The 55,259-nt window shown below is 76.6% G+C and carries 52 protein-coding genes (2 of these 52 only partly in view); 31 read left to right on the top strand and 21 right to left on the bottom strand.

Features of this window, described 5'->3' with window-relative positions:
- Window positions 1–265, bottom strand: partial view of a zinc-dependent alcohol dehydrogenase family protein gene (locus MUK52_RS30460; RefSeq protein ID WP_114055957.1) — the 5' end (the start) only. Its footprint begins 812 nt before the window's first position; only the first 265 of its 1,077 coding nucleotides appear in the window; it begins with the start codon at window positions 263–265; its stop codon lies beyond the left edge, outside the window.
- A 289-nt stretch (window positions 266–554) separates the two neighbouring features.
- Here MUK52_RS30460 and MUK52_RS30455 point away from each other — a divergent pair, with 289 nt between their 5' ends.
- Window positions 555–1,214 (top strand): CBS domain-containing protein, encoded by a 660-nt coding sequence (locus tag MUK52_RS30455; RefSeq protein ID WP_284581562.1) that lies wholly within the window; start codon window positions 555–557, stop codon window positions 1,212–1,214.
- A gap of 66 nt (window positions 1,215–1,280) precedes the next feature.
- On the opposite strand, the gene MUK52_RS30450 is transcribed toward MUK52_RS30455, so the two are convergent.
- On the bottom strand, window positions 1,281–2,132 hold the full coding sequence (locus MUK52_RS30450; RefSeq protein ID WP_284581561.1) for a DMT family transporter: 852 nt from the start codon (window positions 2,130–2,132) through the stop codon (window positions 1,281–1,283).
- A gap of 201 nt (window positions 2,133–2,333) precedes the next feature.
- On the opposite strand from MUK52_RS30450, the gene MUK52_RS30445 reads away from it, so the two are divergent.
- Window positions 2,334–3,173: a universal stress protein gene (locus MUK52_RS30445; RefSeq protein ID WP_284581560.1), complete on the top strand. Its 840-nt coding sequence runs from the start codon at window positions 2,334–2,336 to the stop codon at window positions 3,171–3,173.
- 122 nt (window positions 3,174–3,295) lie between these two features.
- On the opposite strand, the gene MUK52_RS30440 is transcribed toward MUK52_RS30445, so the two are convergent.
- Window positions 3,296–3,871, bottom strand: coding sequence for a hypothetical protein (locus MUK52_RS30440; RefSeq protein ID WP_246042571.1), 576 nt, complete (start codon window positions 3,869–3,871; stop codon window positions 3,296–3,298).
- Between the two features lie 408 nt (window positions 3,872–4,279).
- Here MUK52_RS30440 and MUK52_RS30435 point away from each other — a divergent pair, with 408 nt between their 5' ends.
- The 3 genes from MUK52_RS30435 to MUK52_RS30425 all read left to right on the top strand — a co-directional run bounded on the left by MUK52_RS30435 (window position 4,280) and on the right by MUK52_RS30425 (window position 7,765).
- Window positions 4,280–5,761 (top strand): cytochrome ubiquinol oxidase subunit I, encoded by a 1,482-nt coding sequence (locus MUK52_RS30435; protein WP_284581559.1) that lies wholly within the window; start codon window positions 4,280–4,282, stop codon window positions 5,759–5,761.
- Window positions 5,761–6,816 (top strand): cytochrome d ubiquinol oxidase subunit II, encoded by a 1,056-nt coding sequence (locus MUK52_RS30430; protein ID WP_284581558.1) that lies wholly within the window; start codon window positions 5,761–5,763, stop codon window positions 6,814–6,816. The genes MUK52_RS30435 and MUK52_RS30430 overlap by 1 nt, the downstream gene beginning before the upstream one ends.
- Window positions 6,817–7,240: 424 nt before the next feature.
- Window positions 7,241–7,765 (top strand): hypothetical protein, encoded by a 525-nt coding sequence (locus tag MUK52_RS30425; RefSeq protein ID WP_284581557.1) that lies wholly within the window; start codon window positions 7,241–7,243, stop codon window positions 7,763–7,765.
- A gap of 21 nt (window positions 7,766–7,786) precedes the next feature.
- On the opposite strand, the gene MUK52_RS30420 is transcribed toward MUK52_RS30425, so the two are convergent.
- Window positions 7,787–8,752: an amidohydrolase family protein gene (locus MUK52_RS30420; RefSeq protein WP_284581556.1), complete on the bottom strand. Its 966-nt coding sequence runs from the start codon at window positions 8,750–8,752 to the stop codon at window positions 7,787–7,789.
- Between the two features lie 472 nt (window positions 8,753–9,224).
- Between MUK52_RS30420 and MUK52_RS30415 the strand changes: the two genes are divergently transcribed.
- Complete coding sequence (locus MUK52_RS30415) at window positions 9,225–9,779, top strand: hypothetical protein (RefSeq protein ID WP_246042572.1); 555 nt, start codon at window positions 9,225–9,227, stop codon at window positions 9,777–9,779.
- Between the two features lie 63 nt (window positions 9,780–9,842).
- Here the strand turns inward: MUK52_RS30415 and MUK52_RS30410 are convergent, their stop codons facing one another.
- The 3 genes from MUK52_RS30410 to MUK52_RS30400 form a co-directional block, all read right to left on the bottom strand.
- On the bottom strand, window positions 9,843–10,217 hold the full coding sequence (locus MUK52_RS30410; RefSeq protein WP_114055964.1) for a VOC family protein: 375 nt from the start codon (window positions 10,215–10,217) through the stop codon (window positions 9,843–9,845).
- Window positions 10,218–10,283: 66 nt separating this feature from the next.
- Window positions 10,284–11,183 carry a hypothetical protein gene (locus tag MUK52_RS30405; protein WP_284581555.1) on the bottom strand — a complete coding sequence of 300 codons (900 nt, stop codon included), beginning with the start codon at window positions 11,181–11,183 and terminating at the stop codon, window positions 10,284–10,286.
- Window positions 11,177–11,845 (bottom strand): hypothetical protein, encoded by a 669-nt coding sequence (locus tag MUK52_RS30400; RefSeq protein WP_284581554.1) that lies wholly within the window; start codon window positions 11,843–11,845, stop codon window positions 11,177–11,179. Before MUK52_RS30400 ends, MUK52_RS30405 begins: the two co-directional genes overlap by 7 nt.
- A gap of 294 nt (window positions 11,846–12,139) precedes the next feature.
- Between MUK52_RS30400 and MUK52_RS30395 the strand changes: the two genes are divergently transcribed.
- Window positions 12,140–12,682 (top strand): GNAT family N-acetyltransferase, encoded by a 543-nt coding sequence (locus MUK52_RS30395; RefSeq protein ID WP_284581553.1) that lies wholly within the window; start codon window positions 12,140–12,142, stop codon window positions 12,680–12,682.
- 36 nt (window positions 12,683–12,718) lie between these two features.
- Here the strand turns inward: MUK52_RS30395 and MUK52_RS30390 are convergent, their stop codons facing one another.
- Together MUK52_RS30390 and MUK52_RS30385 are read right to left on the bottom strand one after the other, a co-directional pair.
- The gene (locus MUK52_RS30390) at window positions 12,719–13,015 is read right to left on the bottom strand and encodes a hypothetical protein (protein ID WP_114055968.1); all 297 of its coding nucleotides are present in this window, start codon (window positions 13,013–13,015) and stop codon (window positions 12,719–12,721) included.
- 113 nt (window positions 13,016–13,128) lie between these two features.
- Window positions 13,129–13,449, bottom strand: coding sequence for a putative quinol monooxygenase (locus tag MUK52_RS30385; RefSeq protein WP_114055969.1), 321 nt, complete (start codon window positions 13,447–13,449; stop codon window positions 13,129–13,131).
- A gap of 158 nt (window positions 13,450–13,607) precedes the next feature.
- Between MUK52_RS30385 and MUK52_RS30380 the strand changes: the two genes are divergently transcribed.
- From MUK52_RS30380 to MUK52_RS30365, 4 genes are all read left to right on the top strand, one after another.
- Complete coding sequence (locus tag MUK52_RS30380; RefSeq protein WP_114055970.1) at window positions 13,608–13,925, top strand: ArsR/SmtB family transcription factor; 318 nt, start codon at window positions 13,608–13,610, stop codon at window positions 13,923–13,925.
- A gap of 84 nt (window positions 13,926–14,009) precedes the next feature.
- Window positions 14,010–14,762 carry a restriction endonuclease gene (locus MUK52_RS30375; protein ID WP_284581552.1) on the top strand — a complete coding sequence of 251 codons (753 nt, stop codon included), beginning with the start codon at window positions 14,010–14,012 and terminating at the stop codon, window positions 14,760–14,762.
- Window positions 14,763–14,843: 81 nt separating this feature from the next.
- Entirely contained in the window at window positions 14,844–15,956 is a 1,113-nt protein-coding gene (locus MUK52_RS30370; RefSeq protein ID WP_284581551.1) for a hypothetical protein, read from the top strand.
- Window positions 15,957–16,072: 116 nt separating this feature from the next.
- Window positions 16,073–16,561, top strand: a complete 489-nt coding sequence (locus tag MUK52_RS30365) for a hypothetical protein (protein ID WP_162793235.1) — start codon at window positions 16,073–16,075, stop codon at window positions 16,559–16,561.
- Between the two features lie 51 nt (window positions 16,562–16,612).
- On the opposite strand, the gene MUK52_RS30360 is transcribed toward MUK52_RS30365, so the two are convergent.
- The 3 genes from MUK52_RS30360 to MUK52_RS30350 form a co-directional block, all read right to left on the bottom strand.
- Entirely contained in the window at window positions 16,613–17,224 is a 612-nt protein-coding gene (locus MUK52_RS30360; RefSeq protein ID WP_284581550.1) for a PASTA domain-containing protein, read from the bottom strand.
- A 115-nt stretch (window positions 17,225–17,339) separates the two neighbouring features.
- On the bottom strand, window positions 17,340–18,464 hold the full coding sequence (locus MUK52_RS30355) for a nucleotide disphospho-sugar-binding domain-containing protein (RefSeq protein ID WP_284581549.1): 1,125 nt from the start codon (window positions 18,462–18,464) through the stop codon (window positions 17,340–17,342).
- Window positions 18,465–19,372: 908 nt separating this feature from the next.
- Window positions 19,373–19,651: a DUF3253 domain-containing protein gene (locus MUK52_RS30350; protein WP_114055976.1), complete on the bottom strand. Its 279-nt coding sequence runs from the start codon at window positions 19,649–19,651 to the stop codon at window positions 19,373–19,375.
- A 166-nt stretch (window positions 19,652–19,817) separates the two neighbouring features.
- Here MUK52_RS30350 and MUK52_RS30345 point away from each other — a divergent pair, with 166 nt between their 5' ends.
- On the top strand, window positions 19,818–20,285 hold the full coding sequence (locus MUK52_RS30345; protein ID WP_114055977.1) for a VOC family protein: 468 nt from the start codon (window positions 19,818–19,820) through the stop codon (window positions 20,283–20,285).
- Window positions 20,286–20,489: 204 nt separating this feature from the next.
- On the top strand, window positions 20,490–21,362 hold the full coding sequence (locus MUK52_RS30340; protein ID WP_114055978.1) for a DUF4190 domain-containing protein: 873 nt from the start codon (window positions 20,490–20,492) through the stop codon (window positions 21,360–21,362).
- A gap of 89 nt (window positions 21,363–21,451) precedes the next feature.
- On the opposite strand, the gene MUK52_RS30335 is transcribed toward MUK52_RS30340, so the two are convergent.
- The gene (locus MUK52_RS30335) at window positions 21,452–22,639 is read right to left on the bottom strand and encodes an FAD-dependent monooxygenase (RefSeq protein WP_284581548.1); all 1,188 of its coding nucleotides are present in this window, start codon (window positions 22,637–22,639) and stop codon (window positions 21,452–21,454) included.
- 106 nt (window positions 22,640–22,745) lie between these two features.
- Here MUK52_RS30335 and MUK52_RS30330 point away from each other — a divergent pair, with 106 nt between their 5' ends.
- Window positions 22,746–23,303, top strand: a complete 558-nt coding sequence (locus MUK52_RS30330; RefSeq protein WP_284581547.1) for a TetR/AcrR family transcriptional regulator — start codon at window positions 22,746–22,748, stop codon at window positions 23,301–23,303.
- On the opposite strand, the gene MUK52_RS30325 is transcribed toward MUK52_RS30330, so the two are convergent.
- The gene (locus MUK52_RS30325) at window positions 23,300–23,710 is read right to left on the bottom strand and encodes a hypothetical protein (RefSeq protein WP_284581546.1); all 411 of its coding nucleotides are present in this window, start codon (window positions 23,708–23,710) and stop codon (window positions 23,300–23,302) included. The genes MUK52_RS30330 and MUK52_RS30325 overlap by 4 nt on opposite strands.
- 146 nt (window positions 23,711–23,856) lie before the next feature.
- Between MUK52_RS30325 and MUK52_RS30320 the strand changes: the two genes are divergently transcribed.
- The gene (locus MUK52_RS30320) at window positions 23,857–24,756 is read left to right on the top strand and encodes an NAD-dependent protein deacetylase (RefSeq protein ID WP_114055982.1); all 900 of its coding nucleotides are present in this window, start codon (window positions 23,857–23,859) and stop codon (window positions 24,754–24,756) included.
- 18 nt (window positions 24,757–24,774) lie between these two features.
- On the opposite strand, the gene MUK52_RS30315 is transcribed toward MUK52_RS30320, so the two are convergent.
- The 3 genes from MUK52_RS30315 to MUK52_RS30305 all read right to left on the bottom strand — a co-directional run bounded on the left by MUK52_RS30315 (window position 24,775) and on the right by MUK52_RS30305 (window position 26,781).
- The gene (locus MUK52_RS30315; protein ID WP_162793237.1) at window positions 24,775–24,939 is read right to left on the bottom strand and encodes a hypothetical protein; all 165 of its coding nucleotides are present in this window, start codon (window positions 24,937–24,939) and stop codon (window positions 24,775–24,777) included.
- A 250-nt stretch (window positions 24,940–25,189) separates the two neighbouring features.
- Window positions 25,190–25,936, bottom strand: coding sequence for a class I SAM-dependent methyltransferase (locus MUK52_RS30310; protein WP_114055983.1), 747 nt, complete (start codon window positions 25,934–25,936; stop codon window positions 25,190–25,192).
- 236 nt (window positions 25,937–26,172) lie between these two features.
- Window positions 26,173–26,781 carry a TIGR03086 family metal-binding protein gene (locus tag MUK52_RS30305; protein WP_114055984.1) on the bottom strand — a complete coding sequence of 203 codons (609 nt, stop codon included), beginning with the start codon at window positions 26,779–26,781 and terminating at the stop codon, window positions 26,173–26,175.
- 237 nt (window positions 26,782–27,018) lie between these two features.
- Between MUK52_RS30305 and MUK52_RS30300 the strand changes: the two genes are divergently transcribed.
- A complete protein-coding gene (locus MUK52_RS30300; protein ID WP_114055985.1) occupies window positions 27,019–27,453 on the top strand; it encodes a YunG family protein in 435 nt (144 codons plus the stop codon).
- A 132-nt stretch (window positions 27,454–27,585) separates the two neighbouring features.
- On the opposite strand, the gene MUK52_RS30295 is transcribed toward MUK52_RS30300, so the two are convergent.
- On the bottom strand, window positions 27,586–28,284 hold the full coding sequence (locus MUK52_RS30295) for an alpha/beta fold hydrolase (RefSeq protein ID WP_284581545.1): 699 nt from the start codon (window positions 28,282–28,284) through the stop codon (window positions 27,586–27,588).
- A gap of 141 nt (window positions 28,285–28,425) precedes the next feature.
- Here MUK52_RS30295 and MUK52_RS30290 point away from each other — a divergent pair, with 141 nt between their 5' ends.
- The 5 genes from MUK52_RS30290 (at window position 28,426) to MUK52_RS30270 (ending at window position 32,237) form a co-directional block, all read left to right on the top strand.
- Entirely contained in the window at window positions 28,426–28,569 is a 144-nt protein-coding gene (locus tag MUK52_RS30290) for a hypothetical protein (protein WP_246042573.1), read from the top strand.
- Between the two features lie 130 nt (window positions 28,570–28,699).
- The gene (locus tag MUK52_RS30285) at window positions 28,700–29,215 is read left to right on the top strand and encodes an NUDIX domain-containing protein (protein WP_284581544.1); all 516 of its coding nucleotides are present in this window, start codon (window positions 28,700–28,702) and stop codon (window positions 29,213–29,215) included.
- A 616-nt stretch (window positions 29,216–29,831) separates the two neighbouring features.
- Window positions 29,832–30,434, top strand: coding sequence for a VanZ family protein (locus MUK52_RS30280; RefSeq protein WP_284581543.1), 603 nt, complete (start codon window positions 29,832–29,834; stop codon window positions 30,432–30,434).
- Between the two features lie 126 nt (window positions 30,435–30,560).
- Window positions 30,561–30,818, top strand: coding sequence for a DUF4404 family protein (locus MUK52_RS30275; protein ID WP_284581542.1), 258 nt, complete (start codon window positions 30,561–30,563; stop codon window positions 30,816–30,818).
- 69 nt (window positions 30,819–30,887) lie between these two features.
- Window positions 30,888–32,237: an NAD(P)/FAD-dependent oxidoreductase gene (locus MUK52_RS30270; protein WP_284581541.1), complete on the top strand. Its 1,350-nt coding sequence runs from the start codon at window positions 30,888–30,890 to the stop codon at window positions 32,235–32,237.
- Between the two features lie 49 nt (window positions 32,238–32,286).
- Here the strand turns inward: MUK52_RS30270 and MUK52_RS30265 are convergent, their stop codons facing one another.
- Both MUK52_RS30265 and MUK52_RS30260 read right to left on the bottom strand, forming a co-directional pair.
- Window positions 32,287–33,711 carry an oxygenase MpaB family protein gene (locus MUK52_RS30265; protein WP_114055990.1) on the bottom strand — a complete coding sequence of 475 codons (1,425 nt, stop codon included), beginning with the start codon at window positions 33,709–33,711 and terminating at the stop codon, window positions 32,287–32,289.
- A gap of 131 nt (window positions 33,712–33,842) precedes the next feature.
- The gene (locus MUK52_RS30260) at window positions 33,843–34,496 is read right to left on the bottom strand and encodes a hypothetical protein (protein ID WP_284581540.1); all 654 of its coding nucleotides are present in this window, start codon (window positions 34,494–34,496) and stop codon (window positions 33,843–33,845) included.
- 317 nt (window positions 34,497–34,813) lie between these two features.
- Here MUK52_RS30260 and MUK52_RS30255 point away from each other — a divergent pair, with 317 nt between their 5' ends.
- Window positions 34,814–35,458: a dihydrofolate reductase family protein gene (locus MUK52_RS30255; protein WP_284581539.1), complete on the top strand. Its 645-nt coding sequence runs from the start codon at window positions 34,814–34,816 to the stop codon at window positions 35,456–35,458.
- 40 nt (window positions 35,459–35,498) lie between these two features.
- Here MUK52_RS30255 and MUK52_RS30250 read toward each other — a convergent pair whose 3' ends face one another.
- Window positions 35,499–38,171 carry an NACHT domain-containing protein gene (locus tag MUK52_RS30250; protein ID WP_284581538.1) on the bottom strand — a complete coding sequence of 891 codons (2,673 nt, stop codon included), beginning with the start codon at window positions 38,169–38,171 and terminating at the stop codon, window positions 35,499–35,501.
- Window positions 38,172–38,434: 263 nt separating this feature from the next.
- On the opposite strand from MUK52_RS30250, the gene MUK52_RS30245 reads away from it, so the two are divergent.
- The 9 genes from MUK52_RS30245 to MUK52_RS30205 form a co-directional block, all read left to right on the top strand.
- The gene (locus tag MUK52_RS30245; protein ID WP_284581537.1) at window positions 38,435–38,755 is read left to right on the top strand and encodes a hypothetical protein; all 321 of its coding nucleotides are present in this window, start codon (window positions 38,435–38,437) and stop codon (window positions 38,753–38,755) included.
- A gap of 271 nt (window positions 38,756–39,026) precedes the next feature.
- Window positions 39,027–39,218: a DUF6381 family protein gene (locus tag MUK52_RS30240; protein ID WP_284581536.1), complete on the top strand. Its 192-nt coding sequence runs from the start codon at window positions 39,027–39,029 to the stop codon at window positions 39,216–39,218.
- A gap of 392 nt (window positions 39,219–39,610) precedes the next feature.
- Complete coding sequence (locus MUK52_RS30235; protein WP_284581535.1) at window positions 39,611–46,741, top strand: type I polyketide synthase; 7,131 nt, start codon at window positions 39,611–39,613, stop codon at window positions 46,739–46,741.
- A 68-nt stretch (window positions 46,742–46,809) separates the two neighbouring features.
- Entirely contained in the window at window positions 46,810–51,402 is a 4,593-nt protein-coding gene (locus MUK52_RS30230) for a type I polyketide synthase (RefSeq protein ID WP_284581803.1), read from the top strand.
- A gap of 68 nt (window positions 51,403–51,470) precedes the next feature.
- Window positions 51,471–51,734 carry a phosphopantetheine-binding protein gene (locus MUK52_RS30225; RefSeq protein ID WP_114058711.1) on the top strand — a complete coding sequence of 88 codons (264 nt, stop codon included), beginning with the start codon at window positions 51,471–51,473 and terminating at the stop codon, window positions 51,732–51,734.
- Window positions 51,731–52,579, top strand: a complete 849-nt coding sequence (locus tag MUK52_RS30220) for an alpha/beta fold hydrolase (protein WP_284581534.1) — start codon at window positions 51,731–51,733, stop codon at window positions 52,577–52,579. The genes MUK52_RS30225 and MUK52_RS30220 overlap by 4 nt, the downstream gene beginning before the upstream one ends.
- Window positions 52,576–53,796: a nucleotide disphospho-sugar-binding domain-containing protein gene (locus MUK52_RS30215; RefSeq protein ID WP_284581533.1), complete on the top strand. Its 1,221-nt coding sequence runs from the start codon at window positions 52,576–52,578 to the stop codon at window positions 53,794–53,796. The genes MUK52_RS30220 and MUK52_RS30215 overlap by 4 nt, the downstream gene beginning before the upstream one ends.
- Window positions 53,793–54,896, top strand: a complete 1,104-nt coding sequence (locus MUK52_RS30210; protein ID WP_174250411.1) for a class I SAM-dependent methyltransferase — start codon at window positions 53,793–53,795, stop codon at window positions 54,894–54,896. Before MUK52_RS30215 ends, MUK52_RS30210 begins: the two co-directional genes overlap by 4 nt.
- Before the next feature lie 108 nt (window positions 54,897–55,004).
- Window positions 55,005–55,259, top strand: partial view of a hypothetical protein gene (locus MUK52_RS30205; protein WP_284581532.1) — the start only. It continues 1,029 nt past the right edge of the window; only the first 255 of its 1,284 coding nucleotides appear in the window; the start codon lies at window positions 55,005–55,007; its stop codon lies off the right edge, out of view.

Here is a 55,259-nt window from a genome sequence, read left to right as displayed (position 1 = left end):
CGGATATGCAGGAGACCAGGACCCGGTCTCCGGGGCGCACGCTGCGGACGTCGGCGCCGGTTTCGACGACGGTGCCGACGGCCTCGTGGCCGAGGACCCTGCCGGGGGCCACCTCGGGTACGTCGCCCTTGACGATGTGCAGGTCCGTACCGCAGAGGGTGACCGTGTCGACACGGACGACAGCGTCGGACGCGTCCTTGACCGAGGGGTCCGGGACGTCCTGCCAGGAGGTCTGTCCGGGCCCGTGGAAGACGAGTGCCTTCATGGCGCGGCCTTCTCTCTTGTGCACGGAGGTGTCGATGCCACGCTGTCCCGCCGGCCCGGTGCCGCGCTTGGGCCGGTCGGGCCCCTCCGGGGACCGGTGGGCCCTTCCAGGGTGTCGCGCCCCCGCGCCGCCGCAACCGGGGCGCCCGGCGGCGGGCCCGGGGCCGTACGGCCCCGCGGTGTGCCCCGGGCGGCCCTCCCGCCGGTGCGGCGCACCGGGGCAGGGTGAGGTGTCCGCACCCCGCACGGCAGCCGAGCCCGCTCGCCGCCCGCACGCCGAGGAGCGCGCCATGACCCCCGCCACCGGCCCGTACACCGTCGCCGATGTGATGACCACCGACGTCGTCGCGGTCACCCGGGACACCGGCTTCAAGGACATCGCCGCCGCGATGCGGCGCTGGAAGGTCACCGCACTCCCGGTGGTGGAGGGCGAGGGCCGGGTGGTCGGCATGGTCTCCGAGGCCGACCTGCTGCCGAAGGAGGAGTTCCACGAGCGCGGCCCCGGCATGATCGAGCAGATGCGCCGCCTTGCCGACACGGCGAAGGCGGGCTCCGTCCGCGCCGGGGAGCTGATGACGAGCCCCGCGGTGACGGTCGGCCCCGAGGCCTCGCTCCCCGAGGCGGCCCGCCTCATGGCCGTCCGGCACGTCAAGCGCCTCCCGGTCGTCGACGGGAGCGGCACGCTGCGGGGCATCGTCAGCCGGTCCGACCTGCTGAAGGTCTTCCTCCGGCCGGACGGGGAACTGGCCGCCGAGATCCGCCACACGGTCGTCGAGCGGTTGTTCCCGCTCTCCCACGGGGCCGTGGAGGTGACGGTCGCGCACGGCGTCGCCACCCTGACCGGCCAGGTGCGGGACGAGCGCCTGATCCCCGTGGCCGAGCGGCTCGCGCACGCCGTCGAGGGCATCGTGGACGTCCGCTGCCTGCTCCGGGCGCCGACCGCGGCCTGACACGCGGCCTGACGGGGCCCCCGGGCACGGCGGGCCCGGTGTGCCCGGCGGCCGCCGGTGCCGCGGTCAGGCCCGGGCCAGCGGCGACCTGTCGAGGACCACGATGCCCGCGACAGCCGTGGCGGCGCCGACCGCCTGGACGGCGAGCGCCCCGGGCGAGGTGGCGAGCTGCTCCCCGAACAGGACGACGCCGATCAGCACCGCGCCGGCCGGTTCGAGGCAGTCGATGATCGGCAGGCTGATCGCGAGTGAGCCCGCCTGGTAGGAGCTCTGGGACAGCACCAGCCCGATCACGCCGACGACGACGACCCCGTACGGCTCCCAGTGCCAGAACCCGTCGAGCCCCTCTCCGCGGAACCACCTGCCCGCGCTCTTGGTCAGGCTGTCCAGCAGCGCGAACATCAGGGCGGCGGCGATCGCGTAGAGGGCCGTCCGGGCCGCCGCGCGGCTCCTGCGGCCCACGGCCGCCAGGACGACCGCCGCCCCGCCGGTGCCGACCAGCACCGGCAGCCACTCGACCGCGGTCGGCACCGGCGCGGCCTCCGCCGGCGGGAGCACCGCGAGGAACATGGCGATGCCGCCGGCCGTGCAGGCGATCCCGGCCGTGTCGCGCCGGGTCAGCGGCATCCCGCGGCGGCGGGCGAGCAGCGGCAGCGCGAAGACGAGGTCGGTGGCGGCCAGCGGCTGCACCAGCACGAGGGGGCCGAAGGCGAGGGCGAGGCCGAGGAGGGCGTACGAGAGGACGACCAGGGCCATGCCGGCCAGCCAGGCGCGCCGGCGGGCCAGCCCGAGCAGCAGGCGCAGGCGCAGGGCCTCCTGCGCGGGCGCCTGCTGCGCCGCCTTCTGCTGGAGGACGGACGCGAAGCCGAAGGCGGCGGCGGACAGCAGAGCGGCCACCACCGCCACCGCGGTATCCATGCGCCGACTATCGCCATCCGGGCGGACCGGGGCCGTACGCGACACGCACGAGGGGCGGTGCGGCTGCCGTCCCCCGGCCGCGGAGGGGGCCGCTCGGGCCCCGTACGGGCCCCCTTGGGCCCTGTGCGCGGTCGCGGCGGCGGGGGCAGGCTGGATGCGGAACCGTCCTCCGCAGACGCGGAAACCCGGAGGAGGCATGCCATGACGGCCCAGGTCACGGTGGGCGTGGACGGCTCACCCGAGAGCCTCGCGGCGGTCGCGTGGGCGGCGCGCGAGGCAGTGCTGCGGGATGTGCCGCTGCACCTGCTGCACGTGGAGGCGGGGGCTCGGGCCGAGGAGCCGGACGGCGGCTCCGCGGCGCTCCTCGCGGCCGCAGCAGAGCGGGCGCGCGGCGAGGCTGCGGCGCTGGAGGTGGACGTGCGCTGCGTCCGGGGCCGGCCCGAGGAGGTGTTGGGCGGCGCCGCGGACGATTCGGAGCTGACGGTGCTGGGCTCGCGGGGGCTCGGCGCCCTCGGCGGGTTCCTCGCCGGGTCGGTCTCCCTGGGTGTCGTCGCCACGGCCCGCCACCCGGTCGTGCTGGTGCGCGCCCCGGACGACGGCGGCGGGCCGGCTCCCGACGGCGGGATCGTCGCAGGGGTCGACCTCGCCCACCACAGCGACCGGCTGCTCGGCTTCGCGTTCACCGAGGCAGCGCGCCGGGGCGGCGGACTGCACGTCCTGCACTGCTGGAGCCTGCCGCCGGTCTACGTGTACGCCGGGGTGATGGACCCGCACATCGGCGACGAGCTCGGGCAGCTGGCGGCCGAGGCCCTGGAGGAGCTCCTGGAGCCCTGGCGGAAGACGTACTCCGGGGTGCGGGTCAGCCACGAGGCCGTCACCGGCTCCGCGGGCGCCCGGCTCGTGGACGCGGCGAAGGGGGCGGCGCTGCTGGCGGTCGGCCGGCGCACCCGGAAAGTGCCGTTCGGCCCGCACGTCGGGCCCGTCGCCCATGCCGCCGTCCACCACAGCCCGGCGCCCGTCGCGGTGGTGCCGCTGGACTGAGGCGCATCCCCGGAGCGGCGCGTGCACGCGGGACAGCGGGCACGGGTTGCCGGCCGCCGCGCCGGCGCGGCGGAGTGCTGAGGCTCGGCGCGGCCACGGCCGGCCGGCCCGCGGTGGTGCCGCTACTTGATGAGGGCGTTCGCCACGATGATCGCGAACCCGATGCCGGCGTCGGCGGCGCCGACGGCGACGGCGGGCAGGAGCCGGGAGCCCCGGCGCAGGGAGAGGGCCGTGCCCCAGCCGAAGAGCAGCGCGGTGTTCAGGCCGAGGCCGACGGCGGTGGTGCCGGGGGCCTGCCACCCGAAGGCGCCCGCCAGGACGAGCAGCAGCACGGTCGGCAGGGCGGCCGCGACCATCGGCCACTCGTGCCACAGCTCGACGGCGAGCAGGCGCCAGCGCCGCCGGGACGGGTCCCGCCGGTGCCCGGACATGTGGTGGGCGTAGCCGTGGGCCAGGGCCGCGGTGATCGCGGTGACCAGCACCCAGGCCGCGTCGCTGAAGGGCGTGTACGTGCCGCCCTTCTCGTCCAGGGCGGCGAGCAGGCCGCTGGCCAGGACCGTGCCGTAGACGCCGCAGAACATCCAGTCGGCGGCGTGGCCGTGTCCGGGGCTGACGCCCCGGGCCGGCCCCTCTGCGGCGGCGGGCGCGGGCCCGGGCGGCGGGGTGTGCGGGCCGGCGGTCGGGTGGTCGGCGGTCACGACGGTCCTTCCGGTCGAGGTATTGTCCGCCCCTTTTGGGCCTGTATGTCCGACCTGCCGCACCTTACGAGACTTCCGTGTCGGATTTCTGTATGGGCCGCGGGGCCGCCGCGGTGGGGTCGCCGGGCCGGGCGGTCGCGGCTGGTCCCCGTCCCCGGCGGCGGCCGGCCCTCCTGACCGCGCAGTTCCAGGCCGTCACGGGGCCGGGGCCGGCGCCCCGAGCCCCGCCGCCCGCAGGCACCCGGGGGTGTACTCCGACCGGGTGCTGCCGCTGGTCCGCGCGGGCCAAGAGGACGCCGCCCGGGCGCCCGACCGGCGCAGAGGGTGCTTCCGTGGCGTACCGGACCCGGGCTGCGGCCAAGACCCCCGCCGGCCGGGACCGGCCAGTCCGGCGAGGCGAGGAGCGCGATGCACACCACGGTCCACCTGCTGGCGGCCGATGCCCCCGCCCAACTCCTCCCGGCCCGGCAGCTGATGGCGTTCACCCTCGCCTCCCACATCATCCTGGTGCCGCTGGGCGTGGCGCTGCCGCTGATCACGCTGGTCATGCACCACCGCGGGCTGCGCCGCCGCGACCCGGTGGCCCTGCTGCTGGCCCGGCGCTGGTCGGCCGTGATGGCCGTGCAGTTCGCGATCGGCGTCGTCACGGGAACCGTGCTGTCCTTCGAGTTCGGGCTGCTCTGGCCGGGGCTGATGGGCCGGTGGGGCGACGTGTTCGGCATCGGGTTCGGCGTGGAGGCCTGGGCCTTCTTCCTCGAAGCGGTGCTCATCGCCATCTACCTGTACGGCTGGCGGAGGCTGCCGCCGCGCACCCACTTCCTGCTCGGGCTCCCGCTGCCGGCGGCGGCGCTGCTCGGGGCCTTCGGCATCCTGTCCGCGAACGCCTGGATGAACACGCCGCAGGGCTTCACTCTCGACTCGCGGGGCGACCCGGTCGGCGTGGACGTCTGGAAGGCGATCTTCACCCCCATGTTGGGCCCCCAGTACTGGCATTTCGTGGTGGCGATGCTGATGACGGCGGGGTACGTCGTGGCCGGCGTCTACGCCGTCGGATGGCTCCGGGGGCGCCGCGACCGGTACCACCGCCTCGGCTTCACCGTGCCGTTCACCCTCGCCGCCGCGGCCACGCCGGTGCAGCTGTTCCTGGGCGACTCGATCACCCGGGCGGTCTTCCGCGAGCAGCCCGTGAAGTTCGCGGCCATGGAGATCGTCTGGAAGACCGACAGCCACGTGCCGGAGTACCTCTTCGGCCGCCTGCACCCGGACGGATCGATCACCGGCGGCATCAGGTTCCCCCAGCTCGACTCCATCCTCGCCGGCTTCAGCCCGGACACGGTGGTGCAGGGCCTGACCGCCGTGCCGGCCGGCGACCGGCCGAACACCACCCAGGCCACCATCGTGCACTGCGCCTTCGACATCATGGTCTGCATCGGCTCGGCGCTCGCCCTCCTCGCCGCCTGGTACGGGCTGGCCTGGCTGCGGCACCGCCGCCCGCCCCGCTCCCGGTGGTTCTACCGGGGGGCCGCCTGCGCGGGCGCCGGGTCGGTCGTCGCCGTCGAATGCGGCTGGATCACCACCGAGGTGGGCCGCCAGCCCTGGATCGTCTACGGGCACATGCGCGTGTCCGAGGCCGTGACCCCGACCCGCTCCACCGCCCTCTGGGCCATGTTCGCCCTCGTGGCCGTGGTGTACGTGCTGATCTTCGCGGCGTTCGCGGTCGTCCTGCTGAAGATGCGCGACCGCTGGCGCCTCGCCGACGAGCCCGGCGGCCCGGGGACGGGCCCGGGCGGTGCGGAGGCCCCCGAGGCGGCGACCCCGTACGGGCCCCGCCCGCCGGTCCCGGCGGCCGGTCCCGGAGGCTCCGCTCCCTCCGAGGGCGGCGGGCGGTGATGGCGGAGCTCGTCGCCTTCGTGCTGCTGCTCGCGGTCACCGCGTACGCCTGCGCCGGCGGGGCCGACTACGGGGCCGGCTTCTGGGACCTGGCGGCCGGCGGGGCCGCGCGGGGACGGCGCCCGCGCCGGCTCATCGACCATGCCATGGCGCCCGTCTGGGAGGTCAACAACGTGTGGCTGGTCTTCGTCCTGGTCCTGATGTGGACCGGCTTCCCCGTGCTCTTCCAGACCGTGTTCACCGCGATGTGGCTCCCGCTCGCCCTGGCCGCCCTCGGCATGGTCGTGCGCGGCGCCGGCTTCGCGCTGCGCAAGCCCGCCCGGCGGCTGTCCCGCCGGCGCCTGTACGGGGCCGCCTTCGCCGGCGCCTCGCTGCTGACGCCGTTCTGCCTCGGTGTGGCCGTCGGAGGCATCGCCTCCGGGCGGGCCGCACCGGGCACCGAGGCCGCGGCGCGCGTCTGGGCCGGGCCCGCCCCGCTGGCGTTCGGGCTGTTCACCGTCGCGGGGACCGCCCTCCTCGGCGCCGTGTTCCTCACCGCCGACGCCGGCCGCTTCGACGCCCCCGACCTCGTCGGCTACTTCCGGCTCCGCGCCCTCGTCGCCCTCGGCGCCGTCGCCGTCACCGCGTGCGGCGTGCTCCTCGCGACCCGCAGCGACGCGCCGCACGTCTGGCAGGGGCTCACCCGCGGCGCCGGCCTCGCCCTCGCCGCCGCCTCAGCGGCGTCCCTCGCCGCCACCGGGCTGCTCGTCCTGCGCGACAGGGCGCGGTGGGCCCGCTTCGGCGCCGTCGCGGCCGTCGGCGCGGCCGTCTTCGCCTGGGGCCTCGCCCAACGCCCCTACCTCATCCCCACCTCCCTCACGGTGGCGGACGCCGCGGGCGACCCGCAGACCCTGGCATGGCTGTCGCTGGTCAGCCTCGTCGCCCTGCTGCTCATCGGACCGGCCGTGGCGCTGCTGTACCGGCTGGACACCCGCGGCACGCTCGAACCCCTCGCCGACTCCGACCTGCGAGGGGTCCGCCCGCACCGGGGCGGCCCGGCCGACGGCGGCGGCTGACGGGCCGCAGGACCGGCCGGGCCGAGAGCCCGGCCGGGACCGCCCGTTCTCTGGGGGGTCGCCGCCCGGCCGCCGCGGGGGCTCGACGCGCGCCTGCTGCTCGCGGCCCGCAGCGCGCCGGCACTCCACCACTTCGTGCAGGAGTCGGACGGCCGGCCCCGCGGCGGGCCGCCGGATCGGGCCGCGGGACGCGTCCCGGTGACGGCCCCGCCCCCGATCGGCGTCGGGGCGCGGCCACGCCCCACGGCCGCGCCATCGGGTGATGCGGTTCCGTCAGGCGGGTGACAGCGGCCACCGCAGACGGCCACCGGGCGGGCCGGTGTTCCAGGATCGGTGCCGCAGCGGTCCGCCTCCGGCGGAATGCGCATCGACCGGGTCTGTGCCGTGCGACCGGCTCGACCACGACTGCCAGGAGTGCCATCCCATGCGTTCACGCGCCATCGCCGTCACGGCCGCCGCGGTTGCGGCCGCCGCGGCACTCGCGCAACCCGTCCACGCCGCCCCGCTCGTCGACGGGGTCTACCGGTTCGCGGCCCTCAGCGACGGCAAGTGCCTGACGTGGCCCAAGTCGTACGGGAGCATCGGCACGGCGTCCCTGGGCGCCTGCACGGACGACGGGTCCACCTCGGCGAACTGGCAGGTACGGCAACGCCCCAACGGGACGATGGAAGTCTCCACACCGGGTTCGAACCCGCGCACCTGTCTGAGGTTGGAGACGGACTACAGGGTGGTTGTCAGCGACAACTGTGCCGACAAGTACGCCGAGTGGACCGTCTCCTACGGCTCCGCCGGACCCGGCAGCGCGGTGTGGGCCGACATCGAGCACACCCCCGGCGACCGATCCGGCTCGTGGGGGAAGCTGGTGGACAGCCCCGACGTCACCGGTCGAATCGTGGTGAGGCGGGCCCCCATCGAGCCGCACTACTGGGGGCTGCAGCCGGTCGGTTAGCGCCTTGGCCCCGCCCCGGCACTAGCCTGCGAGGCGGGCGGCCAGGGCGGGGAGCAGCCGGAGGGCGTTCGCCCGGCCCACCTCGGCGCGCTCGGCCTCCGTCCACCCGTCGTACGCGGCGAAGCCGGCCGTGTTCTCGGCGGTGTGGGCGGCGGGCATGAAGGGGTAGTCGCTGCCGTAGAGGATGCGGCGGGCACCGGCGAGGCGGGTCAGCGCGGGCAGCGCGAACTCGTTGGCGGACATGGCGATGTCGTAGTGCAGCCGGCCCAGTGTGCCGATGACGTCCGCCGGGACGCGGTCCTTCAGGTACGCGCCGATGGTGGGGCCGTGGGTGAGCCGGCGGGCCAGGAACGGCAGGGTGCCGCCCGCGTGCGACAGGATCAGCCGCAGGTCGGGCAGCCGGTCGAGGACGCCGTTGAAGAGCAGGCTCGCCGCGGTGCGGGTCGTCTCGAAGGTGAACTCGTAGAGCGACGCCGGCAGGTCGAAGGTCTCCAGGTCTCGGCTCGGCGGGGCGGCGGGGTGGACGTGGACGGCCGCGCCCCGCTCGGCGATCTCCGCGAGCAGCGGCTCGAACTCCGGGTCGCCGAGGTAGCGGCGCCCGTACGAGGTCAGCAGCCCCGCTCCGTCCAGGCCCAACTCGTCCATGGAGTACCGGAGTTCGTCGCGGGCGGCGGCCACGTCCGGCAGCGGGAGGATCGCGAACGCGCCGAACCGCTTCGGGTGCTCGCGGACCAGCCCGGCCAGGTACTCGTTGACCCGGCGGGCCATCTTGGGGGCGTCCGGGCCGTCGAGGAAGGTGACGCCGGGGGCCGTGATGGACAGGACGGCCGCCGCGATCCCGTGCGCGTCCATCACCTCCAGGCTCTGCTCGGGGGTCCAGTCCGGGTAGTCGACGCCCGGGATCGCCTTCCGGTCGCCGAGGGCCTCGGCGTACAGGGGCGGCACGGCGTGGTGGTGGACGTCGATCAGACCGGCGGGTGTGGACATGCGGCAGCTCCTGGCGTGAGGACGGCGAAGGGAGACCGGGCTCGTACGGCAGCCCCGGGCGTGTCCGGGCGGGTCGTGTCGACCGGGCCGGCCCGCCGGGGGGCGGCCGGCCCGGCGCGCAGTACGGCGGAGGCGGACGCCGCCGCGGCACCCCGGCACCCTTTTCGGGGGCGGGGGCCGCAGCGGAGCCTCGTCCACGCCGTTCGACGGACACGTCTGCGATCGGCCCCAAGGCTACGCAGGATCACCGGCGGCGGCAGGGGCGCCGGGAACAAAGCGGGGGCGGATTGCGGGAATCCGTCACCACGGCGTTTGCCGGGCCCGCCGGCCGGCCGGCGCCCGGGCTTCCCCCGCTCGGGCGCCGCGACGCCGATCGGCCCTTCGGGCCGTGCGGGGGCGGTGTCGGGGCCGCGCCGTGCCAGGATGGGGGACGCTGTTCCGTCTGCCTGTTCCCTGTTGCGAGGAGGCCGAGTTGACCAGTCCCGAGGCCAGGGGTCCCAAACTGCCGCCGACCCACCCGCCGAGGACGCCGCCGCCGCAGAAGAAGCCGGTGGAGGCGCCGCGTCCGCAGCCCGCCACCAAGCCGAAGGAGGTGGCGGTACGGGCCCGTCCGCGGATGGTGGTCCGCAACCGGCGTACTGCGGCGCTCGTTTTCCGCGCCGACCGGTGGGCGGCGGGCAAGGCGGCCCGCCAGGCCGTGGAGACGGTGCGCGGCTGGGGATATGCGGGCGCGTGCGAAGGGGACGTGGAGCAGTCGGTGCGGGTCCTCGTCGGGGCGGCGGTCGCGGACGGCGGGAAGCGGCTGTCGGTGCACCTGGGCGACCAGGAGGGGAAGATCCTCGTGGCCGTCCTCAGCCATGTGGTCGGCGCGCCCGACGACGGGGTGCTCGCGCAGGTCGCGGGCCTGGCCGCGACCTGCGCCGTCGGCACCGACACCGGGGAGGACGGCCGGCGCATGTGGGCCGTCCTCGACACCGCCCCGCGGCGGCCCCGTACGGCGCCCGGCGCGCCCGGCCCCACCGGCTGAGCGGGGCCGCGGCCGCCCGCGCCCGGCGGCGGGGCGACGGCGCGGCCGGGCGGGGCGCCCGCGTCAGTGGAGGCAGAGGCAGAAGGGGTGGCCGGCCGGGTCGGCGTAGACGCGCCAGTTGGCCTCCGGGCGGATCTGGTCCGTCCGCTCCAGCAGGGTCGCGCCGAGGGCCAGCGCGCGCTTCTCCTCGCCTTCGAGGTCGTCGACGTCGAAGTCGAGGTGGATTTGCTGCGGCCGCTGCTGCCCGGGCCACCGGGGCGGCCGGTAGCCGTCCACCCGCTGGCAGGCGAGGGGCGTCCCCTCGAAGCCGTGCACCTCCAGCCAGTCGGGGTCCTCGGGGTCCTCGACGACGCGGCCCCCGAGCAGCTCCGCGTAGAAGCGCGCCAGCCGGACCGGGTCGTCGCAGTCCAGTGCGACCGCCTGCAGTTTGCGAATCACGTCGACACCTCTCGTCACTCGGCCGTCCCGGCTCCTACCCCGTACGGCAGGGCTCACGCGCCGCGGTCACCCGCGCGGCGGGTTGTCGCGCAGGACCCGTTCGACGTTCGCGAAGTGCGCCCGGTACGTCCGCCGGACGCCCTCCCACTTCGCCGGGTCCTTGACGATCTCCTCGCGCTGACAGGCGGCTTCCACCGTCTGCCACACTACGGCGACGGACGCCTCGCCCATGCATGCGGCATCCGCGACGGCGGTCGCGATCTCCGGCGAGGAGGGATCGGGCCGGGGCCGCACGGGCGGCAGGTCGAGCCGGTCCGAGGCGGAGAAAACGTCCGCCGGCAGGTCGTACCCCTTGTCGGCCATGCAGGCGGCCCACATCTGCTCGGCCTTCCGGACCTGCGGGTGGCGGCGCGCCCTCTCGTAGGCGGCCAGTTCCATGTCGTTGGCGGTGCGCAGGGCGTCGCCGTAGGTCTGCGGGGTTGCGTCCGGGCCGTCCAGGGCGCGGACCGCCTCGCCGTGGCAGCCGCCTTCGGGCACCTTCCGGCCGGCGTACTCGGCGACGGTCCCGGAGGAGACCTGGTTCTCGGCGGCCCCGGGTGCGGCGTCCTGGGGCGCCGTGTCGTCGCCGGGCAGCCAGTAGCCCCATTCCCTGGCGCGGGCGGCGTCCGGAGTGCCGTAGCGGCGTTCGGTGCGGGTGGCGGGGCCGCGCAGGACGCGGCGGTCGGGGTAGGCGGAGTCGATGCCGAACCGCTCCAGGCATCGCGCCATCAGGACGGTACGGGCCCAGCCGTCCTCGGCGATCTGCCGCGGTGACGGCATGTACTCCTCGACGGGCAGCGCGGGCGGCGGGCCGGGCGGGATGCCGTCCCCGTCCTGTCTGCCGGGGTTGCCGCCGCACGCCGCGGCGAGCGCCGCCGCCCCCGCCGCGAGGGCGAGGGCGGCGGCGCGGCGGAGCACCGTCACCACGAACGGTCGGCCCGTCCGGAGGCGTTGTTGTTCTTCAGCCAGTCGGGCAGGTCGCGGCCCGTGCCCGGTGCATACCAGGCGCGCAGCCCCTTGTGGTTGCTGTTGTAGAAGACGCCGAAGGTGTAGTGGCCGCTGGCGTTGTGCACGGCGGCGGCGTTGTTCTTGACGGGCTGGCCGCCGCCGGGGAGACCGACCGGGAAGGTGTAGCCCGCGTAGTCCTTGATGGTGGACTGGGTGTCCTTGCGCTTGAAGTTGGCGTTCCGGTGGCCCGAGTTGTAGTAGAGGCAGACCTCGCCGTAGGCGCAGAGGTTGTTCGGCTCCTCGGCCGCTGCCAGGGGCGGGGCTCCGGCGGGGGCAAAGAACTTCGTCCCCCTGAGGACGACTTCGCGGAGCGGGTCGGCGCCGGCGGCGGCCGTGTCGAGGCCGAGGGCGCGCTCCTCGGCCTCCTTCTGCGCCTTGTGCGCGAGGTGGCCGGCGTCGAGCTTGCCGTCCGCGAGGTCGCGGGCGTACTGCACTTCGGCGGGGACCGGATCGGCGCCCGGGAGGGCGTCGGCGGCCACCGCCGCCTGCGTGCCGGCGAGAGTGAGGCAGGCGGCGGCCAGGGTGACGGCCGCGCGTGCGGCCCTGCGGCCCGGAGTCCGCGGAGTGCGGTGGATGTGCACGTGAGTTCCCCCATGGAATCGGTGGTACGGCCGGTGTCCGGCGGGTCCGGGGCGAGCGGTCGCGAACTCGCTCCGCCCCTGGTCCGGGCCCGTTTCGGTACCGGTTCCCGCACCCTACGGGCCGTCGGGCAGCGGTGGCGGCGCACCTCTGCACACCGTGCGCCCGGCCCCGGTTGCATTCGGCACAGCGAGCCCTCCGGGGCGGCCGGGTACCCGGGGAAAACGCCAGGGGTTTCCGGCCCGGACGCGGTTATCCTGCCTCGTCTCACACCGCAGGCCAAGGAGGGCCCCAGCATGAGCGGCACCATGTCGTCCTTTCCCGAGCGCATGGAGTTGCGGGGGGAGGGACTCGTCCTTCGGGACTGGACAGAGGACGACCTGGCCGCGATGCCGGAGCTGTTCGACCACCCCGACATCGCGTACTGGACGCCCATCGTCTCGCCTTTCGACGCGGCAGCCGCCCGGGCACGGCTGGAGCGGGACCGGAAGCTGCGCGCGGAGGGCACGGCGATCCTGCTCGCGATCACCGTCGACGGCGGCGGGCCGCTCGGCGAGGTCATGCTGCGGCGCGCGCCCGAGGGCACGGAGATCGGCTACGCGGTCGGCCCGGCGCACCGCGGGCAGCGGCTGGCGGCGCGGGCGGTGCGGGTGATGGCCGCGTACGCGTTCGAGGAGCTCGGCGTCGAGCGGGTGATCCTGGAGCTGGAGGCGGAGAACGCCGCCAGCGTGGCCGTGGCCGCCCAGGCGGGCTTCAGGCTGCTGGACGTGCCGCTGATCGAGGGCGAGGAGAAGGGCCGGCCGTTCTCCCTCCAGACGTGGGGCCTGGACCGCCCCTGAGCGAGGGCGGCCGCTGCCCCTGCGGCCCGTTGCCGGTCAGGGGCGCCAGGGCAGCCGGGGGCCGTGGCCGAGGACGCGGGAGACCGTGAGGACGGCGCCGATCCAGGCGGTCACGCCGCCCCACGCCAGAGGGCCGGAACCCGTCGCACTGCCCGCGACGAGCAGCAGCAGCGCGGTGGGCAGCAGCACCGCCGCGAGGGCAAGCCGTGCCCGGAGCCGGGTCCTGTCCGCGGTACGGGCGGCCGGCGGCGGTGCGGCGTCCGCGTCGGACAGCTGCGCCGCCAGCTGGTCCCACGCCGCGGCCTCACGCGCCGTCAGTCCGGTCCTCGCCATGCCAACCCCCTCGTCGCCGCGGGACAGCCGCTCCCGCACCCGCTGATGCCCGCGCCGGCACCGGCCATGCGTTCCCGCCGGCGGATCCCGCCGCGTGCGGCGCGCGTACGGGATCAGGACGGGCGGTGCCCGTACGGGCTGTGCATCGTGAGGAAGCTGATCTCCAGGTCGGTTTCGAGGTAGTCCATGCGGCGTGCCTGGAAGTCGCGTATGTGCGGCAGGGCGAGGTGGGCGTCGAGGTCCGCCTGCGAGCGCCACGCCTCGTAGAAGACGAACACCCCCGGACGGTCGCGGTCCTCGTGGAAGTGGTACTCCAGGCAGCCCGGTTCCCTGCGGGTGGGCTCGACGAAGGACAGCAGCAGTTCCCTCAGCTCCGCGGCGCGCTCCGGCCGCGGACGGGCGGTGCCCACAAGGGTGACGGGCGGTCGGCTCACGGGTGCTCCCTGGGAAGGCGTACGACCGCACGAGGAGGCGGACGCGGCGAAGGTACGACTGAGTTCGTACCTGAGAGGACGCTAGCGATCTTCGAGGTACGATGCAACCCGTACCTTTCGGCGCGTACCGAACTCCCGCGACATGGAGGCAGCAGCCCGTGCCCGATACCGAAGGCCATCCGGAGGCCGCCGAGATGGAGCTCGGCAGGGTCCTCGCCGCCGTCGCGGACCCGCTCCGCCGGACGGTGGTCCGCGAACTGGCCGCCGCGCCCGACGGGACCGCCCGCACCTGTGCCTCGTTCGGGCTGCCCGTTTCGAAGGCGACCCTCACGCACCACTTCCGCGTACTGCGCGAAGCGGGGCTGATCCGCCAGGTGGACCGCGGCAACAGCCGCATGGCCGCCCTGCGCCGCACCGACGTCGAGCAGCGCTTCCCCGGCCTCCTCGCCCTGCTCGCCGCGGAGGAGCGTCCCTGACTCCTGCGGCCGGCCGGGGCGTTTGAAGACGGTCGTCGGCGTCCAGACGAGGGAGACGTGCAGGTCGCGAGGGGAGGAGCCGGGATGGCTGCATCGGGAGGGCGCCGGAGGCGCGGGAGCGGCGGTGCGGCACCGGCGGGCCGTGACGTCGTGCTGGCCGTCGGACTGGTGGTGGTCTGCCTGGGCGGGGCGGCCCTCTTCGTGAGGACGGCTGCGGAGGCGGGCGGCGGTCCGCCCGTGGTGCCGATCCTCGCGGTGGCCGCACTGGCGGGCGGAGCGGCCCTGGCCCGGTGGAGCGCGGCTCCCGGGCCCCGTCCGCCGGGCGCCCCGCCGGCCGCCCCGCCGGCTGCCGGGGCCCCTGGCCGGCCGGATCCGGCTCCCCCGCTCCCCGAGGTGGGCCCCGAGGCTTTGGACCACGAGGCGGTGGACCCCGACGGCTTCGAGCACGCGGTCGCCGCGCTGTGCGCCCGTGACGGCTGCCACCGGGTGGAGGTGGCGGGCGGTGCCGGCGACCTGGGGGCCGACGTGGTCGCCGTGACGCCGGAGGGCCGGCGCGTGGTGATCCAGTGCAAGCACTACGGGGAGGGCCACCGGGTCGGCTCCCAGGACCTCCAGCGGTTCGGCGGGACCTGTTTCGCCGTCCACGAGGCCGACGTGGCCGTCGTCGTCACCACCAGCGGCTTCACCGCGCCGGCCGCGGAGTACGCCGCCGCCTGCGGCATCGTCTGCGTCGACGGCGACGCCCTCGCCGCGTGGACCGGGGCCCGGACCGGACCGCCGTGGCAGTCCGCCCCGGCGGACGCCGCCCCCGGGGAGGTTTGGCACCCGGTCCGCTGATCGCAAGTGGGGGTGCCGCATTCCGGCCGGGTGCCCGGCAGTATGGAGCCCGTACGCATCATGATCAAGGGGGAAGCACCAATGAGGAAGAGCACCGCGGCAGTTGCCGCGGCCGCCGCCGTCGCCGGGCTCGTCACGGCCGCCGCGCCCGCCGGCGCCACGGGCTGCACGCCGGAGATCCGCAGTCTGAACGCACTGCCCTCCGGTCCGGCAGGCGACGGCGGGACCGTGTACGGCTTCGGGCGCGGCGACCTGGCGGTGGGCACCAGCCGGGGCCTGCCCGTGTACTGGAAGGGCAGCGCCGTCCATGCGGTGCCGCTGCCGGACGGGTGGACGAACGGCGCCGTCACGTCGGTCGGCGACAGCGGGCTGATGGTCGGCACCCTGCGGCGCGGCTTCGACGGCGCCGCCGCATTCAGCTACCGGCCGGGCGATGCCGCCGTGCGGCTCCTGACCGGTACGGCCCACGACGTGTCCGCGGCCGTGAACGAGGGCGGCCGGATGGCCACCAGCGAGAACGGCGTCGGAAGGGAATGGGCCGGCGGCAGGGTCGTCCGCGAACTCCCGCTCCCGGCCGACGCTTTGCCGAACAGCCGGGTCTCGGTGAGCGCCGTCAACAAGCGGGGCGACATCCTGGGCCACGTCTCCGGCGAGTCCTACGACCCGGTGACCGACGAGACCGCCTTCCGCGGCAGTCCGGTGGTCTGGCCCGCCGGCGGCTACCCGCCGTACGCCCTCGAGGTCTGGAACCAGGGCGACCCGACCTACGACGTGATCGCCACCGGGATCGACAACCGCGGCCGGGTCGTCGGGCACGAGTGGCAGCACTGGCGCGAGCTGTCCCACCACCGCCCGGCGACCTGGAAGCGGCCCTACGACGCCCTGCCGGCGGAACCGGGCCGGCTGGCCGGTGAGGCGGAGCTGGCCCTGGCGGGCATCAGCCCCGGGACCGGCGCGGTCGTCGGCCGGGCGGTCTCGTACGAGGAGGGCTGGCCGAAGAGCTCGCAGCCCGCGTACTGGCCCGGTACGGGCCCGGTGCTCGCGCTGCCCGGCGGCAGCGGCCCGCGCCGCGGCGCCGCCCAGGCCGTCACGGACGACGACCGCGTCGGAGGGACGGTCCTCGACGAGCACGGCCTCGGTACGCCCACCGTGTGGACCTGCGCGAGCAAGCAGGCCTACCAGCCGCAGAACTGACGCACACGACCGCGCCGCCGGCCCCGCGGAGAGGGGCTCCGCCGGGCCGGCGGGCTGCGATAGTGGTGGCCTTCGAGGAGTTCGGGGAGCATGCCCCCTTCGCAGTGGGAGAAGCCATGGAGCCGTCCGCGCCGGGCACACCGGTGTTCCTGCCGTCGCCGCCGCCCGCCGACGCCGTCGGCGAGGGGCAGATCCGCGTCCTGTGGGCGCTCGGCGGCGCCGGCCGCGACCTGGATGCGAACCTCGTCCGGCTCGGGGCCCGCGCCGACATCGGCGAGCACACGGAGACGGTCCTCGGCGTGCTGCTCGTCGTGGTCGCGGGTTCAGGTGAACTGAGCACGCCGGAGCAGACGGTGGCGCTGGCGCCGGGCGCCGTCGCCTGGCTGCCCGCCGGCACGACGCGTTCGGTGCGGGCCGGCGCGGACGGGCTCACGTACACCACCTCCCACCGCCGCCGGCCGCCGCTGGGGATCACCACGGGGCTGCGCGCCGGCGCCGGTGAACCGGCGTGCCTGGCGGACCGGGTGTGCGCCGCCTGCGGCCGCATGGCCGCCGACCCCGAGGCCCGCTTCTGCGCCCGCTGCGGGGAGAAGCTCGCCCGGTAGCCGGCCCGGGCCTTCCGGGCCCCGGGCCCGCGCCAGGACCCGGGCCCGGGCTCAGGGGCAGGCCTCCTCGAACTTGACGACGTGGAACGCCACGGGCTGCCCCGTGAGCGGTGTGCCGGTCGGCGGATTCTGGGTGCACACCCGCCAGTTGGACTCCTGGAGCACCATCCGCTCCTGCAGGGCGTCCTTGACGGTGATGCTCGCGTTCCCGGGAAGCGCCTGCCGGGCCACCTTCATGCTCCGGCCGATGAAGTTCGGCATGGTCGCGCCGACGGGCGCCGACGGGGTCGCCGGCTCCCGGGCGGGGCACTCCTCCTCCAGCTTCACCGCGCCGAGGTCGACCTTCGCCGCCGTGTCGACGGCGCTCCCGGCGGCGGGGGTCTGCGAGCAGACCTTCCAGCCGCGGTCCAGGAGCTGCTCGCGGCCGCGGCCGAGCGCGTCGTGCGAGGTGAGCGAGTGGAATCCGGCCGCCTGGGCGGCGTCCTGCGCGGCCTGGAGGCCCATGCCGACGAGGTCCGGCAGCGCAGCCGTCTCCCGGGCGGTGCCGGACGGCGCCGGCGTACCGGGCTTGGACTCGCCGGAGGCGGACGGCGGGCCGCAGGCGGTGAGGGCGAGGGCCGCGACGGCCGCCAGGACGGCGGCGGTGGTGTGGTGGTTCCGCATCCGGCCATGCTCCCCGGGGCGCGGCCGGGGGGTACGCGGTGTCACCGAGTTGTGACATGGCGCATGCGGCTGCCGTCGGCGGCGCGGCTGCGGGCCCGCCGCCGACGGCCGGCTGCTAACGGGAGGCCGCAAGGGCCTCCAGGGCGGGGACGATCGCGGCCGGGGTCGGCAGGGCGGCGTTCTCCGCGCGGAGCGAGGCGGCCGCCTCACGGAGGGCCGGGTCGCCGGTCAGGCGGGCCAGGAGCGGGGCGTCGACGCCGTCGGAGGTGGAGCGGAGGGCGGCGCCCGCGGCGGTGAGGGCGTCGGCGTTGACGAAGTGGTCGGCGCCCTGCGGCAGCAGGAGCTGCGGCAGGCCGGCCTGCAGTGCGGTGAGCATGGTGCCGGAGCCGCCGTGGTGGACCAGCGCGTCGGCCGCGGTCAGCAGCTCGGCGAGCGGAACCCAGGGCAGCGGGCGGACGTTGCCGGGGAGGGTGCCGAGCGGGGAGAGGTCGGCGTCGCCGACGGCGAGCAGGAAGTCGGCGTCCACGGAGGCGGCGGCCTCCACGAGCCGGGCGATGGCGCGCACGCCGTCCAGCTCGGTGAGGACCGTGCCGAGGGTGACGGCGATGCGCGGCCGGGCGCCGCGGCGGAGGAGCTCCGCGGGGACGGTTCCGCCGCCGTTGTAGGGGATGTAGCGCATGCGCAGGCCGCCCGGGTCGCCGCCGAGGGAGGCGGGGACGACGTTCAGCGGGGTGGCCTCGGCCGGCCCCTCGACGCCGTGGGCCTCGTACGCCTCGGCGGAGTGGGCGGCGATCCGGCCGACCATGTCGAGGCCCGAGGAGACGCCGAAGTTCTGGATCGCCGAAGGGATCTTCAGCTTGGCCGCGACCAGCGGGGCGGAGGCCTGGAAGGAGTCGTGGACCAGCAGGTCGGCGCCCCAGTCCTCGGCGGCGGCGAGCAGGCCGTCCACGGTGGGGCGGCCGGCGAGTGCGAAGCCGCGGGCCGCCCGGTCGAGGATCTGCTCCGTTGTCCTGTCGTGGGCGACGTACTCCACCTCCTCGCCGGTGCTCTGCTCGAACACCTCCCGGAGGGTGCGGCCGTCGCCGATCTCCACGATGGGGAAGCCGGCCTCCCGCAGCCGGTCCAGCGGCTGCCCGCTCGCGAACAGGACCTCGTGGCCTGCGGCCCGCAGGGCCTGCGCGGTGGGGATCATCGGGAACAGGTGGCCGGCGGCGGCCGGTCCGGTGAAGAGTATGCGCACGCTTTCTCCTTGCCCAGGGTGTGGCGGGTCCGGGACGGGCCGTACGGTGCGGGTCGCAGGGGCCTGTCCCGGCTCCCTTCGGTGAACTGGCCGAGGGGCGGCGGGTGTTCCCTGGAACAGGGTCGAAATTCGGACGTTCCCGGATGGACCAGCCACCGCGCATGAATGCGGCATTCCGCGCTGTGCGGGCACGTGCCTCCAGCCGTCCGCGCCGCACTCCGGCGCGCCCCTCAGCGGGGATGCCGGTCGCCCGCGTGGAAGGGCCTGTGCCGCCGTCCCGCCCTTCCGGGCAGCGGCGGGTACGGCTCACGGCGGCACGGTGAACGCCCTGACGGGTGTGCAGTACCGGCGCGCGGCTGCACGCGAGTTGCCGCCGCCGCAGGCTGCGCCTCCTCGGGTGCTGTCCTGCTGCGCCGCGTCATCACCACTGCCGCGACCCCGCTCATCATCCCGCCCAGGGCCGAAACCGCCCCGACGGAGATGCCGGCCCACTGGACGACTGCTTCGGGCGCCTGACCGGCATCCGGCGGCTGTCCGATTGTCGCCCCGGGCGTCGCACCGGCGGGCTGTTCCGGCTCGGTTCCCGGCCCGTCCGGGTGCGGCCGCTCGCCCGGCTCCGTCCCGGAGGGCCGCGGACGTTCGCCGCTTGCGCCGACCCGGGGCCGGCCTGCATCCCCGTCCTCCGCCGGAGCAATGCCTTCCACTGCCGACGGCGGGACCGCGGGGCCGCTCAGCTGCGGAGCGGGAGACGTTGAAGCGGCAATGATCCACGCGGCCCGGCCCAGACCGACGACAGCACCTGCCCACAGCCACCAGACGCGTCTCGTCACGGTGCGCATGGTCGGTCAACTCCTTCGGCGCCCCCTCCAGGATGCACCCGGACGCGGTTCCCGGAGCCTGCGGACCGGTCAGCGGTCGGCGGTGCGGCGGATGCGGATCGGCCCGCGGGCCTGCGACGGGTCGACCGGACGGCCCGCCTGGGTGATCTCGACCTCGCCGGCGGCGGCGAGCCGCCGGGCCGCGCGGCGGACGGGCTCCATCAGCGCGCGCCAGCCGTCGCCCTCCCCCGCGTACACCGCGCGCGCGACGTCCGAGGGGCAAATCGTCGCGGTCGGGCCGCGGCGCTCCAGAAGGTCCAGGATGGCCCGCTCCAGGCGCCGGCCCGCCGGCCGTCCGCTGTCCTCCACTCCCCCAGTGTGGCGCCGCGGCGGCACCCCGGTCGGCGGGGGCGGCCCTTCGGGGCACGCCCCGGGCGGCCGCCGCGCGGCGGTCCGGCAGGTCGGCCGGGTACGGGATATCAGTGGGGCAGGCGGCGGTCACCGCGGCCGCCGGTGAGAGGAAGGCGGGGAGCCTGTGGCCGTCAAACCCGTTCCCGAGGGATATCCGCGCATCACCCCGTACCTGTGCTGCGACGGAGCAGCGGAGGCGATCGACTTCTACGTGTCCGTGCTGGGCGCGACCGAGCGGACGCGCATGCCCGCCCCCGGCGGCAGGATCGGACACGCCGAACTGGAGCTGGGCAATTCGGTCGTCATGCTGGCGGACGAGCACCCGGACATGGGCTTCCGCTCGCCGAAGTCCGTCGGCGGGACGCCCGTCACCCTGCACGTGTACGTCGAGGACGTCGACGCGGTCTTCGCCGCCGCCGTCGCCCGCGGTGCCAGGGAGCTTCGTCCGGTCCGCGACGAGTTCTACGGCGACCGCACCGGCCAGATCGAGGACCCGTACGGGCACCGCTGGAGCCTCGCCTCGCACGTGGAGGACGTGTCCGAGGAGGAAATGGAGCGGCGGGCGCGGGAGGCCGTGCAGGGCGGCGGCTGACGGCGGGGCGGCAGCAGGGCGGGGTGGGTGCGGGGCCGGGTCGGGGCCGCGGGGGCCGGGGCCGGGTAATTCGGCGGGGGCGGGGTGCCGGCCGGGTGATACTGGGGCGCGGCTGGTCGGACATCATCCGCCCACCAGTCCCCCACCCGGCGGCGTTCCGCCCGGCTGTTGGTCTTTTCCACCCTTTCGAGGAGCACCACGAGCATGTCGATACCCCCGCAGCCGCCGCCGGGCCCGTACCAGCAGCCGTATCCCCCGCAGGGCCCGTACGGCCTGCCAGGGCAGCCCGGAATGCCCGGAGTACCCGGGCAGGGGGCCCCGTTCGGCGGCCCGCAGGGCTGGTACCCGCCGCAGCCTCAGAAGACGAACGTGGCGGCCATCGTGGCGCTCGTGATGTCGGTGGTCTGTGCCATCCCGTTCGTTCCTCTGATCCTGGGCTTCGTCGCCCTCTCGCAGATCCGGAAGAACGGCGAGAAGGGCAAGGGACTCGCGATCGCGGCGATCGTCATCCACGGGGCGACGATCGCGTTCTACGCGATCGTGCTCGCCATCGGACTGCTCGGCGGGGCGGCCGACGACGCCGCGGCGCGGCAGGACGCCGGCGGGCGGGTCACCGTGCCGGAGCAGAGTGCGAGCCCCGGCGCGAACGCCGGCGCGAGCCCTGGTGCGAGCCCGCGCGAGCGCCGCAGGGACGTCGAGGACATCCGCAAGGGCGACTGCTTCAACACCGAGGACGACCTGGCGAAGACCGAGGAGGGGGGCACCGAGGCCCGCCAGTCGGTGCGGACCGTGGCGTGCGACCAGCCGCACGAGGGCGAGGTGTACGCCGTGCTCACCCTGGAGGGCGGGGCGTTCCCGGGCGCGGACAAGGTCGTCGCGAGCGCCGACGAGAAGTGCGGCGGCAAGGCGCTGACGGACTACGTGGGCAGTGACGCGGCGAAGCTGCCGAAGTCGCTTGAGGTGTTCTACTACTACCCGCAGGCGTCGAGCTGGGTCCTGGGCGACCGGACGGTCACCTGCTTCCTCGGCAGCCCGGCCGGGACGACCACGGGCTCGGTGCGCGCGAACGCCTCCTGAGACCCGCCCCGCGCACGCAAACGGCCGGCCGCCCACACCGCGGCCGGCCGTTTGCGTGCGCGGGGCGGCGGGCGGCCTGCGGCGGCCGGTCAGCGGTAGTCGAGTTCGGCCAGTTCACGGGCGAGGCGGTTCCGGAAGGCCGGGATCCGGGCGAGGACGGGCAGCAGCGTGTTGCGCAGGGCGCGGCGCGTCAGGCCGCGGGCGGTGGCGACGCGGGTCATCCGGTCGGTGAGGGCGACGACGCGCTGGGCGACGGGGCGGCGCCTGGCCTCGTACGCGTCGAGCTCGCCGTCCGCCAGGGCGCGGCCGAGGGCGTAGCCGTCCTGGATGCCGGTGTTCATGCCCTGCCCGCCGGCCGGGCTGTGCACGTGCGCGGCGTCCCCGGCGAGCAGGAGGCGCCCGGCGCGGTAGCGGTCGGCCACGCGGTGGTGGATCCGGAACCGGGAGGACCACACGAGGTCGTGCACGCGGGCCTCGCCGCGGAGCCGCTGCGCCAGCAGGGCCCGCACGAAGGCGAGGTCCGGAGACGGCGGGGCCTCGGCGACCGTGGCGACGATCCGGTAGCGCCGGCCGGCGCCGCCGCCCCCGCCCACGCCCCCGTTCCCGTTTCCCGGCAGCGGGGCGATGACGGTCAGCCCGGCGGCGCCGAAGGCGAGCGAGACCTCGCTCGGGCCGGGGGCCCAGTCCATGACGACGTCGGCGAGGACGAAGGACTCGTCGTACGCGCTGCCCGTGAAGCCGATGCCCGCTGCCGCGCGGACGGTGCTGTGCATCCCGTCGGCGCCGACGGCGTAGGCGGCGTGCAGGGTCTCGCCGGCGGCAGTGGTGAGGGTGACGCCGTCGGCGTCCTGGGTGACGGAGGTGACCTCGCGGGGGCGGTGGACGTCGCCCCCGAGTGCGCGCAGGCGGCTCAGCAGGACGGCCTCGGTCTCGTACTGGGGGACCATCAGGGCGTACGGGTGGGCGGTCGGCAGGCCGTCGAAGTCGACGGCCGCGAGGGGACGGGCGCCGTCGCGGATCCGGAAGCGGGAGACGGGGATGCCGCGGGCCACGAGGCCGGCGGAGAGCGCGCCGCTCGGGTCGAGCTCGTCGAACACCTCCAGCGTGCGGGCGTGCACGACGGCGGCGCGGGAGGTGTTGGCGCCCTCGGCCTGCCGGTCGAGGAGGACGAAGTCGACGCCGGCCTCGGCAAGGGTCACGGCGAGGGCGAGCCCGGTGGGCCCGGCGCCGACGATGGCCACCTCCGTGCGGGAGGGCAGTACGGGGGTGCTGGTCATTGCGGACCTCCTCCGGCGGGCCAACACTTGTTGGCCAACGTCTGTTGACTTGAGGATGCCCTCGCGCGATTCGCCTGTCAACAGTTGTTGGCCTACGCTTGTTGGCATGACGACGCCGCGCCGCTCCGACCAGACCAAGACCGCCATCCTGAGGGCTGCGCGGGAACGCTTCGCCGCCCACGGATACGAGCGCACGACGATCCGCGCCGTCGCCGCGGACGCGGAGATCGACCCGTCGATGGTCATGCGGTACTTCGGCAGCAAGGAGCAGCTCTTCGATGCCGCCCTCGCGGTCGACCTGCGCCTGCCCGACCTGGGCGCGGTGCCGGCCGAGCAACTGCCGGCCACGCTGGTGCGGCACTTCGTGGACCGGTGGGAGGGCGACCCGGCGGACGACGCCCTGCTGGTGCTGCTGCGCTCCGCGGTGACGAACGAGCAGGCCGCGGCCCGCATGCGCGAGGTGTTCGCCACCCAGGTGGCACCCGCACTGGCGGCAGCCCTCGGCCCGGACCGGGCCGCCCGCACGGCGGGTCTGGTCGCCGCCCAGCTCCTCGGCCTCGCCCTGACCCGCTACCTCCTGGCACTCCCCCCGGTCGTCGCCCTGCCCCCGGACGACCTGGTCAAGCACCTGGCCCCGGCCCTGGCCGCCACCCTGGCCGGCTAGGGGCTGTACTGAGTTGCCCCGTGGAGCCAGGAGCGGCGTTCGGTGCGTGCCCTCGGCGCGCGGGACGGCCCGGCGCACGGCGGCGGGATGGCGCCCTGGATGGTGGGCGGGCCGGCGCCGGCTCCTGGGGCGAGCAGCGTGGTTCCTGCGCCGCGAAGAGTGACCAGAGCCGTGCAGGCGGGGTCGAGTGCGTCGACCGGGCGCCCGTAGAAGACGATGCGCGTGAGCACCAGGTCGATCGGCGCCGCGGCGTCACGGAGTCGGTGGAAGCGTGCGCCGAGGCGGACCGGCCCGTGCGTGCAGCGCACGGCTGCGGTCGCCCGGGTCTCGTCCACGGGCCGCAGGTGGTCGATCCGGAACTCCGCGTCGACCGCCGGCCGGCGGTCCGGGTCGGGGGTCGCCGTCATCCCGCCATGATCTCAGGGCGTTCGACGGGCCCGGCCCGGTCAGGGCGTAGGGGGGCGGGCCGCGGCCGAGGCACGGTTCCGTGTTCCCGGGGCCGCAGCCGCCCCCGGGCGGGGCGGATCGCGGCGGGCGTGCGTAGCCTGGCGGCATGCGTATGCGTCCCACCCTGAGCTGGACCCCCTCCGGGGATCTGCCGCCCGGCACGACGGAGCTGGGGCCCGTCGTCGATGTGCTTGCCGCCGGCAGGGTGCTCGTCCTGAGCGGCGCGGGCCTGTCCACGGAGTCGGGCATCCCCGACTACCGCGGCGAGGGCGGCAGCCTCAGCCGGCACACCCCGATGACGTACCAGGACTTCGTCTCGGGCAGCGGGGCGCGGCGCCGCTACTGGGCGCGCAGCCACCTCGGCTGGCGTACGTTCGGCCGGGCGCGGCCGAACGCCGGGCACCGGGCGGTGGCAGCGTTCGGGCGGCACGGGATGCTCGCGGGCGTGATCACCCAGAACGTCGACGGCCTGCACCAGGCCGCCGGCAGTGACGGGGTGGTGGAGCTGCACGGCGGCCTCGACCGGGTCGTCTGCCTGTCCTGCCGCGCCTCCACCCCGCGGCGCGAGCTGGCCCTGCGGCTGGAGGAGGCCAATCCGGGGTTCGAGCCGGTGGCCGCCGCGATGAACCCGGACGGTGACGCCGACCTCACCGACGGGCAGGTCGCGGACTTCCGCGTCGTGCCCTGCGCGCGGTGCGGGGGCGTCCTCAAGCCGGACGTGGTGTTCTTCGGCGAAGCCGTTCCGCCGTCGCGGGTGGAGCAGTGCCGGGCGCTCGTCGACGGGGCGGACGCGGTGCTGGTCCTCGGCTCCTCGCTCACGGTGATGTCGGGGCTGCGGTTCGTCCGCCAGGCGGCCGGGGCCGGCAAGCCGGTGCTGATCGTGAACCGGGACGCCACCCGCGGCGACCCGCATGCCGTCACGCGGGTCGCGCTCCCCCTCGGCGCGGCCCTGACCGCGGTGGCGGGCCGCCTGGGCGTCGCCGTCGACGGGGAGGAGGCCGGGTAGCGCCCGGCGGTGGCCGGTTCAGCCGCCCTGGTCCTTGCGGGGGCGCGCCCCCTCCTGCGGGTCCGTCTGCGCGTCCTGGCCGGGGTCGGGCTCGTGTCCTGCCCGTGCCCGTTCGCGCTCCTGTTCCTGCTTGCGCTGCCGGTTGAGCTCGTCCTTGCGGGCCTTGCCCTGCGGGTCGGTCATCGCTCGGCTCCCTTCCTCCGTTGCCTCCGGGCCGCTGCACGCGTACGCGCCGCGTACGCTCCTGCCCGGCGTGTCCCCGGAAACGGGCCGCGGACACCCGCGGGCCGCCTCCGGAGAGGGCCGCCGGCCTCCGGGCCCGGCATGGCCGTGTCCCCGTGCGGGCGGGAGGCGCCCGGCACGAAGCCGGGGCCGCGGCCGCCGCGGTGCGGGCAGCGGGCATGGTGCCGCCGGGCACACCGGGGTGCGCGGGTCAGGACCGGCAGCGGAGCATCTCCAGCGGCGGGTGCGCGAGGAGGTCGGCCCAGAAGTCGGCCCCGTACTCGGCGATGCCCTCCTCGGACACGTGCAGCGGCACCCACTCCAGGTCGCGGAATCCCGCCCGCCGCAGGCACTCCTCGTAGACCTCGCGGCGCGGGACCGTGCCGAGGATGCTGATCGGCTCCGGGTCGAGGAGCGCGGTGACCCGGACGAGCGGCCCGGCCTCCCGCTCCTCGCCCGTCGGCTCGCAGCGGAAGCCGTACGTGTCCAGGCTCCGGCAGTCGAAGCGGTAGTCGGGCTTCTGCGCGAACACGAAGAACGCGCCGCCCGGCACCAGGTTGCGGTGGATGTTGCGGCACATGCGCTCCATCTCCGCTGTGTCGGAAGCGTAGTTGAGGCACTGCACCGCCAGGGCGATGTCGAACTGCCGGTCCAGCTGTCCCAATCCGGCGGCGTCGCCGACCTCGTAGCGCACGCCCAGCGGCTCCTGTTCCTCGATCCGCCGCGCGGCGGCGATCATCTCGGCGGAGATGTCCACGCCGAACACGTCCGCGGCGCCGCGGCGCTTGAACTCCCGGCTGTAGAAGCCGGTTCCGCACGCCACGTCGAGGACCGAGCGGCCTTTGACGTCACCGACCATGCCGAGGAAGCTCGGCACTTCCCCGTGGCGGATCAGCGGCAGGGACTTGAAGCCCTCGAAGGCCTCGCCGATGCCGTCGTACTGCTGCTGCACGCTCACGTGCGCCCCCTCTGTGCCGTGCTTCGTCCCGGATGCAGGCCGCACCGGGCCCCCGGCGGAGTGCGGAGGAGGGCCCGGTGCGGCGTTGACAGAAGTCTGCTGCCGGCAAGTCCGGGAGCCGTACTGGCAGATGGCACGAATCAGCGGGCGGCCGGTCCCCGTATCGGCCAACCACCTCGGACTGCTGTGTGCTCCGTTGTGAGGAGAGCCCTTCGTGCCGGGGAACCGGGCGCGGCTCAGGGGGTGGGCGGCGGCGTCCAGAGGGGGTTGCGTCCGCTCAGGCCGACCGCCCGGTCGAGCAGCGGCGCGTCGTCGGGCACGGGCACGACGGGCCCGAAGATCCCGCCCCTGCCGGCATCGTCCTCCTCGGCGGACGCGCGGAGGAAGGCGTACGAGGCGTGCAGCGCGGCCGGATCCGGGTCGTACGGCAGGCCGGCGGCCCGGGCCAGGTCCCAGCCGTGGATCACCAGCTCGTCGGTGGCGACGGCCCCCGCGACCCCGCCGGGGAGCTCCACGCCCCCGGCGCGGGTCATGCCGGTCCAGGCGGCCGGGTCGCGCCAGGCGACCGCCATCTCGGCCAGCAGCCGGGGCAGCTGCTCCCGCCATTCCGCGGGCAGGCCGGGTACGGAGCCGGCGTCGGGAGCGGTGGCGGTCGTCGGGCCGAGGTCCTTCCGGGCGGCGTCGCGGAAGGCGGTCGCGAGGCCCGCGAGGTGGGCGAGCAGGCCGCCGACCCGGTATCCGGGGCAGGGTGTGGGGTCGGCGAGCCGGTCGTCCGGAACGTCCGCCGCGAGCCGCGCCACGATCCGGGCCTGTGGGCGGAGGTCGATGAACGCCGCGTCGGTCATGTGCCGCTCCTTCGGGGATGGTGGATCGAAGGGTAGGCCGGCGGTGTACCCGGCACTCACCGCAACACGGGCCTCACCCGCCCCACCATCGCCGATCCGCCCGGACGCGCGCCCGGACGCCGGGAAACCGCGGTGCCGGGCGGCGCCGAACTTCGACGAGACCGTGCCCGGTGAGCGGAGGATGTTCCGGCGTCGCCGTCTCGGCCCGTTGTCAGTGGGGACCGGCAGGCTGGTGGGATGACACCGTTGCTTCTTGCCGACATCGAGCGGGCCGTCCGCGACAGTTGGAGTGCCGACACCTGCACCCCCGACTACCGGTCGCTGTGGACCGGCGACAACCCGGCCCGCGACCAGTGCGGGGTGACCGCCCTCGTCCTCAACGACCTGCTGGGCGGCGAGCTGGTCCGCGGCGAGGTCCACGTCGACGGCAGGCGCGTCGACTACCACTGGTGGAACCGCCTCGGCGCCGGCGTCGAGATCGACCTGACGCGCGAGCAGTTCGGCCCGGAGGAGACGGTCGTGGGCGGCACCGTCATACCCCGGCCGCCGCGCGCGCAGCCGCACCGGCTCCGGGAGGAGTACGAACTCCTCCGCACCCGGGTCCTGGAACGCCTGGCACAGCCGCCGGGGGAACGGACCGGGCCGGCCTCGGCCACGCCGCCCGCCGGCTGACCGGCCGGACCACCACCGGGCCCGCCGTTCACGGCGCCCCGCCGAGGCTTCCGGCCGGCCGGCTCCGCCGTGCCCCGGGCTCCGGGGCGCCCGTTCGGCGCCGGCCGCCTGGCGGCTGCCGCCGAACGGAGGTCAGGCCCCGGCCGCGTCCAGGAGGAGGCGGGCCAGTTCCTGCGGTTGCGAGAACATCGGCCAGTGGCCGGTGGCCATGTCGATCCGCCGCCAGCGCGGCCCGGTCAGCAGCCGGGCCACGTCGTCGGTCGGTTCGGCGCCGTCGAGGAGGCACTTGACGTACGTCGCCGGCAGCTCCTCCAGCGGCCGGACCAGCACGGCGGGGTCGGCCAGGGATGCGCCCGGGTGGGGGGTCGCACCGGCCGTGAACCGGGCGATCTGCCGGTCCCCGAGCCCCTGGCCCGCGCAGTCGGCCGCGGTGACCGGCGCCCAGAGGCCGCCGTTCGCGGCGATGGCGTCCTCGAGCTTCGCCGGGCCCTCCCACCAGGTGGAGACGAAGGACTCCCCCTCGGCCGGGATGTTGGAGTCGAGGAAGACGACCCGGGTCAGCCGGTCACTGATGCGCCCGCCCGCCTGGCCGACCGGGATGCCCGAGTAGCTGTGCCCGACCAGCACGACGTCGTGCAGATCGAGGCGCTCGACCTCGTCGACGATGTCGCGGACATGGGTCTGCCGCCCGACGGGCACGTGCCGCTTCTCGGCCAGGCCGGACAGCGTCAGCGGGTGCACGCCGTGGCCGGCCCGGCGCAGTGCGGGCACCACCTCGTCCCACGCCCACCCTCCGAGCCATGCGCCTGCCACCAGTACGAAGTTCGCCATGGGGGGGCAGGGTAGCGGGCGGCTCCGACAAGGCCGGCGCGCTACTCGCATTCGGACATCGGCGGGCGCCGGCGCCGGCGGGGCGCGGTGATGAGTACGGGTACTCAGGCCGCGGCGGATCCCGTACGGCAGGGTGTTCCCATGCACCAGCGTGAATGGAAGCCCGCGGACCACCGACTCGGCATCGAACGCGCCGGCATCGCCGTCCTGGCGGTGGCGGCGGCCCTCGCCGCGGCGGCGGCCATCGCCGTGCTGTCCGTCGTCACCGTCCACGCCCTCGCCTGACGGGCCGAACGCGCCCCCGCGGGTGCCGGACCGGTCGGCCGCTCGTTGGACCCGCAGGAGGGACCGGACGCGGACCGGTCCGTCCGCCGCCCTGTCGTCCGTACGTCCGACACCTGCCGAGGAGCCCCTGGTGAACCCCTCCGATCAGCCGCGCGCGGTCGCCGCGCTCCTGCCCGCCGCACCGTTGCAGGACCACCCCGGCGGCGACTCCCGCGGTGTCCTGAACGTCGTCGGCGTGCACCTCTACCTGGAGCGGGACGGCCGCGTCCTGCTCGGGCTGCGCCATCCCGACTCGGCGTTCGCGGCGCGTACGCACCACTTCCTCGCCGGCCACTGCGAGCGGGAGTCCGCCGTCGCCTGCCTGGTGCGCGAGGCGGAGGAGGAGGCCGGGCTGGTGATCGACCCTGCCGACGTGGAACTCGTCCACCTGGTGCACGTCGTGGACGGTCCCGGCGACCGGCCCCGCATGCAGCTCGTCTTCCGCGCCCGCGCCTGGGCGGGCACGCCGGAGGTGCGGGAGCCCGACCGGTGCCTTTCCTGGGACTGGTGGCCCGCCGACGCCCTGCCGGACCGGGTCGTCCCGTACACCCGCGCCGCGATCGAGGGCATCCGGGCCGGCCGCCTGTACACCGAACTCGGCTGGTGACCGCGCGCCCGGACGCCGCAGCCGGCCGTTGCGGCGGAAGGCCCGGTACAGCGATGTACTCGGCGGCGTGGGTGCAGTCCGCGGAGAACACGCCGTCCTCCAAGGCGGGTCAGGGCCACGCGGGCCGTGCCGGCGGGGTCCCCGCAGGCGCCGACGACGACCTCGACGACGGTATGGGCGGCGGCGAGCGGGCCGTGGCAGAGCAGCACCGGGTCGTTGCCGGTGACAGCCCTTCAGGAAACGCCGGAGGTAGAGGGTTTGGCGGCGCCGGGGCGGGTCACACGCGTCGACGGCGGGGTCTGCGGTCGGACTTCGGCGGGCCCCGCCGGGCCTGGGCCGTGCACGTGCTCACCGGCGGCCCAGGACCCTTCGGCATCACGGGCACCAAGGGCCACAAGGGCACCGAGGGGAGCACCCGGCTGCCGAACGGGATCCGCACGGCACTCGGGCTGCGCCCCGCCCGCCCTCCTCCCCGGGCGGGTGCGGGCCGTGTCCCGGCAGGCCCCCGGCCACGGCGCTCGGACCGCCGTCCCCGGGCTCGCGGAATCCGTACGGCTGCCGCCCGCCCCCGACGACCGGCCGGGCCCGAGGAGCCCCTTGCCCGGAAGGATTCCTCATGGGGATACGCAGGAAGTTCGCCGGTTCGCGGCTGTGGGCGGGACCGCCGCCGCGGACGGCGCCGGGGCGCCGTCCGGTGGTGCGGGCGCTGGCCGTGGCGGCCGCGTTCGCCGGCACGGTGCTGTTCAGCCTGGCCCTGGCACGGGTGACGCTGGAGCCGTCGGCCGCCTCGGCGGGGCTCGTGCACAGCAACGTCCACCCGGGCGCCTCGATCCGGCAGTACCTGGAGCAGGGCTCCGCCGGGGACGCCGCGCGGCAGCTCGGCGGAAACCTGCTGCTCGGCGTGCCGTTCGGCCTGCTGCTGCCGGTGATGGTGCCGCAGACACGCGGCCTGCTGCGGGTCGCCGCGGTGACGGCCGTCGTGATGACCCTGGTGGAGCTGGTCCAGGGCGCCCTCGTCACGGGGCGCGCCTTCGACGTCGACGACGTGCTCCTCAACACCGCGGGGGCTCTGCTCGGGTTCCTCCTTGCGGGCCGCCGGATGAGCCGGGCGGTGCACCCGCGCCGCCGGCGCTGGTGGCACCGCCTGCCCGGGTTCGGGCCGCGCGGCGGCGCCAGAGCCCCCGAGGCGGGCGGCGGCGGGGCCGGGCCGCCGGCGTGACCGCGCCGGGCCGCCGGGCGACGGGGTGCGTAGGGGCGCGCGGACGGGGCAAGCGGCCCCTGTCCGCCCCCGGAGGGCACGCCTCCGGCACGCGGAGGCGGGCGTGGCGAGCGACGAGGAGGCACCATGCCGAACCGGCCTGCGGGCGACCATCTGGAAGGGCTGCGCGCGCGGCTCGCGGCGGGCGGGGAGCACGGGCTCACCCCGGCGGAGCACGAGGAGCTGCAGCGGCTCCTGGACAGGGCAGGGCGGGACGGGGCGCGGGACGACCCGGGCCTGGCCGAGTCGCTGGAGGAGGCCGCCCTGCGTTTCGAGGCCCGTCATCCGTCCGTCTCCGCCGCCCTGCGGACGGTCGGCGTGAACCTGGCCAACCTCGGCATCTGACCGCCGGCGGCCGGCGTACCGCGCGGTCTCCCGCCCCCGGCCCCATCCCCTCGCGAAGGGAAGACACCCATGGCTCGACCGAGGATCCTCGTGGTCGGTGCCGGCTTCGCCGGCGTCGAGTGCGTGCGCCGGCTGGAGCGCCGGCTCATGCCCGGGGAGGCGGACATCACGGTCGTCACCCCGAACTCCTACCAGCTGTACCTGCCGCTGCTGCCGCAGGTCGCCTCCGGGGTGCTGACCCCGCAGTCGGTGGCCGTGTCGCTGCGGCGCAGTGAGCGCAACCGCACGCGGATCCTGCCGGGCACCGCGGTCGGTGTGGATCCGGCGGCGAAGGTGTGCGTGGTGCGCACGATCAGCGGGGACCTCACCGACCGGCCGTACGACCACCTCGTCCTGGCTCCCGGGAGCGTCACCCGGACCTTCGACATCCCCGGGCTTGCCGAGCACGCGCGGGGCATGAAGACCCTCGCCGAGGCCGCGTACCTGCGCGACCACGTCATCGCGCAGCTCGATCTGGCGGACGCGTGCGGCGACCCCGCCGAGCGGGACGGCCGGCTGCGGTTCGTCGTGGTGGGCGGCGGGTATGCCGGTACGGAGACGGCCGCGTGCCTCCAGCGCCTGACCACGCATGCGGTGGAGCGCTACCCGCGCCTGGAGGCGCGCCGGATCAGCTGGCACCTCGTGGATCTGGCCCCGCGGCTGATGCCGGAGCTGGGCGACGCCTTGGGGCGTGCCGCGCTGGACGTGCTGCGCCGGCGCGGCATCGAGGTCTCCCTCGGGGTGAGCGTCGCCAAGGCCGGTGCCGCGGAGGTGACGCTCACCGACGGGCGCGTCCTGCCCACCCGTACGCTGATCTGGACGGCCGGCGTCGCGGCGAGCCCGCTGGTGGCGACCCTGGGGACGCCCACGGAGCGGGGACGGCTCGCCGTCACCCCCGACATGGCCGTGCCGGGTGCGCCGGGGGTGTTCGCGCTGGGCGACGCCGCCGCGGTGCCCGACCTCGCGCAGGGCACCGAGGGGGCCGTCTGCCCGCCCACCGCGCAGCACGCCTCGCGGCAGGGGCGTACGGTCGCCGACAATGTGATCGCCGCCCTGCGCGGGCAGCCGCTGCGCCCGTACCGGCACCGCGACCTGGGGCTCGTCGTGGACCTCGGCGGTACGGACGCCGTGTCGAAGCCGCTGGGGGTGCCGCTGCGCGGTCTGCCGGCGCAGGCGGTGGCGCGCGGCTACCACTGGGGGGCGCTGCGGACTGGCGTCGCGAAGACCCGCGTCCTGACGAACTGGCTGCTGAACGCGGTGGCCGGCGACGACTTCGTGCGGACCGGCTTCCAGGAGCGGCGGCCGGCCACGCTGCGGGAGTTCGAGCAGACCGACGCCTACCTGACGGCGGAGGAGATCCGGGCCCGTACGGCGCGCTGACGGCGCGGACCGCGGGACGGCCGCCGTGCGCGGCCGTCCCCCGGGTGCCTCACGGCCGGCCGAGGAGCGCCGTTCCGGCCGCGGAGTCCGTGCGGGCCGTGAAGAAGTCGGTGAACGCGGCGACGAACTCCGCTTCGGCGACACGGCCGTCGCCGTCCGCGTCGAGCTGCCGGAATCCGTGGTTGAGCTCGGCCGGGTGGATGCGCTTCCCTCCGAACAGGGTGCGGTACTCGTCGGCGCACAGGTGCCCGCTGCCGTCGGTGTCAGCCGCGCGGAACAGGGCGCGCATCGCCGGGACGAGGCCCTTCTCCAGGTAGTCCGGGTCCCGGTCGAGCCCGGTCAGCATGGCGGTGACGAACTCCGCGCAGTCCACGCCGCCGTCGCCGTCCGCGTCCGTGCCCGCGCACAGGTGGCGCCACCAGGATTCGAACGCGGCGTACAGCACGTCCTCCTGCTCCGCCGGGAGTTCCAGCTGCCAGCACACGTTGTGGACCATGGCCTGGAGGTCGGCGGAGTTGACGCGTCCGTCGCCGGTCTGGTCGAGGACCTGGCGGAAGAAGGCCTCCAGGCGGGCCGGACGGGAGTCGGCGGTGCGCGGCCGCGGCAGGCGCAGCGCGGGCACCGCCCGGCGCGGCCGGCCCTGGCGGGCGGGGCGCGCGCCGGTGCCGCCGTCGGGGTGGTGCCGGTACCGTACGCGGTCGGGCAGGAGGGTCGTGATCTGCCGCATGCCGCGGTGTACGGCCCAGGAGAGGGCGGCGGCGCTGCGGGGGCGCGGCGTGCCGAACCGCTCGTGCCAGGCGGGCGGCAGGTCGGCCACGGTGAGCGCGGTGAGCGTCCGGGCGGCGACGGCGCGCAGCAGCGGCCAGAGGGGCCGGAGCCGCCCGAGGCGGCGGGGTGCGGGCGCCTCGCGGAGCATGTCGAAGAGCAGGTAGCGGACCTGTTCGCCGTATTCGAGGACCTCGCGGACGGTCCGGTCGACGTAGGCCGGCACGTCGGCGGCGGTGGGCGGCAGTGACTCCGCGGGGATGTCGAGGGCCGCGCAGACCTCCTTGAACTCGGCGTACAGCGTGTCGAGTTCGACGGCGGTGAGGGGGTCGCCGGAGAGGGTGCGCATGGCGGTCATGGCCTCGTACAGGGTCACCATGACCCAGGCGCGGACCTCCGGGTCCTCTGCGGTGTAGGGCCGTCCGGCGTCGTCGGTGCCGCGGATGCGCCGGTGGGTGCGCGCCAGCCGGGCGGTTTCGCGCTCCCGGTCCTCGGGGCCGGCGAAGAACAGGCGGGTGCCGCTGTCCATCGTGTGCTGGATGCGCCGCCAGGGGTGGGCCCGGTAGGTGGAGTAGTGGGCGGTGCCGGCCGCGACGGCGGGGTGTGCGGTCTGCAGGACGAGCAGCCTCCAGGCCACCAGGCCGATGCGCTGTTCGCCGAGGATGCGGCGGAGCAGGCCGGCGGGGGCGGGCAGCGAGGTGCGGGTCACGTGTTGCTCCTGTGGCGGGAGGGCCGGGCAGACAGGAGGTACAACGGCCGTGTGGCGGGCGGGTCGCCGGGCCGCGGCCCGGATCACTCCCATGTGCGGCTCTGCGAACGGCTGCGCGCATGGGCGGGGCTTCAGTCGAGGGTGAACTCCCAGTAGGCGGCTTCGCGGTAGCCGTCGTCCGGGGGCCGTACCTCGACGGTGACGGTCGTGCCCGTGCGGTCGGCCGTGAGCCGTACGGGCACGGTGCGCTTGCCGTCCTCGGCCAGCGGGGGCAGCAGGGCCGCGGCGGACTCGCCGCGGTTGGACCACCGCACGCCGCCGGAGGTGTGGCGGTCCAGGGAGCGCCCGGCGCGTACGACGAGGGGCGCCTCCCCGTACTCGGAGACGGCGGTCTCGGCGGAGTCGCCGCCGATGCGCTGCTCCCCGTCCGTGTCGTTGCGGTACGTGACGGTGATGAGGTGGGTGCCGTCGGCTCCCCGGCGGGGTGCGCCGACGGTGACCTTCAGGCCGTCCTCGTACCGTGCGGTGCGGCCCACGGCGAGGGGGTCGGCCACACCGCCGTCGGCGCCGGAGGTCTCCTCCAGCTGCCCGTACCCGTCGATGCCGCGCTCCAGCTCGTGCAGTCCCACGAGCCCGAGGCAGGCCAGCACGGCCGCCGCGAGCAGCGCCGCCCCGCACCCCGTGAACCGGCCCGGCGCCGCGGCCGCGGGAGCCGCGGAGGTCCCCGGCCGCGGGTCGCCCGCCGGAGTCGGGGGCTGCTCGGGGGTCGGGGGGTGTGCCGTCATGGCGCCACCGTAGGCCGGCCGGGGTGGGCGGATCATGAGCGCCCGTACTCAGCTCTCCTGAGTACCGTTCCCCGGTTTCCGGCGGTACGCGCTCCCTGCCGGGGGCGGCGCGGGCGTCCCGCCGGGGTTCACCGGCTCCTGCGCCGACCCGGGCAGACCGGAGCGGCGCCGTTCCCGGGCGGTGTGGGCCGCTGCTGCCAGACTGGCGGCTGGCCCGGCGCGGGCCCTGCCCCTGCCCCCGCCCCAGTCGCACCGATGGGGTGCGGCGGCCGGAACGGTCTGCCGCACACCGCCGGCAACCCGAGGAGGACGTGCACATGGCCCAGTTGCTGAGGGTCCAGAACTTCAACGTGTCGAGCGACGGGATCGGGGCCGGGGAGGACCAGACCCTGGAGCGCCCCTTCGGGCACGTCGACCCGGGGAGGATGTTCGCGTGGGCCGGTGCCACGGCGAGCTGGCCGAACCGCACCGAGCCGGGCGGCAGCCGGGGCCTGGACGACTACTTCACGCGGGACTTCACCCACAACATCGGCGCCGAGATCATGGGCCGGAACAAGTTCGGGCCTCAGCGCGGCCCCTGGCAGGACCACGCGTGGCGCGGCTGGTGGGGCGACGAGCCGCCGTTCCGCACGCCGGTGTTCGTGCTGACCCACCACCCGCGGCCCTCGTTCACCCTCTCCGACACCACCTTCCACTTCGTGTCCGGCGAGCCGGCGGCCGTCCTCGACCTGGCGCGGGAGGCCGCCCGGGGCAAGGACGTGCGGCTCGGCGGCGGAGTGCGCACGATCCGCGAGTTCCTGGACGCCGACCTCGTCGACACCCTCCACGTGGCGGTCTCGCCGGTGGAACTCGGGTCGGGGCTGAAGCTGTGGGACTCCCCGCAGGACCTCCTCGACCGCTTCCACCTGGAGACCGTCCCGAGCCCGAGCGGGGTGGTGCACCACCTGTTCTGGCGCCGGTGACGCGCGGGGCCGCGGCCCCGCGGTGTGCCGGGGGCGGCGCTCACGGCGGCGGGGGCAGGAGTCTGGGGAGGAGGTCCTCCGGGGCGGCGTCCAGGTGGAGCTGGAGCAGGCGGTGGGGGAAGAAGTAGCCGCTGTCGGTGCGGTGGAGGAGGACGCGCTGCTCCGCCGCGTCGAGGAAGCGCCGGTAGCGGTACGGGGTGCGGCCGCGCTGCGCGAGCACCGCGCGGACCGTCCAGTGGTGTACGACGGCCAGCCCGCCGAACCGGAAGCCGCGGATCACCGCGAACTGCCCGCCCAGCAGGGCCGCGGCGAACGCGGCCCTCCGCAGCGAGTCCCCGCCGGGCGCGGCCGCCGCGATCAGGGCGAGCAGGCCGAGGCCGGCTGCGGCCAGGCCCGCGAGGCCGTGGACCAGGCAGAAGCGGACCGAGCGGCGGACGCCTTCGTTCGGGCGGGGGCGGCGGTCCTGCAGCGACGGCTCGAACTGGTTTCCGAAGGCGTACAGGAAGCCGAGGAACACCGCGGCGGCCGGCGCGATCCACGCGGGCTGCGGGCACAGCAGCAGGACGACGTATCCGAGCAGGCAGATGAGCGCCACCGAGACGAGGCCGGACAGCAGTCCGCGCGCGAGGTGGTACTTCAGCGGCGACGAGTAGATCATCAGCTCCTGCCGGAACCACGTCCACCGCATCTGCTCGACGGGCTGGAACACGGGCGTGAACGAGGCTTCGAGCTGGGTGAGGGCCACCCATGCGTAGGCGAGCCCCACGATCCAGCACCCTGGCGCCGTCAGGTCGGCCTCCACCACGAAGACCAGCCAGCACAGGATGAGGACCATGGCGGGCGCGTTCGCCGCCATCGGCGCGGCGACCGCGCCGCGCTGCTCCGCGCGGGGGCCGCCGCCCCTGGCGAGGTGGTGCTTCTCCGACTGGTACGCCTGCGCCGCGACGTTCACCGCCATCGCCGCGGCGAGGGCCGCGGCGTCCCGCACGCTCGTGTCCAGCATCCCGGCCGGGACGGCCGCCGCCAGCCACACCACGGGCAGCCCGAGGGCCGCCACCGCCATCACGACGTTGGGGACGATCCGCGGCAGCACCTGCTCCGCGGGCGTCAGCCAGGTCAGGTCCAGGCGGTCCAGGTACAGCACGTGCTCCTTGCGTGCGGTGAGCATCCGCGCGAGGGAGGCCAGCCACGTGAGGGTGCGCTCCGGGTCCGCGTCCGGGCGGGGGCGCTCCCGGCGCAGGCACTCGCGGGTGTAGGCGTCGAGGATGCGGCCGCGGCGCTCGGCGAGGCTGCCCGGCGCACGCAGGTCGTCCGCCGGCCGGTTGCGGTAGGTGAGGCGGATGAAGTTCAGCATCATCGGCGACTGGAACAGCGGCCACAGGTCCGGATCGCCCTCCAGCGCGGCGTGCACGTCGGCGAGGGCCCCCCGGTCCGCGGCGAGGAAGTCCTGCACGTCCCGGCGGGACGGAGGCAGCACCTCGACATAGCGCAGGGCACGCAGGTCCTGGGCGAGGCGGCGCAGGTCGGCCTCGTCCGTGCGGCAGCCGACCGCCATCCCGGGGCAGGAGCGGCGCAGCCGCCGCAGCTCGGCGACGCACCTGCTGCGCTCCGGTTCGGGCACCTCGTCCAGGCCGTCGAGGACGGGCACCAGCCGGTGCTCCTGCAGCCAGGTGCGGACGAGGATGCCGGAGACGCCCCGGTACTGCTGGGCCATGGCGGCGGCGAGCCATTCCTCGACGGGTTCGCCCCGGTACGTGTCCAGCCGCAGGTAGACCGGGACGTGCCCGGCACTCCGGTCACGGGGCGCGTCCGGGGCGTCCGGGGTGTCCGGGGTGTCGAGCGCCTCCACTGCCAGCCGGTGGGCGAGAGCGGCGAGTTGGGTGGTCTTGCCCATGCCGGGGCGGCCCAGCAGCACCAGGTCGTCGGTGTCCTCGTAGAGGGCGCGGAGGGTGGCGGCCTGCGCGGGGACGGCCACGGGCTCGGCCCGCCGCGCCCGTCGGGACCGGCGGGCGCGGCCGGCGTGGCTGCGGTCGTGCTCGGGCGCGGTGAGGATCGCGAACCGCGGGGTGAGGTAGTGGTGGGCCTCGGCGCGCCCGAGTTCGACGGCCGTCCTGTCCCGGACCTGTTTGACGAGCCTGCGGCGCAGTTGGGCCGCGTACGCGTCCCTGCGGGAGCGGGCCGGCCAGGCGAGGACCGCGAGCAGCCAGGCCGCGACGGCCCGCAGGAGCCGGCGCACGGGGTAGCGGCGCAGGGCGGCGGCCGGGGCGTCCCCGGGCGGCGCCGGGGCCGGGGCCCGGTCGTCGTCGACGCCGGGCAGCGCAGCGGGGCGGGCGGACGGCACCGCTGCCCGGTCCGGTGCCGGAGCCCCTCCGGCTGCCGGGTCCTCGCACGGGGCGGGGTCCTGTTCGGCCCAGGCCCGGTGCCAGCGCGGCTCCCATTCGCGGGGGTCGCCGCCGAGCGCGGTGACCATGGACAGGAACGGCGCCAGGCGGGGGCGGCGCTTGCCGGAGAAGGACTCCGAGACGTAGGGCGGGCTGAGGTTCGCGGCCCTGGCGAGGGCCGTGACCGTGGGGCGGTCGGCCGGCTCCCGGGCCTCGTACAGCTCGTCGTGGACGCGGCGCATCAGCTGCGCCCACACCCGCAACCCCGGTGCGGCCGCGGCCGGATCGGGGCGCTGCGGCCCCCGGGGGCGCGGGCCGGCACGTCCTGTCATCCGCTCTCCTCTTTCACGAGCCGTTCACTGCCGTTCATTCGTTCACCGCTGCCCGGAAGGCCTGGTCGCCGGGGTGCGGCGGGCCGTAGAACGGTGGTCGCCGGGACCGTTCGGGGCCGGCCGGCGCAGACGGCCGCGGGGTCCGCGGCGCGCCGCGCGGGGCGTCCGCGTCCCGCTTCGACACACCCATCTTGGCCATCGCGGCGCCGTTTGCACGGCTGGTTGCCAACTCCGGAAGAACCGCCGCCGATCAAGGAGTTCCCATGAGCCTGCACGCAACCGTGACACGTGCCCTCCCCTCCCTCGGCGGCCTCGCGGCCGCGGGGGCGGGCGTGCTGGCCGACGCCCCCTGGTGGCTGGTGGGCGTGCTGGGGTTCGCGGCGCTGCTGGTGCTGCGGGCGGAGGCACTCGTCAACGCCCGGAACGAGGCGCGGCGCGGGTCGCACGAGCACCGGCTCCTCGCGACGGTGTCCGGACGGCAGGCGCTGGACTACCTCACGGAGGTCAGGCGCGCCCAGGCCGGGCCGGCGGCCGCTCCGGGGCCCGGGGCGGAGGGCGGGGCGGCCGGGGGCGGCACCGCCTGAGGGCGGGTCAGGAGGAAGGGCAACACCGCGTCGGCCCGCGCGGCGCGCACCAAGGCCGACGCGTACAAGAAGGCCCACGACCGCCTCGTCGCCTGCGAGCCCGGCGTGCGCTGCTGATGCCGTGACAGCCGTCGGCCGGGGCCCGACCCGGACGGCGGCACCGGACTCGGCGGCAGGCGCGACACGGCAGCGGCAGGGGCCGATGGCAGCCCCGGAGGCCTCTGCTGCTGGTTGGGTGAGGGGGCAGATCCCCCACCCGAGGATGGATGCCATGAGCGACGGGAAACAGCCCGGCGAGCCCACTGCCCGGCGCATGCGCGAGGAGGCCGAGGAGCTGGAGCTGGCGGCCCGGCACGCCTCCGACCCGGATGAACGCCGGCGCCTTACCGACGAGGCCCTGCGCATCCGGGAGCGGATCGAACGGGAGAGCGGTCCGGAAGGCGCGACCATGGACCCCATGTGATCCGGCCGTTCCGCTGCGGGAGACCGCGGCCGCGCGCGGCGGCCGCGGTCTCCCGCATTTCAGGCTACTGACCAGTCACTTCGTGTTTTTGCACCGCCCTCCGCACTACGGCGAATTCACGCCGATCGGCTGCCCGGATGCCCTCGTGCGGCGTTTCCCCGGGTGGCGCCCGCTCCACCCCCTCCGGCCCGGCGCCGAACGTCCGCTCCCGCACCGACCGCCCCGGATCAGGTACGCAGCGTTGACCCTTCAGTAACTTGGCGCTAGCTTCGCTTCGTTCACCGAAAGGCCCGAATTACCGTTCCGGGCCCGCGCGACCTTGTGCCTTCCCGCGGCCTTCGTCCTGGCCGACATTCCCCCACCGGGCAACGCCATCGCATATTCGGAGAATTATGACGCCGGCAGAGCACGTCATCGGAGTGACCCCCTTCGGCGAACCCGATGCCCGCCTCGCGGCCGCGGTCACCCGCGGCGGCGGACTGGGTGTCCTGGACCTCGGATCCGGTGACCGGGCCGCCCGTGCGGCCCTGGCCGACCTGCGGGGCTGGCTGCCCGGGCGGTTCGGGGTGCGGGTCGGCCCGCGCTGCCGATTACGGCCGGGGGACGCGGCCGGGCTGCTCGGCGGCCCGGGCGGACCCCGTACGGTGCTCCTCGCCGAAGGATCCGCGGTGCGGCCCGAGGACGTGCCGCCCGGGGTGCGGGTGCTGGCCGAGGCCACCGGCCTGGCCGAGGCACGGGCCGCGCTGGACGCGGGCGCGCACGGCCTGGTCGCCCGCGGCAGCGAATGCGGCGGCCGCATCGGCGAACTCGGCACGTTCGTCCTGTTGCAGCAGCTCCTGGACGCCGCCGGCCCCGACGGGCCGCCCGTGTGGGCCTGCGGGGGCATCGCTCCGGGCACGGCCGCCGCGGCCGTCGCCGGCGGAGCCGCGGGTGTCGTCCTCGACACGCAGCTGGCGCTTCTCGCGGAGTCGGCGCTCCCCGCGGCCGTGGCGGCCGTACTGCGCCCGCTGGACGGCTCCGAGACCACCGAGCTGGGCGGCCACCGCTTCCTGCACCGGCGCCGGGCCGCGGCCCCGCCGCCCGGCGCGCCGCCCCTCGACCTGCCCGACGACCCGGACCGGATCGCCTCCCTGCTCGGCGGCCGGGACCCCGACACCCAGCTCCTCCCGGTCGGGCAGGACGCCCCGCTGGCCGCCGTGTTCGCCGACCGCCACCGGGACGCCGCCGGCGCCGTGCGCGCCGTCGCCGAAGCCGTCCGCGCCGCGACCGCCGACGGCGCCGCAGGCCGCGCCCTCGCCGCCGGCTCCCCCATGAGCCGCACCCTCGGCACCCGCCTGCCGATCGCCCAGGGGCCGATGACGCGGGTCAGCGACGGGGCGGACTTCGCCCGCGCCGTCTCCGACGGCGGCGCCCTGCCGTTCCTCGCCCTCGCCCTCGCCGGCCGCGAGCAGGCCGCCGCCCTGCTCGCCGAGGCGGCCGCCGCCCTGGACGGCCGCCCCTGGGGGGTGGGCGTCCTCGGCTTCGCCCCCGAGGAGACCCGCGCCGCCCAGCTCGAAGCGGTACGCGCGCACCGGCCCAGCCATGCCGTCATCGCCGGCGGCCGGCCCTCGCAGGCCCGCGCCCTGGAAGCCGACGGCATAAGGACGTTCCTCCACGCCCCCTCCCCCGGACTGCTGCGCCAGTACCTCGCCGAGGGAGCGCGCCGGTTCGTCTTCGAGGGCGCCGAATGCGGCGGCCACGTCGGACCGCGCAACAGCTTCCCGCTGTGGGAGGCGCAGACCCGGGTCCTGCTCGACCACCTGGCCGGGGACCCCGGCGCCGCGCCCGCCCTGGAGGTGTTCTTCGCCGGCGGCGTGCACGACGCCCGCTCCGCCGCCATGGTCGCCGCCCTGGCCGCGCCGCTCAGCGCCCGCGGGTGCGCGGTCGGCGTCCTGATGGGCACCGCCTACCTGTTCACGCGGGAGGCCGTCGCCCACGGCGCCGTACGGCCCCTGTTCCAACGGCAGGTGCTGGCCGCCGAGCGGACAGCGCTGCTGCGGACGGCTCCCGGGCACGCCACCCGGTGCGTGCCGAGCCCGTTCAGCGAGGGGTTCCGGATGCTTGCGGCGGAGCTGCGCGCCGGCGGTGCGCCCGAGCGGGAGGTGTGGGAGCGTCTGGAGCGGCTGAACGTCGGCCGGCTGCGGCTGGCGAGCAAGGGCGTCGAGCGCACCGCCGCCGGCACGACGGCGCCCGTCGACGAGGAACGCCAGTACGCCGAGGGCATGTTCATGGCCGGACAGGCCGCGGTGCTGCGGGACTGCGCGACGACCGTCGCCGAGCTGCACGAGTCCGTCACCGCGGGCGCCGCGGCCTTCCTGGAGCGGCGGCGTGCCGCCCTGCGGGCCGCGGCACGGGACCGGGCGGGCGCCGGGTCCGGCGGGCGTGCGCCCGCACCGCTGGACATCGCCGTGGTCGGCATGGCCTGCGTGTTCCCCGGGGCGCCGGACCTCGCCGCGTTCTGGGCGCAGGTCCTGGACGGCCGCGACGCCGTCACCGAGGTGCCCGCGGAGCGCTGGGACCCGGACGTGCACTGCTCCCCCGGCCCCGACGGCAGCGGCCCGGCCAGCGCCTCCCGGTGGGGCGGCTTCCTGCCCCGCATCCCCTTCGACCCGCTGCGCTACGGCATCCCCCCGGCCTCGCTCGGCAGCATCGAACCGGTGCAGCTGCTCGCACTGGAGGTGTCCCGGCGCGCCCTGGAGGACGCCGGCCGCGGCGAGGGCGGCCGGCCCTTCGACCGGGCGCGGACCGGCGTGGTGTTCGGGACCGAGGCGGGCAGCGACCTGTCGAACGCCGCCACGCTGCGGACCGTGCTGCCGTCCTACTACGGGCGGGTGCCGGCCGGGCTGGACGGGCAGCTGCCCCGGCTCACCGAGGACACCTTCCCCGGCGTGCTCGCCAACGTCGTCGCCGGGCGGGTGGCGAACCGCCTCGACCTGCGCGGCCCCAACCACACCGTGGACGCCGCCTGTGCCTCGTCGCTGGCCGCGCTCGACGCCGCCTGCAAGGAACTCGTCCTCGGGACGAGCGACATGATGCTCTGCGGCGGCGCCGACCTCCACAACGGCATCAACGACTACGCCCTCTTCACCTCCGTCCGCGCCCTGTCCCCGACCGGGCGCTCCCGCGCGTTCGACCGGTCCGCGGACGGCATCGCCCTCGGCGAGGGCGTCGCCTGCGTCGTCCTGAAGCGCCTCGCGGACGCGGAGCGGGACGGGGACCGCGTGTACGCGGTGGTCAAGGCAGTCGGCGCGTCCAGCGACGGCCGCTCGCTGGGGCTGACCGCGCCCCGGCCGGAGGGGCAGCGCGCCGCGCTGGAGCGCGCGTACCGGGGCTCCGGCGTGTCCCCGGCCGACGTCGGGCTGGTGGAGGCGCACGGCACCGGCACCGTGGTCGGCGACCGTACGGAACTCCGGGTGCTGACGGAGGTGTTCGAGGCGGCCGGCGCCCGCGCGGGGAGCTGTGTGCTCGGGTCGGTCAAATCGCAGATCGGGCACACGAAGTGCGCCGCCGGGCTGGCCGGCCTGGTCAAGACGGCGCTCGCCCTGCACACGGGGGTACGGCCCCCGACCCTCCACCTGTCGAGACCGGACCCCGCCTGGCAGGCGGGCGCGAGCCCCTTCGTGTTCCACCGCGAGGCACTGCCCTGGCCGGCCGCCCCCGGGCGGCGGTACGCGGGGCTGAGCGCCTTCGGCTTCGGCGGCACCAACTTCCACGCGGTACTGGCCGGCCACGACGCAGGCGGGCCGCCGCCGGAGCACACCCGGGACGAGTGGCCGGCCGAGCTGTTCCTGTTCCGCGGGACCGACACCGCGGCGGCCCGCCGGGCGGCGGCCGACCTGCTGGAGGCCGCCGACGCGGCGGCGCGCGGGGAGACCCCGTGGCGCCTGCGCGACCTGGCCGCCACGACGGCGGGCCGAGCCGCGCGGGCGCGGGGCGGCATCCGCATCGCCTTCACGGCACGGGACCTCGCGGACCTGTGCCGGCTGCTGCGCGCCGCGGCGGACGGGGCCGGGGCGGACGCTGCGGCCGGGGCCGCCCCCGGCGGACGGGTGTACCGGGCTGAGGGGGACGGGTCCGGCGGCGCCGGCCGCACCGTCTTCCTCTTCCCCGGGCAGGGCAGCCAGCGGCCCGGTATGTCCGCGCACCTCTTCACCGCCTTTCCCGGCCTCGGGCGGCTGCTCCACGCGGACGCCGGCGGCCGGGCCGCGGCGGCGCTGTACCCCCCGGCCGCGTTCGACGACGCCGCTCGCGAGGAGATGCGGCGCGCCCTCACCGACACGCGGGCCGCGCAGCCGGCCCTCGGCATGGTGGAGCTCGCCGCGTACGAGCTCCTCGCCCGCTGCGGGATCCGTCCCGACATGGCGGCCGGCCACAGCTACGGCGAGCTGGTCGCCCTCTGCGCCGCCGGAGTCGTCGACGCGGAGGCGCTGCCGCGGCTGAGTTCGGCGCGCGCCGCGGCCATCCTCGACGCGGTCGGCGCCGATCCCGGGGCGATGGCGGCGGTGGCGGCCGCACCGGAGGACATCGGGCGGGTGCTGGGCGGCCCGCCGCTGCCCGGGGGGCTGGTCGTCGCCAATCACAACGCGCCCCGGCAGTGCGTCCTTTCGGGGCCGACGCCGGCGGTCGAGGCGGCCGTGCGCCGGCTGGGGGAGGCCGGGCTCGGCGTGAAGCGGCTGCCGGTGGCGTGCGCCTTCCACAGTCCGCTCGTCGCCGCGGCCGGGCAGCCCTTCGGCCGCGCCCTCGCCGAACAGCACCTGCACGAGCCGGAGTTCGAGGTGTGGGCCAACCGCACCGCCCGCCCCTACCCGGCCGGCCCGGATGCGGTGCGCGGGGAGCTCGCCGCCCAGATCGGGGCGCCGGTGCGGTTCGCGGAGGAGATCGAGGCGATGTACGCGGCCGGGGCCCGGACCTTCGTCGAGGTCGGTCCGGGGTGTGTGCTGACCCGGCTCGTCTCGGACGTCCTGGCCGGCCGGCCGCACCGGACCGTCGCCTGCGAGCCGCGGCCCGACAGCGGCCTGGCCGGCTTCCTCGACGCGGTCGCCCGCCTCGCGGCCGCCGGGCTGCCGGTGGCCGCCGACTGGATGTTCCGCGGGCGGGACGCCGTCGACACCGACCGGGCCCCCGCCCCGCGCACCCCCGGCTGGACGGTGGACGGGCACCTCGTCCGCACCGCCTCCGGCGACCCGCTCCCCGGCGCCCTGGCGCCGGCCCGACCCGTTGTGGAGGCACCTGTGGCGACGAACCCCGGAGAGGCGGCGCCGGGTGCGCCGGACGCGCTGGTCGCCGAGTTCCTGCGCAGCAGCCGGGAGGTGATCGCCGCGCAGCGGGACGTCCTGCTGGCCTACTTCGGCGGCACGGTGGAGGCGGCCCCGGGGGCCGCCGGGCCCCAGTCCCTGCCGCTGCCGGTGCCGCTGCCGGTGCCGGTGCCGCTGCCGGAGTACGGGTCCGGTCAGGCGGCCGCTGCCGGAGCCGACCGCGGCCGCATCGGCAGGGGGCCGGCGCGGGATGCTGCGGCCGAGCGGGCAGCCGGCGACGGCGAAACGATCCTGCGGACGGTCCTGGAGCTGATCGCCGAACGCACCGGCTATCCCCTCGACATGGTCGAGCCGGACCTCGACCTGGAGTCCGACCTCAGCGTCGACTCGATCAAGCGCGCCGAGATCGCCGGTGAACTCGCCCGCAGGCTCGCCCCCGCGGACGCCGCCGGGCCCATGGCGCTGGACGACGCGGAACTGGAGGAACTGGCGCGAGCGCGCACGGCGACCGCGATCGCCGCCTGGCTGGCCGCCCGTGCGACCGCCACCGCGCCCGCCGACGCGCCTGGCCCCGCGCCCGGCCCTGGCTCCGGTGCTGCGGAGGAACCCGGGGCCGGCCCGGGAGCGGGCCACCCGGTCGACGACGCCCTTGCCGACGCCCCCGCGGCCGCGGCCGGTGCGGTGACTGCCGCCGGGGCACGTGCCGCCGCCGGCGCGACGCCCGATCCCGTGGGGGCTGCGCCGCGGCGGTACCGGGTCGTGCAGGCTGAGGTCGTGGGCCCCCGGCCCGGGCCCCCGGACCTTGCCGGAAGCCGCTGGGCGGTCCTCGGCGACGGGGCCGGTGCGTGGCGCGGTACGGCCGCCCGGCTGGCGGCGGTGCTGGACGCGCAGGGTGCCCTCCGGGTGGATCCCGGTGAAGGCGGCGACGGCTTGGCCGTGGCGGACGGCGCCCTCGACGGTGTCGTCGTACTGGACGCGCTCGGCGAGGCGGGCGGGCGGGCCTTCCTGCCGGACGGGTTCGGTGTCGTACGGGCGGTGCTGCGCGCCGGTGCGCGGCGCCTGTTCGTCGTCCGGGAGGCCGGGTACGGGTTGCGGGCGGCCGGGGTGGACGGGCTGGTGCGGGCCGCGGCCCGCGAGTATCCGGACGCGGTGGTGCGCTGCGTGGTGCTCGGTGCGGATGCCGCGCCGGGGCCCGAGGGCGCCGTCGAGGCCTTGCTGGAGGAGGCCGCCGCGGGCGGCGGTGAGCCGGTCGTGCTGCGGACGCCTGCGGGCCGGTTCGCGCCGGTGCTGGTCGAGGCGCCGCTCGGGCCGCTCGCCGGCAGGGGTGCGGGGCCGGCCGGGGCGGGCGCCGCGGAGGCGGAGGCGCTGGGGTTGGACCGGGATGCCGTCCTCGTCGTGGTGGGCGGCGCCCGCGGCATCACGGCCCGGTGCGTGGCGGTGATCGCGGCCGCGGCCCGCTGCCGGGTCGAGATCCTCGGCCGGACCCCCGTGCCCGCCGGGCCGGAGGAAGCGCTGACCGCGGCCGCGGCCGACCGGGCGGCGCTGCGGGGCGTCCTGGCCGGCACCGGCCGGTACGCCTCGCCTGCCGACGTCGAGCGCGCCGCCGGCCTGGTCCTGGCGCGGCGGGAGGTGGCGGCCACGCTGGACGCCGTACGGGCAGCCGGGGGCCTGGCCCGCTACCGCAGCGTGGACTGCCGGGACGCGGCGGCCGTCCTCCAGGCCGTCAAGGAGATCCACGCCGAGCACGGGCGGATCGACGGGGTGGTCCACGGGGCCGGCATCGTCGAGGACCGGCTGATCGCCGACAAGTCGCCGGAGTCCTTCCGCCGCGTCCACGGGACGAAGACGCTGAGCGCGGCCGCGCTCCTCGCGGCCGTCGAGCAGCTGCCCGAGGGCGAACGCCCGCGCTTCGCCGTGCTGTTCGGCAGCATCGCCGCCGTCCTCGGCAACCGCGGCCAGACCGACTACGCGGCCGCCAACGACGCGCTGGAGGCGTACGGCGCGGCGTGGGCGGCGCGCACCGGGCTGCGGGCGCTGACGGTGCACTGGGGGCCGTGGGCTCCGTCGCCCGTCCACGGCGGCATGGTCGCACCGGAGTTGGCCCGGCACTACGCCCGGCGGGGGGTGCGCCTGATCGACCCCGAGGAGGGAGCTCAGGCCCTGCTGCGGGAGTTGGCGTGGGGCGACCCGGCGGAGCGGGCCGTCGTCCTGAGCGCGTCGGAGTGGTGACGGTGGACTCCCCGGCCCGCGCCCCGTACGGGGGCGGCACGCCCGCGGTGCCCGTCGCCATCACCGGCATGTCCGTGCTGCTGCCGGGCACGCCCGACCTGGCCGCGTACTGGCGCCACCTGTGCGCCGGTGCGGACCTCGTCGGGGACGTGCCGCCCGGACGCTGGGACGCCGCCTACTACCACCCGGGGAGCGCGCCCGAGGCGGCTGCCGCCGACCGGGTGTACTGCCGGCGCGGCGGGTTCGTGGACGCGGTCGCGGAGGTGGACCCCGCCCGCCTGGGGGTGATGCCGTCCTCCGTGCCCGCCACCGAACCGGACCAGCTGATCGCCCTGCACGTGGCGGCGAACGCGCTGGCCGACGCCGGCGGGCCCGGCCGGCTGCCGGACCGCGAGCGCGTCGGGATCGTCCTGGGGCGCGGCGGCTACCTCACGCCCGGGCTGGTCCGCCTCGACCAGCGCGTCCGCACCGCCCGCCAACTGGTGTGCACGCTGGCCGAGTTGCTGCCGGGGCTGGATGCGGACCGGCTGGAGGAGGTGCGGCGGGCGTTCACCGAGCGGCTGGGCCCCGACCGGCCGGAGGACGCGATCGGGCTGGTCCCGAACCTGGCCGCCTCCCGGGTCGCGAACCGGCTGGACCTGCGGGGGCCGGCGTACACGGTGGACGCTGCGTGCGCGTCGTCGCTGCTGGCCGTGGACCAGGCGGTCTCCGCGCTGGCCGACGGCCGGTGCGACGTGATGCTGGCCGGGGGCGTGCACCACTGCCACGACATCACGCTGTGGAGCGTGTTCTCGCAGCTGCGCGCCCTGTCGCCGAGCGAGCGGATCCGCCCCTTCCACCGCGGTGCGGACGGCCTGCTCATCGGCGAGGGCACGGGCGTGGTGGTGCTCAAGCGCCTCGCCGACGCGGAGCGCGACGGCGACCGCGTCTACGCCGTGGTCCGCGGTACGGGCGTGAGCAGCGACGGCCGCGCCTCCGGCCTCGTGAACCCCGATCCGGCCGGGCAGGCACGGGCCGTACGGGCGGCCTGGCGGGCCGCAGGCCTCGACCCGGCCGCGCCGGGCTCCCTCGGGCTGCTGGAGGCGCACGGGACGGCCACCCCGGCCGGCGACGCCGCCGAACTCGCCACCCTGCACCAGGTGTTCGGGCCGCCGGACACCTCGCAGGGGGCGGGCCGGCCCGTGCTCGGCTCCGTGAAGTCGATGATCGGGCACGCCATGCCGGCCGCGGGGATCGCCGGGCTCGTCAAGGCGGCGCTGGCCGTGTACCACGGCGTGCTGCTGCCGACCCTGCACTGCGAGGACCCGCACCCGGCGCTTGCCCGGACGCGCTTCCGCCCGCTCGCGCAGGCGGCCCCGTGGGAGGAGGGGCCGGGCGGCGGGCCGCGCCGGGCGGGGGTCAACGCGTTCGGCTTCGGCGGGATCAACGCGCACGTCGTCCTCGAACAGGCCCCCGCCTCCGCCCCGGCGGCCGCGCTGCCCCTCCCGCCGGGGCCGCGCGCCCGGACGGCGGTCGACGAGCCGGAGCGCGTCCTGCTCCTGGCCGCGGAGACGCCCGGCGGCCTCGCCCGCCTTCTCGACGCGCCCGATCCGGCGGTACACGCCGAAGGGCAGGCCGCCGCCCCGGCGGGGCCGGTGCGGCTGGCCGTCGTCGGGCCGTCCGCGGAGCGGCTGGCCCTGGCCCGGCGGGCCGTCGCCAAGGGCGCGCCGTGGCACGGCCGCGGCGACGTCTGGTTCCGCCCCGGCCCCCTGCTCGGGGCGGCCTCACCGGGGCCCGGCAGGACGGTGTTCCTCTTCCCCGGCCTGGAGGCCGAGTTCGCTCCGCGCGTCGACGAGGTCGCCGACCGGTTCGGCCTGCCCCGCCCGCCGGCCCCGCCGGGCCCCGCAGCGGACGGGCCTGCCGCGGTCGGCGGGCTGGGCCGGCACGGGCTGGGCGTCGTCGCCGTCGGCCGCCTCCTCGACGCCGCGCTGCGCCGCATCGGCGCCGTACCGGACGCGGTCGCCGGGCACAGCGTCGGCGAGTGGACGGCCATGGCCGCGGGCGGACTGTACGAGGAGGAGGCGGTGGACGCGTTCATGGCCGCCCTGGACCCGGAGGCGGTCCGGGCGGCCGACCTGGCGTACGCGGCCGTCGGCGCGCACGCCGACCGGGTGGCGGAACGGCTGGCCGGGGGCGGTCACCCGGGGGTGGTCGTCTCGCACGACAACGCGCCCGGCCAGTGCATGGTGTGCGGACCGCCCGACGCGGTCGGGCGGTTCGCCGCCGAAGTGCGCGCCGGCGGCGTCCTGGTGCGGACCCTGCCGTTCCGCTCGGGTTTCCACACGCCGATGCTCGCGCCGTGCATCGGGCCCTTCCGGGAGGCCGCCGAACGGCTGCCGCTGCGCACCCCGCACACCCCGGTCTGGTCGGGCACGACGGGCCGGCCCTTTCCGGCCGACGCGGCGGGGGTCCGCGAGCTGTTCGTTCGCCACCTGCTGGAGCCGGTCCGCTTCCGCGTCCTCACCGGCTCCCTGTACGAGGCCGGCTTCCGCGTCTTCGTCCAGGTGGGCCCGGGACAGCTCGGCTCCCTGGTCGGGGACACCCTGGCGGCGCGCGACCACCTGGTCGTCGCCGCGAACTCGGCGCGCCGCGGGGGTCTGGCCCAGCTGCGGCGGGTGGCGGCCGCGCTGTGGACGGCCGGCGCCGCCACGGACCCCGAGGCCGTGGACGGGCGGGATGCCGGGCCGGAGCGCACGGCACGTCCCGGCGCCGCCGGGGCACGCACCGGGCGCCCGGTCCGGCTGGACCTCGGCGCGGCGCTGGTGTCGCTGCCCCCGTCGGCCCGCCCGCCCCTCGCACCGCACCCCTCCCCCAGCGCGGTCGCAGCTGCGGCATCCGCGGCCGGCGGGCCCGTGGCCGCCGAGTTGGCGGCGCTGCTGGACGAGACGGCGCGCACGGCGCAGACCGCCGCCGCGCTGCTCGCCGGGGCCGGGCGGCCGGGCACCCGCGTACGCCGGCGCGCGCCCGCGGCGCCCGCTGCGCGCCGGGAGACGGTGCGGGTGTCGGTGGAGCACATGCCGTACCTGCTGGACCACTGCTTCTTCCCGCAGCGCGCGGACTGGCCGGACGTGGCGGACCGGTGGCCGGTGGTGCCGGCGACGACGATCACGGCGCTGATGAAGGCGGCGGCGGAGCGTGCCGCTCCGGGGCGGGCGGCGGTCGCGGTGCACGACGCGTGCTTCGACCGGTGGCTGACGGCCGCCGAGCCGGTGGACGTCCCGGTCTCCGTGGCCCCGTGCGGCCCGGACCGGGTGGCGGTGTCGTTCGGGCCGCATGCGCGCGCCGTGGTGGAGCTGGCCGGCCGGTGGCCGGCGGAGCCGCCGCCCGCGGTGCCGGCCGACCCGGCGGGCGAGCGGGTGCCCGACCACACCGCGGAGGAGGTCTACCGGGAGCGCTGGATGTTCCACGGCCCTGCCTACCGGGGGATGAGCCGGCTCACCGCCATCGGCGACCGGCACGTGCGGGCCGTCCTGACGGTGCCGCCCGCACCGGGCGGTCTGCTGGACAACGTGGGACAGGTCCTCGGCTACTGGATCATGGCGACGCGCACCGAGCGGACCGTCGTCTTCCCGGTCCGGGTGCGGCAGATGCGCTTCCACGGCCCGGACCCGCGGCCCGGCACCCGGGTGGAGTGCACGGTGCGGATCACGTCCCTGACGGACACCGTGCTGGAGGCGGACGCCGTGCTGACGGTGGCGGGCCGGGTGTGGGCGGAGCTTTCGGGCTGGCAGGACCGGCGCTTCGACAACGATCCGCACACCCGGCCGGTGGAGCGCTTCCCCGACCGCAACACCCTCTCGGCGGCCGGGCCCGGCGGCTGGTCGCTGGTGTTCGAGCGCTGGCCCGACCTGGCGTCCCGCGAGCTGATCATGCGGAACGCCCTGGGCGGGCCGGAACGGGCCGCGTACGCCGCCCGGCCGCCGCGCGGCCGCCGGCAGTGGCTGCTGGGCCGGATCGCGGCGAAGGACGCGGTGCGCCGCCTGCTGTGGGAGGCCGGGGAGGGGCCCGTCTTCCCCGCCGAACTCCTCGTGGAGAACGAGCCGTCGGGGCGGCCGCGCGTCACGGGCCGGTACGGGCGCACGCTGCCGCCGCTGCGGGTGTCGGTGGCGCACCGGGCCGAGGCGGGCGTGGCGCTCGCCCGCGCCGCCGACGCCCCGGTCGGGCCGGGACCGGGGCCGGGCATCGACATCGAGGAGATCGCCGAGCCGGGCGGCGCGACCGCGGCGACCGTGTTCGGGGCGGCGGAGCTGGCCCTGCTGGCGGCCTGCCGGGCCGGCTCGGCGGAGCCTGCGGACGTGTGGTTCACCCGGTTCTGGGCGGCCAAGGAGGCCGTCGCCAAAGCGGAGGGCACCGGACTGCGCGGCCGGCCCCGGGACATCGAGGTGACGGCGGCGGAGCCGGACCGGCTGACGGTCCGCGTCCGCCGCCGCACGGACGCGGCCGACCCGCCGGGCGCGCCGGGCCCGCCGGGGGGCCCGTACAGCGTGTACCGGGTCGGCTGCACGGAGGTGGCCAACCCTCCGGGGCTGCCGCCGCGCGCGTACGTCGTGGCGTGGACGACCGGCCCGGACCCGGATCCGCCGGGGCCGGGCGCCGACCGTGACGAGGGGAGCGAAGGGTGACGACGAGCAGCGGGCCCGATCCGTCCGGGGGAGCCGACGAGGCGGAGGTGCTCGCCGAGCTGACCGCCATGATCCGACAGGTGCTGGAGGGCTACGAGGTGGAGGAGGGCGAGGTCACGATGCGAACGCGCTTCGGCGCCGATCTCGAACTGGAGAGCATCGACCTGGTCACGCTCGCCGGGCTGCTGGAGGAGCGCTACGGCGGCGCGGTCAACTTCGCCGAGTTCGTCGCGGACCTGGACCTGGAGGAGATCATCGAGCTGGACGTGGGCCGGCTCGTGGACCACATCCGCCGGTGCCTGAAGGCCGCGGACGGGGTGGGGACGCGGTGACCGTCCTCGACACCGGCCGGGTCCGGCTGCACGTGCAGCGCCTCGCACCGCCGGACGGCCGCCCCGCGCGGGCCACCGTGGTGCTGGTGCACGGGCTGCTCACCGACAGCCTGGCCAGCTACTACTTCACCATCGCCCCGGCCCTGGCCGTGGCGGGGCTGGACGTCGTCATGTACGACCAGCGGGGCCACGGCCGCAGCGAGCGCCCGGCCCGCGGGTACGGGCTCGACGACGCGGCCGGGGACCTGGACGCCGTCCTGTCCGGGCTGGGGGTGCGGGGGCCGGTGCACCTGGTGGGCAACTCGTACGGCGGGACGGTCGCGTTCGCGTACGCGCTGCGGCGCCCGGAGCGGGTGGCCGGCCTGGTGGTGGTGGAGTCGGAGCCCGCGACCGCCGCGTGGGCGGCCAAGCTGGCAGGCCTGCTGGAGCGGGTCCGCCACGAGATGACCGCCGACGAGGATGCGGCGCTCGCCTGGATCGCCGCCCACCACGGCGGGCACACCGCCCGCCTGGCGAAGGCCGCCGGGCGGCTCGTACGGGACACCAGCATCACCGTGGACATCCCGGCCAGCCCGGTGCTCGACGACGACGCGATCCGGGCCCTGCGCTGCCCCGTCCTGGCCCTGTACGGGGCCGAGTCCGACCTCGCCGGGCAGGCGCCCCGGCTGCGGGCACTGCTGCCGCACTGCACCGCGGAGCTGGTGCCGGGGCTGCGCCACTCGGTCCTGGTGGAGGCGCCGGCGCGGGTGCGGGACGCGGTCCTCGACTGGGTCGGCCGCACCACCGCGCCCGCGGCGGCGGAGCGGCAGCCGGCCGCCGCCGGGCCGCGGGTGCACGCCCGGTGAGCGCCTTCCTCCTCGTGGTCCCGCCGCTCGTCGGGCACGTCAACCCGCTGGTGGGGGTGGCGTCCGAACTGGCCGCCCGGGGCCACCGGGTGGCCTGGGCCGGCGACCCGGTGCTGGTCCGGCGGCTGGCCGGACCGGACGCGGCCGTCCACCCGTGCGCCCGGAGCGGCCCGGAAGACGGGGGCGGCGGGGGCGGCGGCGGGACGGACCCCGTACGCCCGCCCGGCATGCGCGGCCCGGAGGCGCTGCGCTTCCTGTGGGAGCGCTTCCTGGTGCCGCTCGCCGAGGCCATGGCGCCCGGGGTCCGCGAGGCGGTCGGGGCGTTCCGTCCGGACGCGGTCGTCGCCGACCAGCAGGCGCTGGCCGGGGCGCTGGTCGCCGAGGACCTGGGGATCCCGTGGGCGACGTCGGCGACGACGTCCGCGGAGTTCGCGGACGCGCTCGCCCCGATGCCGCGGGTCGCCGCCTGGAACGACGCGCTGCTGAGCGGCCTGCGCCGGCGGATCGGGCGTCCGGGCGGCAGGTGCGACCCGCGCTTCTCCCCGCACCTCGTGCTCGCGTTCAGCACTCCCGAGCTGGCCGGGCCGGTGCTGCGCGGCGGCGAGCGGATCGCCTGGGTCGGGCCGTCCCTGGCGGCCCGGCCGCGCCCGGCGGCGTTCCCGTGGGAGCGGCTCGATCCCGGGCGCGCCCTGGTGCTGGTGACGCTGGGGACCGCGAACGCCGGCGCCGGCGGCCGGTTCCTCGCCGAGGCGGCGGCAGCCGTGCGGGCGCGGGCCGGGGCCGTGCAGGGCGTGTTCGCCGATCCCGACGGCGTACTCGGCGCACGGGAGGACGATCCGGATGTCGTCGCGCTGCCGTTCGTGCCGCAGCTCGACCTGCTGGAGCGGGCCGCGGCCGCGGTCTGCCACGCCGGCCACAACACGGTGTGCGAGGCGCTGTGGCACGGCGTCCCGCTGGTCATGGCGCCGATCCGCGACGACCAGCCGGTGGTCGCCGCGCAGGTCGAGGGGTGCGGGGCGGGCGTGCGGGTCCGCTTCGGGCGGGCCGGTGCCGCCGCGATCGGCGCGGCCCTCGACACCGTGCTGGGAGAGCCGCGCATCCGGGCGGCGGCCGCGGGAGTGTCCGCCGCGTTCCGGGCGGCGGGGGGCGCGGCCGCAGCGGCGGACCATCTGGAACGGCTGGCCCGGACAGGCGCCGGGGAAGGGGAGGACGGATGAGCGGGCGCAGGGAGCGCGCGGCCCGGGTGGCCGCGCTGCGCGCGGTGTACCGGGAGGAACTCGCGGACGGTACGGCGGTGTTCTTCGAGCCGCGCGCGCACCGCTGCCCGTGGTGCGGCTCCGGCCGGCTGGGAGGCCGGCTGCGCACCGCGGACCTGTTGCAGCACAAGCCGGGCGAGTTCGCCCTGGACCGGTGCCACGACTGCGGGCACGTCTTCCAGAACCCGCGGCTGAGCGAGCGCGGACTGGCCTTCTACTACCGGGACTTCTACGACGGCCTGGGCGAGGAGCGCCTCGCCGGGGTCTTCGCGGGGCGTACGGCCTCCTACCGGGCGCGAGCCGAGTCGGTGCGCCCGCACCTGGCCGGTCCGGCGGAGTGGCTGGACGTGGGCACCGGGCACGGGCACTTCTGTGCGACGGCCGCGGAGCTCCTGCCCGACGTGGCGTTCGACGGCCTGGACCGCTCCGACGGGGCGGAGCTGGCCGAGCTCGCGGGGCGGGTGCGGCACGGCCACCGCGGGACGTTCGCGGAGCTGGCGGAGAAGGCGCCCGGGTCGTACGACGTGGTGAGCATGTTCCACTACCTGGAGCACGCGCCGGATCCGCTCGCCGAGTTGGAGGCGGCGTACGCGGTCCTGCGGCCCGGCGGGCTGCTCGTGGTGGACGTGCCGGACCCGGAGAGCCGCTGGGCGCGGCTGCTGGGCCGCTGGTGGCTGCCGTGGCTCCAGCCGCAGCACCTGCACCTGGCGCCGGCGGGCAACCTGCGCCGGAGGCTGGACGCGTGCGGGTTCACGGTGCTGGCGCAGGAGCACGCGCAGGCACACGACGCGGTGGACCTGGTGGCGGCGGCGTGGCTGGCGCTGGACGCGGCGGCGCCCCGGGAGGACCTGCCGTGGCTGCCGGAGCCGCCGGGGCCGGCCCGGCGGGCGCTGCGGGGCGCGACCCTGCTGGCGGGGGTGCCGCTGCTGCTGGCGGCGACCGTCCTGGACCGGACGGTGGCGGGCCTGGCGGCGGAGCGGTGGGGGCTGACGAACGCCTACCGGCTGGTGGCCCGCCGCGAGGCCCGGCCTGACGCCGCACCGGCGACGGCCGGGGGATGAACCCCCCGGTCCCGGGCGGCGTCCGGCCCGGTGCGAGACTGTGCCCCGGCCCGGACGGGAGCGTCCGGGCCGGTGGTACGGGCGGCGGACGGCCGGCAGGAGGCGCAGTTGGGCACCAGTGTCGAGGGACAGGTCGACATGGCGGGACCGGTGGGCAAGCTGCTGCACCGGCGGAGGCTGCACAACTCCACGGTGATGCAGTCCTTCGGCGTCGACCCTGTCACGGGGGACGTCTTCGTCCTCCAGGTCGTCGAAGGCGGCCTCACCCTCCCCGGCGAGTCCGGCCCCCGGACGGGCCGACAGCGCGCGTACGCCGGCGACCTCGCCGTGACCCGGCTCGACCAGGCGGGCACCGTCACCGGG

It is taken from the genome of Streptomyces sp. 2P-4, assembly GCF_030167965.1.
Lineage (GTDB): Bacteria > Actinomycetota > Actinomycetes > Streptomycetales > Streptomycetaceae > Streptomyces > Streptomyces globosus_A.
This window is presented reverse-complemented; position numbering and strand designations above follow the sequence as displayed.

What these genes read in the sequence shown, in the direction of transcription:
- MUK52_RS30395 (WP_284581553.1), top strand. Translation starts at nt 12,140, where the DNA reads ATGAGCGGCACCATGTCGTCCTTTCCCGAGCGCATGGAGTTGCGGGGG.
- MUK52_RS30290 (WP_246042573.1), top strand. Translation starts at nt 28,426, where the DNA reads ATGCACCAGCGTGAATGGAAGCCCGCGGACCACCGACTCGGCATCGAA.
- MUK52_RS30210 (WP_174250411.1), top strand. Translation starts at nt 53,793, where the DNA reads ATGAGCGGGCGCAGGGAGCGCGCGGCCCGGGTGGCCGCGCTGCGCGCG.
- MUK52_RS30300 (WP_114055985.1), top strand. Translation starts at nt 27,019, where the DNA reads ATGACACCGTTGCTTCTTGCCGACATCGAGCGGGCCGTCCGCGACAGT.
- MUK52_RS30250 (WP_284581538.1), bottom strand. Translation starts at nt 38,171, where the DNA reads ATGACAGGACGTGCCGGCCCGCGCCCCCGGGGGCCGCAGCGCCCCGAT.
- MUK52_RS30255 (WP_284581539.1), top strand. Translation starts at nt 34,814, where the DNA reads ATGGCCCAGTTGCTGAGGGTCCAGAACTTCAACGTGTCGAGCGACGGG.
- MUK52_RS30455 (WP_284581562.1), top strand. Translation starts at nt 555, where the DNA reads ATGACCCCCGCCACCGGCCCGTACACCGTCGCCGATGTGATGACCACC.
- MUK52_RS30435 (WP_284581559.1), top strand. Translation starts at nt 4,280, where the DNA reads ATGCACACCACGGTCCACCTGCTGGCGGCCGATGCCCCCGCCCAACTC.
- MUK52_RS30240 (WP_284581536.1), top strand. Translation starts at nt 39,027, where the DNA reads ATGAGCGACGGGAAACAGCCCGGCGAGCCCACTGCCCGGCGCATGCGC.
- MUK52_RS30365 (WP_162793235.1), top strand. Translation starts at nt 16,073, where the DNA reads ATGGAGCCGTCCGCGCCGGGCACACCGGTGTTCCTGCCGTCGCCGCCG.
- MUK52_RS30315 (WP_162793237.1), bottom strand. Translation starts at nt 24,939, where the DNA reads ATGACCGACCCGCAGGGCAAGGCCCGCAAGGACGAGCTCAACCGGCAG.
- MUK52_RS30375 (WP_284581552.1), top strand. Translation starts at nt 14,010, where the DNA reads ATGGCTGCATCGGGAGGGCGCCGGAGGCGCGGGAGCGGCGGTGCGGCA.
- MUK52_RS30335 (WP_284581548.1), bottom strand. Translation starts at nt 22,639, where the DNA reads ATGACCAGCACCCCCGTACTGCCCTCCCGCACGGAGGTGGCCATCGTC.
- MUK52_RS30325 (WP_284581546.1), bottom strand. Translation starts at nt 23,710, where the DNA reads ATGACGGCGACCCCCGACCCGGACCGCCGGCCGGCGGTCGACGCGGAG.
- MUK52_RS30340 (WP_114055978.1), top strand. Translation starts at nt 20,490, where the DNA reads ATGTCGATACCCCCGCAGCCGCCGCCGGGCCCGTACCAGCAGCCGTAT.
- MUK52_RS30305 (WP_114055984.1), bottom strand. Translation starts at nt 26,781, where the DNA reads ATGACCGACGCGGCGTTCATCGACCTCCGCCCACAGGCCCGGATCGTG.
- MUK52_RS30425 (WP_284581557.1), top strand. Translation starts at nt 7,241, where the DNA reads ATGCGTTCACGCGCCATCGCCGTCACGGCCGCCGCGGTTGCGGCCGCC.
- MUK52_RS30445 (WP_284581560.1), top strand. Translation starts at nt 2,334, where the DNA reads ATGACGGCCCAGGTCACGGTGGGCGTGGACGGCTCACCCGAGAGCCTC.
- MUK52_RS30420 (WP_284581556.1), bottom strand. Translation starts at nt 8,752, where the DNA reads ATGTCCACACCCGCCGGTCTGATCGACGTCCACCACCACGCCGTGCCG.
- MUK52_RS30360 (WP_284581550.1), bottom strand. Translation starts at nt 17,224, where the DNA reads ATGCGGAACCACCACACCACCGCCGCCGTCCTGGCGGCCGTCGCGGCC.
- MUK52_RS30330 (WP_284581547.1), top strand. Translation starts at nt 22,746, where the DNA reads ATGACGACGCCGCGCCGCTCCGACCAGACCAAGACCGCCATCCTGAGG.
- MUK52_RS30225 (WP_114058711.1), top strand. Translation starts at nt 51,471, where the DNA reads ATGATCCGACAGGTGCTGGAGGGCTACGAGGTGGAGGAGGGCGAGGTC.
- MUK52_RS30260 (WP_284581540.1), bottom strand. Translation starts at nt 34,496, where the DNA reads ATGACGGCACACCCCCCGACCCCCGAGCAGCCCCCGACTCCGGCGGGC.
- MUK52_RS30235 (WP_284581535.1), top strand. Translation starts at nt 39,611, where the DNA reads ATGACGCCGGCAGAGCACGTCATCGGAGTGACCCCCTTCGGCGAACCC.
- MUK52_RS30245 (WP_284581537.1), top strand. Translation starts at nt 38,435, where the DNA reads ATGAGCCTGCACGCAACCGTGACACGTGCCCTCCCCTCCCTCGGCGGC.
- MUK52_RS30280 (WP_284581543.1), top strand. Translation starts at nt 29,832, where the DNA reads ATGGGGATACGCAGGAAGTTCGCCGGTTCGCGGCTGTGGGCGGGACCG.
- MUK52_RS30390 (WP_114055968.1), bottom strand. Translation starts at nt 13,015, where the DNA reads ATGGCGAGGACCGGACTGACGGCGCGTGAGGCCGCGGCGTGGGACCAG.
- MUK52_RS30370 (WP_284581551.1), top strand. Translation starts at nt 14,844, where the DNA reads ATGAGGAAGAGCACCGCGGCAGTTGCCGCGGCCGCCGCCGTCGCCGGG.
- MUK52_RS30230 (WP_284581803.1), top strand. Translation starts at nt 46,810, where the DNA reads ATGTCCGTGCTGCTGCCGGGCACGCCCGACCTGGCCGCGTACTGGCGC.
- MUK52_RS30270 (WP_284581541.1), top strand. Translation starts at nt 30,888, where the DNA reads ATGGCTCGACCGAGGATCCTCGTGGTCGGTGCCGGCTTCGCCGGCGTC.
- MUK52_RS30295 (WP_284581545.1), bottom strand. Translation starts at nt 28,284, where the DNA reads ATGGCGAACTTCGTACTGGTGGCAGGCGCATGGCTCGGAGGGTGGGCG.
- MUK52_RS30275 (WP_284581542.1), top strand. Translation starts at nt 30,561, where the DNA reads ATGCCGAACCGGCCTGCGGGCGACCATCTGGAAGGGCTGCGCGCGCGG.
- MUK52_RS30450 (WP_284581561.1), bottom strand. Translation starts at nt 2,132, where the DNA reads ATGGATACCGCGGTGGCGGTGGTGGCCGCTCTGCTGTCCGCCGCCGCC.
- MUK52_RS30430 (WP_284581558.1), top strand. Translation starts at nt 5,761, where the DNA reads ATGGCGGAGCTCGTCGCCTTCGTGCTGCTGCTCGCGGTCACCGCGTAC.
- MUK52_RS30320 (WP_114055982.1), top strand. Translation starts at nt 23,857, where the DNA reads ATGCGTATGCGTCCCACCCTGAGCTGGACCCCCTCCGGGGATCTGCCG.